We start from the raw sequence: 57,671 nt of genomic DNA on the forward strand, positions 1-57,671 counted from the left end.
GATTTTGATATTCAAATATACAAAGAAAGACATTTGATAGAGAATTTCTTTTCTAAAATTAAGCATTTTAGAAGAGTGTTTTCTAGGTTTGATAAAACTATTTCAGCATATCTAGGAATGATTAAATTAGCTTGTACTTTTATTTGGCTTCGATGAAAATTTATTTTTGTGCACAGAGCCTAATTAAAAATTAGTTATTAAGTAATATCTCAAATAATCATACAGTATTTATATCAATAATCTCAGTGTTTAATTCTAAATTGAAACTTTATATTGATTATAGAATCTATTCGTTATGAACCTTAAACTTAGATTCTATGATTAAGTGCCGCTCTTTAGCCATAGTTTGAAAGATTCAGAGAACGTAACTTTTCCATAAACTATTTATGAGATTTAAAGTAAAAGAGCTTAAAAGATTAGAATAATTAAATATTTCTACTTTCATCCTCATCAATAATATATTTAGGACGGTTTTTTGCTTCATCAAATATACGACTTATATATTCTCCTAAAACACCTAGCGAGATAAGTTGAACTCCACTAAAGAACATAATACTTACCACAATCGTTGGCCAACCACTAACACCAACCCCAAAAAGTATATTCGCTAAAATAGTATATAAACCATATGCTAATGCAAATATAGAAATGATCATTCCCATAAGAGATATCATTCTAAGAGGAACAGCTGAAAATGAAAATATTCCAGTAAATGCTAATTTGAAGAGCTTTTTATATCCCCATCTACTCGGTGTCTCATCTTTTCTATCAGCTACTTGAAATGGTATAGCATATCCTTTAAAACCTATCCAAGAGAAAAGACCACGAATAAAACGATTATTTTCTGATAATGAGTTAAAAGCCTTAATACACTGTTTGTCTAACAGTCTAAAATATCCTGCATTTGCCGGAATATCAACTCCCATCAAACTCTTACTAAATTTAAAGAATGTTTCTGATAAAAAACCTCTTGTTTTACTTTGGTCATCTCGAGTTCTTATACCATAAACATTAGAGTAACCTTCACACCATTTTTCATAGAATTGATCTATTACCTCTATTGGATGTTGAAAGTCACAATCCATAATAACTGCTGCATCAGCATCACAAGAGGCTTCTAATCCGGCTGTTATAGCAGCTTCTTGACCAAAGTTTCTAGAAAAGCTAATAAACTTAATACTTAACTTACCTACTAACTCTTGTATAATTTCTCTAGAATTATCAACACTACCATCATCGACTACAACTATCTTATAGTTTGATGATATCTGACTTAGTTTAGCGGCTAACTCCTCTAAAAAAGATCCTATTAATGCTTCTTCATTATAAACTGGTATTACCGCATAAAGACGTGGGTTTTCAATCTCTCTCTTTATCATTTCCAAAAAAAATATTTAACTAATTAGTACAATTATAGCTTCAAAAAGCTAAAAATGTTGATTTTTTTAATTGAGCAAACTTTATACTATTTACAGTACCTAATCTTCTTTAAATTATAATATTTAGCATAGTCATGGTTATAGTTACGATAGCCATAACCATTTTCACCTTTTGTGTCACCATAAGCATCAAAATCTTTGAAATAAATCAAATACCAAACTGGCGAATATATTTCATTAAGACAAACACTTTGGTTTATATGATCATCCATATACTTAAGTCTTTTATTAAACTCATAATGTATATAACTACTACCAAAGAGTAGCAAAGCCACCGCTAATATAGAAAAAGTATATAATATTTTTTTTAACCTAATACCATTAGTAACTCTATCAACCATATTAGTGTTAAAACATATAATACAAAAGTACAAGATAATATATACCATATATACCCTTCCTGTCCCTGCATATCTAAAAAACATAAGAGCTACTAAGAAAGTTAATATCAACGCTGCTTTAATAGCTACCTTTTGAATATTTTTAAGATTTTGATTGCTTGTTGTACTCTTAAAAGACCAAATTAAGAATGGTAAAATTAAGATGCCTCTAAAAATCGCAAGAAATATCGTGATAAGCTCATCTATATAAGTATTAAATCCAAATTTCATGACCTCTTCTTGAGCTCGATATATATTCCCGGGAGCTAAACAATCAACAAGACCGAATATAAACAACAATAAAAGCATAATTATAATATTTCTATTCAAATAATTAGTCTTATAGTTATAAACTGCAAATACAAATAAGAGAATAAAACAAAATGCAAAAACTTGTTCGTTATATAAACCAATAAATACTGATGAGAAAATCGCCAAAAAGATACTAATATGTTCTTTATACAATAACTTATATGCTAGGTATGTACATACAGATATTCCCCATAAGTACTCTATTGCTACCATTTTCCACATAGTCGTTCCAATAAAAGCACTAAATGTAAATATAAAGAAAAATATCGATAAGTAACTTACATACTCCTTATCAAAAGCAATTTTAGCTTTCCCTGTAATAATTTTATACATATATATAATCAACACATTAAAAGATAATGCACTGATTACATCAGCTATAGTTATCATATATGGCATTGGCTTATTTAAAAATATTGAACCCAAAAACTTTGCTGATAGCCTTCCTGTATGAGTCATATAATCATGAATAAGATTAGCAATAACTGTATGATTATAGAGCGCGGCTAATTGAGAACGCCAGATATCATCTACCATTAAAGGCATGCATGAAAATATATAAAAAAAGAATATAAATATTAAAACTTGAGAATAGAAATATCCCCTATTTAAAGGCATAGTACAGGTATAGTAGACTTAATGTCCGCGTATATTAGCATCATCTAAAATTATGTGCAAGAAAATAAATTTCGTTACTAATTACAGTATCTAATCTTCTTTAAATTATAATATTTAGCATAATCATGGTTATAGTTACGATAGCCATATTTACCCTTGGTACTGCCATAAGCATTAAAATCTTTGAAATAAATCAAATACCAAACTGGCGAGTATATTTCATTAAGACAAATACTTTGATTTTTATTATCACTCATATATTTAAACCTACTATTAAACTCATGATGTATATAAGTACTGCCAAAAAGTAATAAAAATATAGCTAGAATGGATAAGGTATAAGATATTTTCTTTAGCTTAGCACTGTCAGCAACCTTAGCAATAATATTAGTGTTATAACATATTATACAAAAGTATAATATTATAAATAACATATATACTCTTCCTGTTCCTACATATCTAAAAAATATCAGTGCCGCTAAAAATGTTAAGATCAGTGCCACTTTAATAGCTACTTTCTGAACATTTGTAAGTAAATAGTTTTTTGTTGTACTTTTAAATGACCAAATTAAAAAAGGTAAAATCAAAATCCCCCTAAGAAATGCAAGAAGTATAGTAATTATCTGATCTATATAAAAATTAAAGCCAAACTTCATAACCTCTTCTTGAGCTCGACGGGCATTACCTGGGGCCAGACAATCAATGGCACCAAATATAAATAGTAATACCAGCATAATCACGATATTTCTATTTAACTGTCCAAGCCTATATTTGTAAATAGTAAACACAAACAAAAGAGTAAAGCAAAGTGCAAAAATTTCTTCATTATATAAGCCAATAAAGACTGCTACAAATATAGCCAGCAAAACACTAATTTGATTTTTATATAACAGCCTATATGCAACATATACACATATTGATATACCCCATAAGTATTGTACAGCTACCATTTTCCACATAGTTGTACCAATAAAAGCACTAAAGGTAAATACAAAGAAAAATATTGATAAATAACTAAGATAAACTTTATCAAAAACAATTTTGTCTTTCCCTGTAATAATTTTATACATATAAATGATCAACACATTAAAGGACAATGCGCTAATAACATTCAACATCACTATCATATAAGGCATTGGCTTATTAAAAAATATATATGAAAGATACTGTGCTGAAATTCTTCCTGTATAAGTATTATAATCATTAATTAAATGCTTAATTACTGTATGGTTATAAAGTGCTGCCATCTGAGAGCGAAATAAATCATCTATCATTAAAGGCATACATGAGAATATATATACAAAAAATAAGAATATAAAAATTTGAGAATAGAAATACTTCCTAGTTGAAGACATAAAATAAATATAGTACGATTAGCGTACGCGAATGTTAGCATGACTTTTAGCTATGTTCAAAAAAATAATAATTTGTGCTGATGATTTTGGCCTAAGTGATAATGTAAATGAAGGCATCATTAGACTTCTTAAAAAGAAAGTTATCAATGCTACAAGCTGTATGTCAAATATGTCTGCATTAAAGAATGGCATACCTAATTTGAAAAATATCTATAATGACTCTATGGATGTTGGTATACATCTAAATTTAACAGAAGGAACCCCTTTTACAAAGGCTACATCTATAAGCAAAAATAAAGAGTTTTTATCACTATCAAAGCTACTTGCTAAGTCAAAACTAAGATCAATAAAATATAATGATGTTTATAATGAACTTAAAGCTCAGATAGATAACTTTATATCTTTATGGGGAGATCTTCCTGACTTTATTGATGGACACCAACATGTACACCATTTTCCTATTGTTAGAAAAGTCGTTATAGATTTGTACAAAGATTTTGATATGTTTAAGAAACAAACATATATTCGCTCAACCTTTAATATGGATAAATCTGATTTAAAGTCATTAATTATCTATCGTAGTGGCGCAAAGAAGTTCAACAACTTACTTAATGATAATAACATTAAACATAATACTAGCTTCTCTGGAATATATTCACTTGAAAGTAACAATCAAGACTTTAGAAAAGTCATATTAAAAGCTTATTCTGAAATCAAAGATGGCGGACTAATAATGTGTCATCCTGCCATAGCTATTGATGAAAAAGATCCCATATCAAAATCTAGAGTTAATGAATTTAAATACTTCGAATCAGAGCAAGCTCTAATAGATCAAAAAATTAGCAATATAACTCTACAATAACCTCATATGCAGTAATCTTCTTAAAAGCTTGCTTTAAAGAGCTATTATCTCTAGAATATCAAAATTAGATGTAAATTCTATAAATTAATATCAATGCCTAATAAAAGTAAATTAATAAGTATACTAATCCCAGTAAAAGATGAATCTGCTACTATAGATCATTTATTTGAAAGACTGATGCCTATCTTAGAAAAACTACCAACAAAATATGAAATAGTTTTTATCAATGATGGTAGTAATGATAATACTCTAGATCTATTACTAGAAAAGCAACAAGATATTCCTGAGATCGTTGTTGTTGATTTATCAAGAAATTTCGGTAAGGAATCAGCTCTTTTCGCAGGCTTTGCAAACTGTAAAGGTGATGCTGCTGTTTCTATAGATGCTGACCTACAAGACCCTCCTGAGCTTATTTTAGAAATGGTCAAACATTGGTTAGATGGCTATGAAATTGTTACTGCTGTTAGAGAAAATCGTAATACCGATACTTCAACAAAAAAACATACAGCTGGCCTTTTTTATAAGCTTATCAACCGTATTAGTGATACAAAACTTACTCCTAATGCTGGTGACTATAGATTACTCAATAGAGCTGCAATAAATGCTTTTCTTGAGCTAAAAGAAAAAGTTCGCTTTAATAAAGGGTTATTAACTTGGATAGGTTTTAAAGAAAAGTTGGTCTATCATGCAAGAGAGGAAAGAGTAGCAGGTCAGACTAAATGGAACTACTGGAAGTTATTTAAGTTTTCTATTGATGGAATTACAAGCTTTAGTAAAGCTCCTTTAGAAATATGGTCTTACATTGGTCTCTTTATTGCTTTTATAAGCTTTATTTATGGCTCAGTAATAGTCCTAAAATCACTAATATTTGGAATAGATACTCCTGGTTACCCATCGTTAGTAACTTTTATACTATTTTTCAGTGGCTTACAAATGATTGGAATAGGTATGCTCGGTAGCTATATAGGTAGAATATTTATAGAAACAAAACATAGACCTTTATATATTGTTAGAAATGTCCATACATTAGAAAAAAAATTCTAAACAATAAGCTTCTTCTTTTATTTAACTTTCTTATATACATATCTAGGATTTATTGTATCTGCTAAAAGTTTATTCTCAAAATCAATCCTAACTAAAATTCCTAATGTATAACACATTATTAACAAACTACTTCCACCATAACTGATTAAAGGTAAAGTTAAACCTTTTGTTGGTAGTAACCCTGTATTTACACCCACATTTACAAACACCTGAAAACTAAACCAAAAGCCTATCCCATAAGCTAAAAATGCCTGATAGTATCTTTTTAGCTCAAAAGCTAACTTAGCAATGTTCACTGCTTTTAAAGCAATAAATAGGTACACTAACAGCAAAACCATTAATCCAACAACACCTATTTCTTCAGCTATAACAGAAGTAATAAAATCAGTATGCTCTTCTGGCAAGAAAAACTGTTTTTGTATTCCATTACCTAAGCCATCACCAAACCAACCTCCTCTGCCAAAGCCTATAAGAGCTTGCACTAACTGATATCCTGACCCATTAGCATTTTCCCATGGATGTAAAAATCCAGTAATCCGATGCATTCTATAAGGAGATATAATAACCAACATTGATGCCATTAATACCATAGCTACCAAAAGTAACCCATACCAGCGCACCTTGTTACCTGATACAAATAACATACCCATTACACATATTGATATTACAACAGTAGATCCAAAATCTGGTTGCATTAGTAAAAGTATCGCAATACATCCTAGCAAACTTATTGGTGTGAGAATACCTTCTTTAAAATTCCCCATATTTTTTAAGTTTGTTGCAATATAACCAGAGAAAAATATAATTGCTAATAGTTTAGCTAACTCAGCAACTTGGATGTTAATAATCAATAAAGGGATCCAGCGTCTAGCCCCATTAACACTTTTACCCAAACCTGGGACTAATACAGCAACTAAGACTAAAAGCATTATAAAGAAAAACGCATTATAGTTCTTCTCATAATTTTTAGTCGGCACTAGCAATGCTAATAAAAATAAGAATATTGATATAATTGCAAAGAAGCCCTGTCTTATAGAATAGTGATATGGATCGTTAAAGTCATATAATGCATCAACCATTGATGCAGAAGTAACCATAACCCAACCAAAAGTAAGCAATCCAAGCATTATAAAAACTATAGAAATATCTATTTCAAGCTTTGCTCTTACACGCTCTCTTTTTACATTTTTTCTACTTAATAAAAGTTTTAATCGATATAACATTTAGCTTCCTAGATTTTTTAACTGTGCAACATAATCCTCAAAAGCTTCACCACGTTTCACATAATTGTCAAACTCATCAAAACTTGCACATGCTGGTGATAATAAAATTATTTCACTACCTTGTGCTTTTTTATTCGCCAGCTCAAAAGCATCATGCATATTACTACATAACTCATAGCTACAAGTATCTTTAATATACTCTTGTATATACTCTTTATCTTGCCCATATACAAAAACATATTTAACGTATTTTTTAAGTGAATCAATCATCAGACTAAAGTCACCACCCTTAGCTACACCACCTAATAAAAGTATAATATTTTTTGTATTAGTTATACTATTAAGTGCTGCAACAGTAGCTCCAACATTTGTACCTTTTGAATCATTTATATAAGTTATCCCACCGATACTCTTGATGATTCTACAACGGTGAGCTAGACCTTTAAATTTTTTAATAGCAGTTATTGCCTTTAAAGTATCTAACCCTAATCTATCTAATATATTTAAAACAACAATAATATTCTCTAAATTATGTACGCCAAATAACTTAGTTTCTGTAATATCAAGTAGCTTTGTAGCATGCTTATATATACTTGATCTTACTATTTCATACTCTCCTGCATACTTAACGCCATTATTATGAACATCATATACAAAAAAATCTTTACTAAAGTTTGCTAGATTTAGCTTTGACTGTTTATAATCAGCAAAGCTTGCATATCTATCTAAATGATCTGGCGATACATTAATAACACAACCAATATCAAATTTTACAGAGTTAAATATATCAATTTGAAAACTTGATGCCTCTATAACACAATAGTCAAACTTCTCACCTATTTTATTTAAAGCAGGTGTGCCAATATTGCCAACTAAAATACTCTTATAGCCAAGTTCTTTAAGTACAAAGTCCAATAAAGTAACTACTGTACTTTTGCCATTTGATCCAGTTACCGCAATAGTCTTTGCTTTTGTGTTTTTAATATATTGATAAAATATATCAATATCACTAACAATTTTATCTTTATATTGAGATAGTATTCTATATGGAGATTTATTAAGTGGTATACCTGGACTGACTGTTATTAGATCATAACTATTTAAATCATAGTTTTGAAATTCTTCATCACTTTGTGATATATCTACTTCAAGATCAATAAAATTTGCCATAAAATCACAAACTGACTTACCGGTAACCCCATAACCAACCATCAATAGCTTAGAAACTTTAACATCATTATAATAAAAGCTAAACATTATCGAACCTTAATAGCTGCCAGGCCAATTAGAAAAAGTATTAAAGAGATTATCCAAAAACGTATGACAACTTTAGTTTCAGGCCAACCTTTTAGTTCAAAATGATGATGAATTGGTGCCATTCTAAAGATTCTTTTACCTTTTCTAAGCTTATAAGAACCTACTTGGAGCATCACAGATAGAGCTTCGACAACAAAAAGTAAACCCATTATAAAAAACACTAATTCTTGGCGAATCATTATAGCTATAACTCCCAAAACAGCGCCTAGTGTTAATGAACCAACATCTCCCATAAAAACTTCAGCTGGATATGAGTTAAACCATAAAAAACCTAACCCTGAACCACCCATTGCAGCACAGAAAACTGCTACTTCAGTAAGTCCTGAATTACCTAAATAATTAAATAAAAAATAGTTTGCTAGTATACTATTAGTCTCGATATATGCATATATACCTAGCCCTATAGCTACAAGAACAACTGGAACTATTGCTAAGCCATCTAAACCATCAGTTAGATTAACTGCGTTACTGCTACCATTAATAATGAAAAATGTTAGAACTATAAACAATACTATTCCCATTGGTATAGATAAACTCTTTGAAAATGGTATAGATAAGCTCATTTGTCCATTTTTTGATAAAAGATAAAACAAAATTATTGCTAATATTATTGAAAATATGGTTTGTAATGCAAACTTATGTTTGGCTCTTAAGCCTTTTGGATTTTTAAGTACTAGCTTCAAATAATCATCTATAAACCCAATTGCTCCAAAAAAAACTACTACTAATATCAAAATCCATAAATAGATACTTGATAAATCTCCCCATAGTAACGATGATATTACAATTGATGATAATATTAAGACACCTCCCATTGTTGGAGTATTCTTTTTAGAAAAATGACTTTCTGGCCCATCATCTCTGACAACTTGACCTATTTGCATCTTCTGCAACCAACGAATCATTGGCCCACCTAAAAAAAGAGTGATTAGTAAAGATGTGATTGAAATCATAATAATTCTAATGGAAAGATAATGACTAAATACTGCTAAACCACTGATATATTGACTTAGCCATTTAAAAAGATAAATTAACATTCTATTTTTAAGTTCTTGCAGGTTAGAAGTATTATAATAAATAAAGCATATTTTTCATATAGTCAATAATATTAACTCTTAGATATCTGGCTCGAACTTCTTATATTTTAGCGCAAACTCATCATTCTCAAACTGTGTATAGTTTTTAATAAAGTCTTTTGCTAGGCTCTTATATTGTTTTTTATACTCAGACTTATCATCCCAAATATTACTCAAATGCAATACCTCATCATTGTCATAAATAGAGGTTAACGCTTTAAAGTTAAAATACTTCTGCCTTTCAAACTTAAAACCTACATTTTCTGATTTGTTCAATAAATAATCAACTACAACTTTTGTTTCTTCAGTAGGAACTCTTCTACCTGTTTTATAATCACCATCTATCCAGCCAACATTAACCATATAAATATTAGCATTACTATGCTTTAGCCTTTGACGTAAAATACTGGCATATCTAGTTGGCCTAAGTAATAAAAAAGGCTGAGCATAACAACTGGAAAACTCTGGCTTAGGCTCTGTAACTCCTAATTCAACACCTATAGAAGTACATGTATAACCAGATAAAAAATAATAAATTGCCTGACCCTTACTTAATTTTGCAACTCTCGGCAGAATGCCTTTTGCATCTTTCACAAGAAAAATTATAGTACTTGGGCTATCAGTATTTATAAGGCTATCAAAATTTTCTCGTGAAAAAGTTATATATGTATTACTCTGAGACCTACTTTTCTGACCAAATATAATGTTTTGATTTTCATCAAAATTAGGATTTTCTATTATAAGATTTTCCTTCAAAGAATTTACAATACGTGGATCATCTTTTTTAAAACTTGCAGACTTTATAGTTAATCCAGACTCTAAGCTATAAATTCCTCGCATCTCCGTCCAAGCAACAGCCTCATTCGTTACCAACGTTTTTTGCCTGTCTAGGGCTAAAGTTGTTTTACCACTACCTGATAAACCAAAAAACATACTGCTTTTTGCTTCTGCATCAACCCCAACAGCACAATAAAAAACACCAATATCATTTAAAGATAAATAATAGCTCATTACCGATAAAAGCACCTTATTTATCTCTGCTAGATAATAAGTGCCAACAAGTATACTCTCACGCTGTTTTAGATTAGTTGCAATAACTTTTGGTGAGTTTAATTCAAGTTCTTCATAATTTTCAATTTCTGTTTCTGGAGAGTGCATTACTACCCACTGTGGATCAAACTCCCCAGAATGACTAGATATTGTTACAAGCTTAAAAAAGTAAGCTGCTGAAGCTTGTGTAGTTATTAATCTAACAGCAATCTTTCTCTTATCATCATGATTATAAAAACCATCGACTACAAATAAATCCTTTTGTGAAACATCTTGACAAAGCTTCTGCTTGATAAGCTTCCAATTTTTTCTTTTTAGCCTTTTATTATCAGAGCCTTCTTCACTCCACCAAACATTCTTTTTTGCATATTTGGTTTCTACGATATATTTATCATCAGGAAGCCTTCCTTTAATACTACCACTATCAACCACAAGAGCTTTATCTTCTCGCTGTATAAAACCACAACTATTTTCGGCATGTCTTGCAAGTTGCTCTAAAGATAAATTTTGATACACATTTTTTGAGGTATACAAATATTTATTATCATCTATGGTAGAAGGATCCATTGCTAAAGTTCCTTAGCTTAAATAACAATTAGCTTTTAAGTCAAAATTATAGCCAGTATATACTTTTTTTTCAAAAAAATATGTTATTGTTTTGCGAATAAAGTAAACTATTAGTAAATTTATTAATTCAACTATTTCTACATAAAAAAATCATGAGTAATGAGACTAAAGTAAACAAAACTAATTTTATAAAAAATATTATAAAAAAAGATCTAGGAACTAAAAAAGTTTCCAGCATACTAACAAGATTTCCACCTGAGCCAAATGGTTATTTACATATTGGCCATGCCAAGTCTATCTGTTTAAATTTTGGTATTGCAGAAGAGTTTAATGGGAAATGTAATCTACGTTTTGATGATACAAATCCAGACAAAGAGGATATCGAATATATAAATGCTATCCAAGAAGATGTTCAATGGTTAGGCTTTACATGGCAAAATAAACCTCACTTTGCCTCTGAGTATTTTAATAAAATGTATAAGCTAGCTATATTACTTATCAAAAAAGGCAAAGCCTATGTTTGTGATTTATCAGCTGAACAAGTTAGAGAATATCGTGGCACACTAAAAGAGCCTGGTAAAGATAGTCCATATAGAAATCGCTCGGTTGAAGAAAATCTAGAACTTTTCGAAGCAATGAAAGATGGCAAATTTCCCGAAGGGAGCAAGACATTACGGGCAAAAATTGATATGTCTTCAGGAAATATTAATCTAAGAGATCCTGCTTTATATAGAATAAAGTTCTCAAACCACCCTAAAACTGGTGATAAATGGTGTATATATCCAATGTATAGTTTTGCTCACCCTCTAGAAGATGCTATTGAGAGTATTACTCATTCACTGTGTACTTTAGAGTTTCAAGATCAAAGACCTTTTTACGACTGGGTAGTTTCTGAAACAGAATTTAAGACAAAACCTCAGCAAATTGAGTTTTCTAGGCTTAATCTAAACTATACAATAACAAGTAAAAGAAAACTAAAATACCTCGTAGATAACAAACTTGTTAATGGCTGGGATGACCCACGTATGCCGACTATCAAAGGCTATCGCCGTAGAGGCTACACTTCTGAATCAATTCGTAACTTTTGTGATATAGTTGGAATATCTAAGCAAGACTCTATAATTGATGTATCTGTTTTAGAAGAATCAATCCGTGATGATCTAAACAGAAATGCTCCAAGAAAAAATGCTGTATTAGACCCAATAAAAGTAAGCCTAATAAATCTGCCTAACCATGATTTAAATGTACCTAATCACCCTCAAAATCCTGAGTTTGGTCGTCGTGATATTACAATATCTTCAGAGATTTTTATCGAAAGAGATGATTTTGTATTTGAGCTAGAAAAAGGCATGAAAAAACTTAGTCCAAATGGCAGAGTTCGACTAATAAATGGCTACGTAATACAATGTCTTGAAGTTATAACTGATAACGCTGGAAATGTTAGTGAATTAAAATGTTCATACTTACCAGAAACACTAGGCGGTAAAAAGCCAGAAGATGGTATAAAACCTAACGGTATTATCCATTGGGTTGATGCTAATAACTGTTTAGATGCAGAAGTAAGGATTTATGATCGTTTATTTAATCATGAAAGTCCTGGAGATTTTGATAGTATTGAAGAAATTATCAATCCAGAATCCTTACAGATTATAAAAAATGCTAAAGTTGAAAAATCTCTAGAAGAGGTAACACCTGAGCAACGTTTTCAGTTTAATAGAATTGGTTATTTTATCGCAGATATCAAAGACTGCAAAAAAGATCAGCTTGTATTTAATAGAACTGTAACTCTTAGAAATACTTGGGAAGTAAAAAAGTAAAAGCTTCAATAAGAATAATTTAGATAAGTCTAAACACTTCTATAATACAATTAATATTGTTGGCTAAAAATTAATAAACCTACTCTAAGATTAACAAGCTTAAATTATATAGGAGTTTTCATGAGTATAGTTAAAATAATTCCTTTTAATATGATTGGGGAAGATGAGAGAGGAATAACATCCTCTTTCAAACTTTGCCGTCAACAAGATAACTTTATTTTCATCACTAGGAAATCAGGAAGCATCAGTGGTAATACTTTTCATAAAGGTTTATCTGATGCCACTAACCCTAAGGTGTTTGTATTGTTAACAGGAAAAATTAAATTTTCATATAGAGACATTAATAGTAATGATATACATGAAAAAATAATAGAAGGACAAAACTTGATAGAAGTCTTTCCTAATGTTACACATCAAGTTGAAGCTATTACAGATATAATAATTCTAGAAGCTAACTCAATTCAAGATATAGCAAATGATAGAGAAAGGTTAAATGTATACGTAGATAAAAGATAAAGTATGAACTTGTTGCAACTATTTTAAATTTACTGAAAAGCTATATTTACGCATTCCTATTTACAAACTTTCTTAATAGTAAAATTGCAAGACTTGTTAGCACTGCTATAACTATAAATGTATCTAAGCCATCGCACATATTTGCTTTAGCCAAAGCTAGATCATTCTTGGGAATATAAAAGAAACTAGCGATAAAACCTCCAAGTTTACCTCCTACCCCTAAAGTAACTAGCCAAATCCCCATATACAAAGCTACGAATCCTTTTGGAGCTATTTTTGTAATCATAGATAAACCAATTGCTGATAAAGAAAGTTCGGAGATACCTAAAATTATATATCCCAAAATAATACCATACGCCATTACCTTACTTCCTGTAGGTGAAATAAGTATAGAAGCTAACACAATTATAAATGTCACAATTATAAACACAAATGCTATATTAAACTTATCAACATCTTCTACTTTTTTGCCTTTTTTATCTAAAAAGATCCAAAACTTACCTAATATACTTGCAAAAACTAATACGCTTAATGATTCAACACTTAAGAATTGACTAGGATTTAATATAGAGTTATCAACCGCATATTGTGTAAACAATAATACACTAATAAATATTTGAAAATATAAGCCCCAATATATTATTGATAATAAGAAAAATATTCCTGCTACAATAACTTTTTTAATACTAGATTTTTTTATTGAAAGTATAAGTATTACTATAGATCCGGCTAAAGCTGCAATTATAGAAAAGTTCGCGATTATAGGTTGTTTAAATATATAAAACAAAACCATAATATATACAGCTAGCAAAACTGTTACTTTTATAATAATAGATAGAGTAAGTTTGAAATCTATAATATGTTTACCTAAGAATTTAAATCCTAAAAGCAGTAAACATAACATAAAGATACTAACGCCCATACTACTATAAAATGGTGCCCCAAAGCCATAACTATCTTTTAACCAACTAGCTATAAATAAAGCGCCAAAACTACCTAGGTTTATTCCCATATAGAAAATATTAAAACCAAAATCTCTTTTTGAATCATTCAAAGTCGATCTATCGTAAAACCTACCAATAAACGCAGACATATTTGATTTTATAAGTCCTGTACTTACAGAAATAAAGCTTAAACCTAGATATAAGACAGTCTGGCTAGTCGAGACCGCTAAAATAAAAAAACCACCGACCATAAAAAATGATCCAAGCAAGCCCGCTCGATAATAGCCTAAATATCTCTCTGCTATAAATCCACCTAAAATAGCAGATATATAAACCATAGCGAGTGTTGTACCCACCAATGATGCCGACAAACTTTGAGATATTTGAAATTTATCTATTAGGTAGAATATTAATAACGATTGAATTATATAATATCCATATCTTTCAGCAAATTCCGCTAATGATGATATAGCTAAAACCTTCTTCTCTTCTTTAAGATCTTTAGGATCTACTTCTTGTGTAACCATACCTTAGTAATACAACAATTAAAGTTTAAATAAACATAGCTAGTATAATAACATAGATAGACTAACAAATTTTGATTATTCTAATTCTAAAAGCTCTTCCCAAAGAACGTATTTTTCTTCTAATTCTTGGTTTAATTGATCTAGTTGGTTTTGAGTTTTTGTTATTTCCTGTTGAGGCTTTTGATAAAAGTCTAACTCGCCCATTTGTGCTTCTATCTTAGAGATATTAGCTTCTAATTTTTCTATTTGATTAGGTAAATTTCTTAGTTGTTTACGCTGCTCATAAGTTAATTTATTTTTAGGCTCATCCACTTTCTTGGAAACTTTAGTTTGCTCAACTTGCTTTTGCTGTGATAACCAGTCATCATAGCCGCCAACGTATTCATTTAATTGGCCTTGTTCAAATACAATAGAACTTGTTGCAACATTATTTATAAACTCTCGATCATGACTAACTAAAATTATAGTGCCTTGATAGTTTATTAACATTTCCTCCAAAATCTCTAAAGTTTCAATATCTAAATCATTAGTAGGTTCATCCAAAACTATAACATTACTAGGCTTAGATAAAATCTTAGCTAATAATAAACGATTTTTCTCCCCACCTGATAAGTGAGTAATTGGAGAATGTAACCTCTCTGGTGTAAATAAAAATTTTTGTAAATATGTTATTACATGAGTTTCTTTGCCATTTATATTAAGAAAATCAGAACCTTCTTTAACATTATCAATAATACTTAAACTTTCATCTAGCTGATCCCTAAGCTGATCAAAATATGCTATTTTAATATTATCTGCTAATACTACATCACCTTGAGTTGGATCCTCAACACCTAATAAACAATTTAAAAGAGTAGTTTTACCACACCCGTTTTGACCTATTATCGCAATTTTATCTGATTTATGAATCTCCGTTGAAAAGTCTTTAAAAAGATAGCTTCCTTGATACTCAAAGCCAATGCTATTTGCTTGAATAACTTTTTTAGATGATTTCTCTGCTTGAGCAACTTTTATATCAGCTTTGCCAACCCCTTCACGCCTTTGCTTACGCTCACGCCTCATTTGCTCTAAAGCCCTAACTCTTCCTTCATTTCTTGTTCGGCGAGCCTTTATACCTTGACGAATCCATGCTTCTTCTTGAGCTAGCTTTTTATCAAACTCACTATTAGCCTTTTCTTGTGCATCTAAGATCTGTTCTTTCTTTTCTAAGAACTTAGTATAATTCCCATCAAAAGAATATAAATGACCTCTATCTAATTCAACAATACTCTTTGCGACATTATTTAAAAATTTCCTATCATGCGTAATAAAAAGTATAGCTCCACTGAAATTAGTTAAGAACTCTTCTAACCATTTAATAGAATCTATATCAAGATGGTTCGTAGGCTCATCTAAAAGTAACAAGTCAGGCTTATTTATCAATGCTCGAGCTAGTATAACTCTTCTTTTCATCCCACCAGATAGATCACTAAATTGAGCTTTTGAGTTCAGACTAAGTTTAGAAGCTAAGATTTCAACATCATTAAGATAACTCCAACCATGATGTTCATCTATATATTTATGCAATAGCTCTAGTTCAGATGACTGAGGATTGTGCTCTAAAATATTTTGATATGAGATTAGTTTTTCTCCAAGCTCTCCCAATCCTTGTAATATTACATCACTAATACTTCCATTAATATCACTAGGAACTTCTTGGATCATACTAGCTACTTTTGCATTATCATGAACTATAATTTCACCATCATCTGGAATAACTTTGCCTTCAATAACTTTTAATAAAGATGATTTACCAGTACCATTACGACCAATCAAACATACTCTTTGTCCTTTAGATATATCAAAATCAACATTATCCAGTACAATGTGTGTACCAAAATTAAGACTTATATTTTTTAGAGATATTAGCTGCATTTAAGAATAAAACAATATTAATTAAATTGGCTATTATTGTACCTTCTCACGCAAGATTTTGATAGAAAATACAAAAATAATCGCAGCAGTAAAGTACATAATCGAGCCAAATGAAATAGGAGATGATGGAGATATTGCCGATAAATGTCCCATCATAATATCATTTAAGAACCAAGCTAAACCAAATCCTGCTCCTGCTGCACCCATTGCTTTACCTTGCTCTTTATCTGTAACAGCTCCGGATATCATTGATAATAATGCAGTATAGCAAATCAACTGTGCTGCAGATACTATAATAGCCAATAGCCACTGAACACCTTGATTAGTTAAAATAGCAACAAATGCAAAACTTATACCACAAATAACCGCAGATCTAACAAAAGCTACTTGTTTTGATGATTTAGCAAACACTTTTGGCTGAATTGTGATACTTGCAATAGCTGTAGCTAAGCCCATCACTGCATAGAAAAGTCCTGTAAGAGATATGCTATAATGATACGTCAAGGTTAAAAACAGTGCTACACCTTGTCCATAAAAGCCCCAAGCACATTGTATAAGTAAATAAACAACCCCAATCAGCCTAACTCTTTTATCAGATAGTAAGAAAGATATAGTTTTATATACAGTTCCTAATTCAACTACTAGCCCTGGATTCTTAGGCAAGTCTTTTTTCATAACTATGATAATAAACATCATATTTATAAAAGATAAAACCCCAGCAAACATAAATGGTATGATGTGATTGATACTCATTGATGAAACAAAACTAGTTACAATAGGCCCAACTACAAAACCTAAAGATGCCGCCATTGTAATATATCCCAAATTTTTAGATTTTTCTTCCTCTGAAGATATATCTATAACTGCTGCTTGTGCAATTTCAAAAGCTCCTCCAGCTAATCCACTAATAAACCTGCTTGAAATAAATAGTAAATAATCATGCGAGTATATGGCATATGCCGATAACATATATGAAATACAAGTTGTTACCAGTGCAACAATTAATATAACCTTACGGCCATATTTATCGGATAACTCCCCGATAATCGGACATCCAATTAGAAGTCCTAGTGGCCAACAAGCTAAAGCAATTGAATAATACCAGTTTTGGAAATTCCCTCCAGGGTCACCAAATGTAATGCATGCCTTACCAAAAAATAGTGACGGCATTATAGGAAAAACTAAACCAGCTCCCATAATATCGACAATAATTGTCACGATAAGTATCGGAATTAAAATATTCCTAGAATGAAGATTCATAAAAAATTAAGCCTCTTATAAATGAAAATATAATAATAAAATTTCAAGGCTACATAGTAGCCTAAAGCATCTATTTAATCAATGTTTTGAAATTTGCAAAATGTAATTGTATTCTAACGATAACCTTTTTAAAGCATTTAAAAACATATTCGTATTAAAAGTAAAACTCTTATCTTTATCATTTAAGAATTCAACATCTTTTAATAAAGGTAATATATGCTTTTCAAAACGTAATAGCTCTTTATAGCTTATTCGCCTTCTAGCTTTAATGTCATTAGAGATATCTAATAATGATTGCATAATATACTTCTTAAATTCAATAAAAGCTGGCTCTTTATCTAACTTTTCTATAGTTTTAGCATCGAACGATGCTTCTATATATTCATACATAACTATCATATATCTATATAGCCTACGAATATAGAGACTCATTTTTTCGAACTCACGAACTTTTTTAGCAGATTTTTCATATTTTAGCTCTTTCACTAAAGTTAAATGCTTAGTAAACTCATGAAAAATGCTTTCTCTAAGTTTCTTATGAGAATGATTACGTTCGATAAAAAGAATATCAAAGAAATCATGTATCTGAGAAATTGTTTTAGAAAAACTCTCTTTAAGTCTAGTTTCTGCTCTAATTGGTAAAATAAACCTATTCACAATTAGAGAGATTATTATCCCTAAAGATATTTCTACAGCTCTATATATTGCAACCTGCTCCCCAGGTTGTCGATTTAGTATTATAATAATTAGAGTTATACCTGCTAGGGTCCCTGCATAACTATATCTAGATGCCCCTGCAAAATATACTGCTAAAAATATAAACGGTATAGATAAAAAAACTTGAATAATATCATTACTTATAGAGGCAACTATTACTGTAGCAACAGTTGCTCCTATAAGTGTCCCTAAAAATCGCATAATAGCTTTATCTAATGCACCACCGAGATTTGGTTGGGTTGACATCACAACAAGTATTGTTATTACAATCCATAAATACATTCCGTGAATTTCAAGGATATCACCTAATACATATCCAATTAAATACCCTAGCATTACAGCAATACTTGCTTTAAAAGCATTAATGGCTGCATATTTATTGCTATTCAAAAAAGCAAATTGCATAATCTTATACTTTATTAGATGCTAACTTTAGAATATTTTAACATAAAGTGGTTTTTTGAAACGGTATAAGTATAGCTAATATTAATATAAGTTTCTTTCTCTAATAACTTTATTTGCTAAAATATATAACTTTTAAATTATAACTTCTTTAACTTTATAAGGCTTCTTTCATAATGGTAAAAAAAGATAGTAAATTTTTCCTACTAAAACTAGTATCCTTTTTAGTAGATCGATTTAAACAAAATTTGAATCTAGATAATACCAAAGCAAATTATATTGATTAAGGACTAGTCCAATTACCAATGTCACCCTTGGGTATACAGTTTACTACTGAAAGTCCATTGTCTGGGCCAAGAATCCATGCATTTTGATCTTCTATTGTAGCACCTGTCTTTATAGTTCTGCTATAGGCAGTAAAGCTAGACTTACCTCCTGTTAAAACGAATTGAACACCTGAAATCATACAACCTAACTTAGAGTTACATTTCTTACCTACAATTGAGCCAGCACTAATTGGGTGTTGTATAAGTAGAATCTGCCCTTTTGGACATGTAACATCTACAACTCCATCATTCTTTTTTGCTACAACCTTAAAGCCATTACTAAAAACTGCTGCAGATTGAGCTTGACTTGGCCAACCTGAAACTGTTCTAATATATATCGAATTAGGAGTCTCTATAGTTCTAGATTTATGATAACTATTCTTCGAAGAGCAACTTACAAAGAAAACAAAAAATGAGAATACTATAATCATTATTATTTTTTTCATATAATAAATAAGCATTAACTATAATTTAAATATAAATAAAAATGTAATTAAATCTATTTTTTTTGCAGCGAATCTTCTAATTTTTTAGCTAACTTTAATACTATAAATTCCTTTTTAAAATGTCTTTATCTGCTAGAATATAATCCTTAAATTATCTCCTTCTTAGATCTTAAAGGATTCTTCTCATGATAATAAAAAAAGATAGTAAAATATTTCTATTGACCTTAGCTTTTTTAGCTATGCTACCACCATTTGCGGTAAATACCTATGCCCCTGCTATTCCTGATATTGCAAACCATTTTAATGTACAACCTAGTGATGTAATTTTTACATTTACAACATACTTCATAGGCTTTTCAATTGGCATGCTACTATGGGGATCTCTATCAGATAAATATGGTAGAAAGCATTGTTTAATTTTAGGAATGTTCCTGTATATAGTAAGTACTTTTTTATGTGCGCATAGCCAAAGTTTTTCACAACTGGCAACATTTAGATTGATACAAGGTTTAACAGACTCATCAGGAACTGTAATAGCATTAGCTATTGCAAGAGATTGTTATAATGGCAAAAAGCTAACAAATACTATTGCAAGCTTAGCAATAATAATGCTGATATCACCAATGATTTCACCGATGATAGGTACTGGATTAATAGTTCTAACAGCTAGTTGGAAAAGTTCATTTCATTTCTTATCCGCATTTGGAATATTACTGCTAATTCTATGTAGTCTATTACCTGAGACACATCATATTGAACAAAGGCAAAAATCTGTAAAGAAATTACTTACTGCCTATTTTTGCCATTTTAAAAATATAAAATTTATAGCATACACTATTTGCTCAGGATTATTATTTGCTGCCTTTTTTAGCTACGTTGGTGCAGCTTCAATTATCTACCTTAAAGTTTATAATACTGGATATGTATTATATATGTTCTATTTTGCAATAACCGTAGTAGGACTTATCTTAGCAAATTTCACATTAAAAAAGCTTAGCGAATCATTACCATTAAAAGTATTTTCATATGCTGGACTTATTACCTCTCTTGCTGGGGTATTAATGATGCTGATATATAATTATAGCGAATCTAATCATACGTATATTTTTACGATTCTAATGCTAATCATATGTTATGGCGTAAGTTTAAGCTCAACGTCACTATTAAGTGAATCTCTACAGTTAGTTTCGATTAATTTTGGAGCTGCTACGGCTTTAAATAACTTTTTTAAATTCTCATTAGCTGGATTGGCAAACTTTATAATGAGCTTTTCTGCTGGACATAAGCTATTATCAAACCTACCAATACAACAATTAATTATTATTTTAATCACCATAGCTATCGTGTATATGGCTAAGTTTGTAAAAGATAGTGATTAGATTCTTTGCCTTACAGTTTCATATAAAGCTATGCCAGTAGCTACAGAAACATTCAAGCTAGAAACCTCACCAAACATTGGTAGCTTAGCTAAAAAATCACAGCTTGCCTTTGTACGTTGGCGCATACCGCTGCCTTCAGCTCCTGCTACTATTGCAATAGAATCACTTAAGTTCATATCATATAAACTTTCATCTGCCTCACCAGCTAAACCAATGACCCAAACACCCTGCTCTTTTAACTTTTCAATTGCCCTAGCTAAGTTTGTTACTACTATTATCTTTGTATGCTCAGCAGCTCCACAAGCCACTTTTTTAACTGTTGCATTTATTGGTGCACTATTATCTTTAGGTACAATAATAAAATCTACTCCTACAGAGTGAGCACTACGAATACAAGCTCCAAAATTATGAGGATCTTGGATACTATCTAATATTAAAATAAAAGCGTTCTTATCATCAGGCATCAGACTTTTGATATCTTTTTCCGAATAAGTTTTAAAATCATTCTTTTCTATTGCAAAAATGTTCTGATGATTAGCATCTTTTCTAATACGACCAGGTAATGCTCTAAAATTATCAATAAAACTAACTTTAATACCTCTTAACTCTGCATTAGCGATAATATTCTGTATTTTAGAATTAATACTTTGCTGCTTTTTAAATACAATGACTTCTTTAGCCTGATTTGACTCAACTAGACTATCTACTGCATGTATTCCGTAAATTAAACTACTCACTTATGCCTCCAAAAGCTCAACTAATTTTTCTCTTAAACCATCAAATGAGCCGTTACTCATCATAACAATCTGAATATTACTACTTTGATGCTTAACTATTAAGTCTTTAATATTGCTAATAAAACTCTCTACACTATCCATAAAGCCAACATTATTAGAGTTTTTTAAAAGCTTTTTAGCATCCCATTTTAATAAACTATGATTATAGAGTAGTACCTGATCAGCATCAACTATCGCCATAGGGAGGTTATCTTTATTATCTCCTTGTCTCATAGTGTTTGAGCGTGGATCAATTAAGGCTAAAATATAAGCTTTTGGGTCTTTGTTACGTACAGCTTCTATAGTTAATTTTATAGATGTTGGATGATGGGCAAAATCATCATACACGGTAATGTTATCTTTGTTAAATAAGACTTCTAAACGCCTTTTAACACCCTTAAAGCTAGCCAAAGCTTTTTTAACATTATCATCTGAGATATTTAGCTGTTTTGCTACAGCATAAGCACTCATAGCATTTAATGCATTATGTTGACCTATAAATCCCCATGAAATATCTACTCTTTGCTGATTATTGCTCAGCTTAAACTCAGAAAAATCAGGTAAGTTTTTGCTAATATGAATACCTTCAAGTGAATTAATCTTTGTAGTTTCAGACCAATAGCCCATTGCTATAATATTTTGTACATTTTTATCTGTAGCATTATAAATAATATTGGCATTAGCTGGCATTTTTCTAATAAGCTGATGAAACTGCCAATAAATAGCATCAATATCCTTAAAAATATCAGCATGATCATACTCAATGTTATTTATAACTAAAATACTCGGATCATAGTGTATCAATTTTGAGCGCTTATCAAAGAATGCTGTATCATACTCATCTGCTTCAATAACAAAATATTCAGAATCAGTATAACGAGATGAAACTCCAAAGTCACTACTGACACCACCCACTAAAAAGCTAGGATTTAAGCCTGCTTGTTCAAGTACTTTTATAGTCATTGTTGTAGTAGTGGTTTTCCCATGTGTCCCAGCTATTGCAATAACTTTTTTATATTTAAGAATATTTTGATATAACCACTCAGGACCTGAGAAATAATTTAGTTTTTCTTCAAGGATTTTTTCTATTATTGGCATACCTCTTGTCATAATATTACCAATAATAATTTCATCTGGATTTATCTCTAATTGTGAGCAATCAAACCCTTGTAATATCTCAACGCCTTGAGACTCAAGGTAAGTGCTCATCGGAGGATATACATTAGTATCAGAACCTGTAACTTTATAGCCTTTTTGCTTTGCTAGGATTGCTAAAGAACCCATAAAAGTTCCGCATATGCCCAAGATATGAATATGTTTTGACATCAATATTTTAAAAACTGTATTAAGTGTCTAAAGTATAGCAGTTTATAAGTTCTAAATACACTTGTAGCTTTTTATAAGCAAGATAACTTGTTTAATAGATTATCTTGGTATTATATGAATTATTATTTATACTTATAGCTAGATTTAAATACTCTAAGGATGAGTTATGTTTATAGAGTTTGCCCTTGAAAGTAAGGTTCTTAAATTTGGAGAGTTTACACTAAAATCAGGACGTATAAGCCCATATTTCTTTAATGCTGGTTTGTTTAACTCTGGTAATCAGCTCGCTACACTAGCAGACTATTACGCTCAAAAAATAGCTAAAAGTAATATAAAATATGATGTTTTATTTGGCCCTGCATACAAGGGGATACCTTTAGTAGCGGCTATTTCAACGGTTTTGGCTCTTAAGCACAATATAGATATCCCTTATGCTTTTGACCGTAAAGAAGCAAAGACTCATGGTGAAGGTGGAGTTTTTGTTGGTGCTGATATGACAAATAAAAAAGTCCTATTAGTTGATGATGTCATGACAGCTGGTACAGCTTTTTATGAGTCATATGATAAGCTTAAAACAATAAATGCTCAAATTGCAGGTGTTGTTCTATCTATAGATCGTCAAGAAAAAGCCAAAGATAGCGATATCTCAGCTACAAAAAAAATATCTCAAGACTTCAATATCCCAGTACTAGCTGTGACAAATTTCGAAAGCATTTTTGAGTATGTTAAAGAAAATCTTGACCAAGAGATGATTAATAAATTTAAAGACTATCGTAAAAAATATGGTTCATAACAAAGATATATATATAATTGCAGACTTACATCTAAATATCTCTCATGCTGAAACTGCTGAGATATTTAGAAAATTTTTAGAAGGTATCTCATCTGAAAATAACTGCCTTTATATTCTTGGTGATTTTTTTGACTATTGGATAGGTGATGATCATACTGATGAGTTTTATCACCAAATTACTAGCTATCTAAAACTTGCTAATGACAAAGGTTTAGAGATCCTTTTTATGTATGGTAATCGTGACTTTTTAATTGGTAAAAAATTCACCCAACAAAGTGGCGTTAAGCTAATCCAAGATCCATATTATTTAAATATTGCTGATAAAAAAATAGTTCTAGCTCATGGTGATCGCATGTGTGGTGATGATAAAAGCTATCTATTCTATAGACATCTAGCTAGAAATAGAGTCTTACAATTTATATTTTTAAAACTACCATTATTTTTCCGCCAAAGATTAGCTAAAAAAGCTCGCAGTCATAGCTACTCTAAAAACACAAAAAAACCTAATATCGATGTAACTACTAAAGGCATCAATAAATACCGTAAAGATTGTGATATTGTAATTCATGGCCATACACACAAAATGGCGATACATATTGCTGATGGTTATACTCGATATGTATTAGGTGACTGGTTTAAAAATGGTAATTATATAAAAATCTCAAAAGATGGAGATATAACACAGGTCACTAGTATCAACTAAATAATTTAATAAATACTTTGAATAAATTACTATCGTATCCTATTCTATTTAATATAACTCTCTAATTTTTTATATACTATAAGGAGTAAGGTAATGTCAAAAAAAATATTGATTGTCTTCTTAGGCCTAATTGGAGTTTCATCTATCGCTATAGCATCATATTATAATAGCTCTCAACAAGATACCAGCTTACTTCCTATAGTAATATTTCTAGTGTTTTTTGCTATTTATATATTCATTGCTGTTAAATATATTATGTCGCAACAAAGCTTATCTAATGCTTATAGTAACGCTAATCAAACAGATAAAATTAATAGTGCTTGGTTTTGGACTCAATTAATTCCATTATGGAATATGGTAGCTATTATTGTTTGTGTTACTAAAATATCTGAACAAGCAAAAACTTTCTCCCGTAATACTGGTGTAAAAGCAACTTACAATCCAACTCTATTTTACTGCTACTTTAGTATTAGTTTCTTGTCTATGATTCCTTTACTTGGGTTAATTGCAATTTTAGCATCTTTTATTCTTTGGATTATATTCTGGGTAAACCTATCTTCTTCAAAAAAGCAGGTTCTTGATCATATATCTCAAAAGTGTTGATTTAAAGGCTTATGGTCGTTCCCTGCGAAGGCGAGAATCTTTTAAACAGTCAGGAGATCCCCGTGTCAAGCACGAGGATGACAATAGTTTTTTATAGAATTCTTTCTATTATTGATAATGTTAAATTATAGTTTTCAAATAGATTCTACAAATAAGTCGTAAATTACATATTTTACTGGATTAAATATCAAAAGCATTTGAATAAACTTCACAAAGCTCCTTCATAGATTTATCTATTAATACTTTGTGCTGTTCTTTGTCTAATAACTGCTGTAGCGCTTCTGTTGGTGCTACTTCTATACCTAATACTGGCTCAATTACAGATTCAAACTTAGCAGGATGTGCTGTAGCTACAATTATATAGTCTTTGTTACTATCGCTTTGCTTTCTAGCCACAAACCCAGTTGCTGTATGCGGACAAACAATTTCGTTATATTGTTTATAAACTTGCTTTATTTCATCCTTTATTTCAGCATCTGATACACAAGTAGCTTTTACATTATTTTTAAAATTCTCATAATTACCAAGTAGATATAACAATCTTTCAAAGTTGCTAGGATTACCTACATCCATAGCATTTGCTAAAGTCTCAACACTAGCTCTTGGATTAAACTCACCTGTTTTTAAATAATCTATAACAGTATCATTTGCATTTAAGCTCATTGATATTTCATCAATTGGGAAGCCCATTTGCTTAGCCCAAAAAGCAGCTGTTATATTGCCAATATTTCCAGATGGTACAATGTAGTTGGCCTTTTTACCAGTTTGTAGATAATACTGCCATGAAGTATATGCATAATAAGTTGATTGAGGTAACAATCTACCAATATTTATACTATTTGATGTATTTAACTTTGTCTTATCTGTCCACCATGATGTCTTAAATGCTTCTTTAACTAATGCTTGACAGTCATCAAAAACACCTTCAACCTCTACAGCTTGGATATTATCACCCCAACAAGTTATTTGTTTTTCCTGTCTCTTAGATATTTTATCTTTAGGAAACATTACTACCACTCGGATATTGCTTTTACCATGAAATGCTGCTGCCACAGCAGATCCTGTATCTCCTGAAGTTGCAACTAAAATAGTAAAAGGCTTATCACTACTTATAGAACTTAAACAGTTTGCTAGAAATCTTGCGCCAAAGTCCTTAAATGATAAAGTCGGACCATGAAAAAGTTCTAAAACAGAAGTATTATCATCTAATCTTTTTACTGGCACAGCAAAAGTAAATGCATTCTTACAAATATTATCTAATGAACTTTCTAATTCATCATCTTTAAAAAACTCTCTTAATGTATTTGCAGCAAACTCAGCATAGCTTATATCTTTATCAAAATTCTGCCAATTAACTGTTGGGAATCTTTCTGGGACAAATAATCCTCCATCAGGAGCTAACCCTGACTGCATAGCTTCGCTTAGTGAAACTTTAATATTTTTATCTCTTGTACTAATAAAATTCATTGTTATATAACCTTTACTACCCTTTTTCTAATATATATGCACCTTTTTCACTCATAGTGCTAATCCAACTGTCAGACTTTAAGTTAAATTCATTAAATTTATTTTGCATAGCTTGAACAACATTTGCAATATTATCTTTTGTTGCTAATGCAAACATTGTAGGTCCAGAACCTGATATCCCACATCCAAGTGCTCCAGCCTCATACGCAGCACTTTTCACATCATAAAAACCAGTAATTAGTTTTGCCCTTCTTGGCTCAACTAGTATATCTTTTAAGTTATTGCGTAATAAATCTAAATCTCTTGTATATAAAGCACTTATTACTGAAGCTAAACATGCACCATGCTTAACAACTGTTGGTAAATCATATGGCTCTTTTAGAAGTTCTCTAGCTTGTTTTGTCTCAATTGACAGCTCAGGACAAACGATAGCTACTTCACAATCAGCCATTGGCAATTGTATTTTTTTGCATGGTTTTGAGCTTTGTAACAAAACCAAACCCCCATACATACAAGGCACAGCATTATCACCATGATAAGCTCCAGATATAAGGCTTTCACCATAGATCGCGTAATCAACTAACTCATCATATGATAATGGTTGCTCAAAAAAAGCATTCATTGCTACTAATGCTGCTACTGAAGATGCTGCTGAGCCTCCCATTCCTGAACCAAGAGTTATACCCTTATGAATATAAACATCAAAACCTATCTTTATATTTTTATCAGTCAAGAATTTCTTAATAACAGCTGTAGCAACATTTTTATCGCTATCATATGGGAGCTTATCCGCTCCTGTTGTACCAGTTATTTGCTTTATAATTAAGTTATTATCATCTCTTTTGATAAGCTCTATAGTGTCACCTACACCTTCTAAAGCAAAACCTAACAGATCATAGCCAACTGCAAAATTAGCACTAGTAGCTGGCGCAAAAGCTTTAGCAAAATTTACATTCGCTAATTTCATAATTATTTTTCTCTTATTACAGTTATAACATCACCGTAAACACCCGCAGCAGTCACTTCAATACCAGCTCCAGCGCCTTGGATAACCATTGGCTGTGTGTATCTTTGAGTATTTATCATTACTATATTATCAGTACCTTTAACATTAGCAAAGGGACTAGACTCATTATAAGCTTGAATACCCACATTTGCAGCTCCATTATTAATAGAACCTACATAGTGCACCCCTGCAAGATCTTGTTTCTTATCTTGTATTTGACTCATTATCTGATCATTAAATGTCGGTAGCTTTTCAAAAAACTCTTCAACACTGCACTCTCTTAGCTCTTCAGGTACCAAATTTTCTATGGTTAAATCACCTAGACTAAGATTTAAACCTATCTCTCTAGCTAAAATTATAGTTTTTCTAGCTACATCCATACCAGATAAATCTTGACGAGGATCAGGCTCTGTATAACCAGCATCATATGCCATTTTTACAGCATCTGAAAAAATCACACCATTATTTAACTGTGTAAATAAATAACTTAAAGTTCCAGAGAAGATACCTTTTATTTCCTTAACTTGGTCTCCACTTCGCACCATACTCTGTAAGGTAGCAATAAGAGGTAACCCTGCACAAACATTTGTTTCATAGAAATACATAGAGCCGCTTTCATTAGCGACTTTTCTTAAATCATGGTAGTAGTCATAATTACCAGAGTTTGCATATTTATTTGGTGTTACAATACTTATACCTTTTTGTAAGAAATTAATATAACTTTTTGATACTTCTTCACTTGCTGTTGCATCAATAATAATCTTTTTAACTGCTGAAGCACGAGACATAAACTCAGCTAGCTTTTCTAAATTTACTGGCTCAACATTTTCTTCAAGCAAAGTGTCTATATTTTCAAACAACAAATTCTCATAAACTATTTTCATTTGTTTTGAGTTAGTAGCACCAATAAGCACAAGGTTTATACCTTTTTCATACCAGTTTTGATATGTCTGCTTCATTTGTTTGATAAATTCCTTACCAATATTCCCAGCTCCAATCACAGCAATCGCAATATCATCACTTATAGTATTATAGTGACGATGCATTGCTTGAACACCTCGAGCTTCATCTTCTGTCTTAACAGCAAAAGTAACGCTTCGCTCAGATGATCCTTGCGCAATAGCATGTATATTTATATTTGCTAATCTAAGAGAATTCACTAACTTTGCAAGTGATCCAGTTTTTGCTCTCATACCTTCACCAACAGCTGTAATTAGCGAGTGATGTTTGTGAACTACTATTTCTTCTATGAGATTATTTTTTATCTCATTAGAGAACTCTCTTTTTAGAGTATCTATTGCATTATCTGCATTTAGACTATCTATAGCAAAGCATATAGAATATTCCGAGCTTGCTTGAGATATCATCATTACTGATATTTCAGCTTTTTCTAATGCTCCAAATACTTTAAACGATATACCTGAAACACCAATCATTCCAGCACCCTGTACTCGAACTATAGCAACATCTGATACACTTGTTAAGCCTTTTATAAGACCTTGGTTTTCATCTTTATCTGCACATATCTTAGTACCTGGTTCTTCAGGAGCATAGCTACTTTTAATATATATAGGAGTTCTCTCTATAGCCATTGGTGTAATCGTCAAAGGATGAACAACAGATGCTCCAAAATAAGCTAACTCTAACGCTTCTTTATAAGTCAATTGCGTTAAAGGTTTTGCTTCTGGTACAACCTGAGGATTTGCACTATATACACCAGCCACATCTGTCCAAATATAGAGCTTTTCAGCCTGTAAGAGCTTTGCAAAAATTGCAGCCGAATAATCACTACAATTCATACCCAAGATAGTTCTCTTACCATATTTATTTTGTGCTACAAATCCAGTTATAACATATACATCAGCAGAATTTTCTCTCTTTATTGCTTCTAACTCTTCTAAACTTTTTTGCCAATTTACCGTTACTGGATAACTACTATCATTAACAATCAAGCAATCAGATGCATCTATAAAATATGTGTTTTCACCCTTTGATTTTAAATAAGCTGCTAGAATATTTGCTGACCATATTTCACCAAAACCTAAAATAAAAAATCTTAGATTATCTGCACAAAAGTTTGTAATAGTAATAGTATTTAAAATATTTCTTATATTACGTAAATCTCTAATAACTAAGGCTTTGATAGTTTCATCTTCTGGAGTTAGCTCACTAATAATTTGAATATGATGTTCCAAAATTATATTAAGTGTCTCTTCATAGTCACTACCGACTATTGCTTGATCTATAGCTTTTTGCAAATTGCTAGTAGTTTTTCCCGATGCAGAAACAACCACTGCTTCATCACTACATTCTATAATATTAGACACATTTTTTATCTTTTCTGCTGTAGCGAGACTACTTCCTCCAAATTTATGTACTATCATTGTATACCTTAAGATTTTAACAAATATTAAATTAGTTAGTTTTGTATTATACTTTATCATTAGCTTATATACACTAGTAGTTACGGAGGATTTTATGCTTAGAGTTGGTTTTATTGGTTGGCGAGGAATGGTTGGTTCTGTTTTAATGTCTAGAATGGTTGAATCAGATGATTTTAATAACATTTCACCTACTTTCTTCTCGACATCACAAGCTGGGAAAAATCCATCTGGTTTTATGCAGCAGTATGGGGTATTACAAGATGCCTTTAATATACAACAGCTTAGTAAAATGGATATTCTACTAAGCTGTCAAGGTGGCGAATATACAAAAGAGATCCACCCAAAACTAAGGGCTAGTGGTTGGCAAGGCTTTTGGATAGATGCAGCTTCAACACTACGCCTAGATCAAAATAGCACTTTAGTTCTAGACCCTTTAAACCAAGATCAGATAACTGATGCCATAACTAATGGCAAAAAAGATTTTATTGGTAGTAATTGTACAGTTAGTTTAATGTCTCTTGCAATAGCTGGTTTATTAAAAGAGAATCTTGTTGAATGGGTTAACTCTAGCACTTACCAAGCTATTTCAGGATCTGGTGCTGCAGCAATGCAAGAGCTCTTAAAACAAACATCCTTATTAAATAAAGCAGATGATTTAAGCCAAGATATTTTAAAAAGAGAAAAAACCCTGCGCGAGCTCTCAAAAAATACTGATTTGATACCACAGCAAAAAACCGGACAAACACTTGCTTATAATCTTTTACCATGGATTGATGTTGCTATGGATAATGGTCAAACTAAAGAAGAATATAAAGCAGCAACTGAGCTAAACAAAATCCTTGAAACTCAAAAGACTATTCCTGTGGATGGTGTATGTGTTAGAGTACCTAGTCTAAGATCACATTCTCAAGCACTAACTATAAAACTTAGAGAAAAGCTGACTATCGAAGAAATTAAAGAGAAAATCTCTAAAGGCAATCAATGGGTCAAAGTAGTTGAGAACAATAAGGAAGATACATTAAAAGACCTAACACCTCAGGCAACTTCTGGAACTCTTGATATTGCTATTGGGCGTATTAAACCATCTTTATTAGCTGATGATATATTTCACTGTTTTACAGTAGGTGACCAGCTACTTTGGGGAGCAGCTGAGCCTTTAAGAAGAGTATTAAATATTATCAAAACTAAGGTCTAATAAAACTATTCCCAAACATAACCTTTGGGTAAATTACAAGAAACTCCTTTTTGGCTTAATATTACAGATTTCATTTTTGTAATAGGGCAACTACAAGTCGCATACTCTTTTGAGCCTTTTTCATACTTACATGGCTGCGTCATACAACCAGCCACATCAATATTTTGACATTTAACACCCTGCCCTGGTTTAGCAATATCATAATCTTTATTCATATCAAAACTATAAGTAGAAATCAGATCAGCTCCTGGAATAAAAGAAGCACTATTATCATTACTATTTTGCTTAGCTATATATTTACACACAGGTGCTTCTACACCTTTACATTTACCGCTACCATCAGGTTTACAAGTTGATAAATTTTTACATTTAGAGCCATCTTTCCCACATACTGCTATGGTCTGATAATATACACCTAAATTCATAATCCCATCAATATTCACATAGTTTGGACCTTTAAAGACCTTACATCTGCAATTAGCAGTTTTACCATCTTTAGAAATCTTACATGGTAGAGCTTGATTATTTGGATTTATACCAGTTGGAGATGGCGGTCCTGAGTAGTGACAATTCGCATAAGTAGAATCAGCACAATACAACTGCTTTGTTTCACTATCAACTCCACCTCCTGACCAAGCTGAACCGTGTTTAGTAGGTTCGCATAATGTTGGATAAAATGGACTATTTGTACAATTATCACCACAAAATGGTTTAACACTATCACACAACTGCTGAGACTCAAACAATGGATATTTAACAATACTATTACCAAAAGCTAAGCATCCTGAAAAAATAAATGCTAATACAAAAAAGATCTTTTTCATAAAATTAACCTATAGTTTTGTTTTATAAAAGCAACTATCTCTTCCATTTGGTAGCTTCTAGCCCCTTTAACTATTACTTTAGTCTCACATAGCTGATACTCTTTTATAAAATTTAGTAAGTCATTATTTAAGTTTTCCTTCGATTCATAATATTTTATCTTCTGATCATTAGCTTCTTTAAGTACACAACTCATCAGCTGGCTATCACCAAATAAGAATACTCTATCTAAATTTGCTTGCTTTAACCATTGCCCCATTTGTCTATGGTAATTTTCAGCCTCATCGCCCAATTCTTTCATAGAACTTGCAACAAGTATTTTCTTACCTTGAAAATCAGTCAAATCATCAACTGCTGCTTTCATTGCAGCAACACTAGCATTATAAGTGTCATCAACTAAAGTTAGGTTATCAGTTATTTTTTCACTGGTAAATCGTCCTTTATAACTTTTTATTTTCTGAGTATTTGCTAAAAACTCAATAGGTTTAATACCTGCAGCAATTACACTTGCAATAGCTAATATACTATTAAACAAATTATGTTTACCAATATTAGGTAATCTATAAGTATACTCTTCATCAAAGACTCTAGCTCTGACATCATAATATTCTGATGATACTTGATAGTCTAAAAGCAGAATATCTGCAGATTCTTTACCTATAGAGCAAGTTATCTTATTACAATCTAAGTTATCTACATAAGTAGGAATTCTTTCATCATCAATATTTACTACACAATAACCATCTTTAGGTAATGCTTTTAAAAGTTCGCCCTTTTCTATCATCACACCATCTAAGGTTTTGAGATTTTCTAAATGGCTTGCTCCAACATTTGTAATCATCGCAATATCAGGTTGGATAATCTCAGTTGCTGCTTTTATCTCTCCCCCAACATTTGTACCTGCTTCTACTACTGCAAAATCAACATCTTGAGGTGTTTCTAATATTGTCATAGGCACACCAAGATAGTTATTGAAATTACCTTGAGTAAAATGTACTTTTTTATCAGATAAAAGAGTTACAATCATTTCTTTTACAGTTGTTTTCCCACAGCTTCCTGTTAGAGAAATTATCGGCATCTTTAATGATTTACGATACTCTTTTGCTAAAGCTCGTAAACCTTTGATAGTATTAGCACAAACTACTTGTGGAATATCTAAATCTTGTTTCTTTGAGACTAAAAGAGCCTTTGCTCCATTTGCAATAGCACTCGGTATAAACTCATGTCCATCACGACTAGCTACAATCGCTACAAATAAAGCATCTTGTTTTATTTCATTTGAGTTAATAGCTACTGTTTGAATTGAAATATCTTCACCGATATATTCTAAGCCTACTTGTATTGCTAACTGCTTTAGTGATTTGATCATTTTTTTAAAGATAAAATTTATAAATATACCTTAAGTTTAAAATAAGTCTGTAATAAATACTATTTAGAAATTTATTTTCTCAGAACCAAAAGTTACAAAGCTATTAGGATTTGAATTAAATTGAATTGAGCTACAACCAGATAATATCAATAAGGTAAAAAATGACAATGTCAGCCTTTTAAGCATTAACTATTAGAAATAAATCATATATACAGACTATTATAAGAGAATATTATATTAATCACAAATACTTAGATAAATTATGGTCAGTCTCTAAAAGGTAAACTTTCGATCTTAAATTATTGATTTAACTTATTTACCTAACCTCTATTAAGCTCTTGTAATCTGCTTTGTATATCTCCCCCAGAAAATGAATCAGAATATATATGATTACTCATTCTAGGCTTATTAATCGCTAAACTGTACGCTCCAGTTTGTCTGGCATTAGAAAAATTTATTAATGTTATTAATAATACGATTGATAGTAATGATATTTTTTTTATTTTTTGCATGATATATACCTAAAATCAAGATTAATTTTGATTCTATGATATAGCTTTTAAATTAATTAAACAGACCGTTATAAGAAACGTATCTTTTCCAGAACAGAAACACATTGTAAATACTGAACTTAAGGCCATCCTTTGGAAAAATTTTGTCGATTAATCTTGTGGTAATAAAGACATCCCAGGTACTTTATTAACTAAATCTTTAATATGTTCACATAAGTAACTAACAAAAATAGCTACCGGAGATGTACTATTTACGGGACGATGATATATATAGGTACTAATATCAGGTAATTTCTTGCCAACATCAATTAGAACTAAATTTTTATTAGAGACTTCTTCATAAAGTTCCGTGTAAGAAGCAGCAAAAATTCCAAGTGATTTTTTAGCGGCATGGATATTTAATAAATTAGAGTCTGTCGTATATCTACAAGGCATTTTCACCTTAGTATTATCTAAAAAAGTTAAAGTATGTGAAGGTCCTTTCATTCTTCTATTAGATATTAAATAATGGCTCTCTAAATCATTAATATTTTTAGGGTTACCTTTTTTCTTTATATATTCAGGGGATGCAAACAATTTACATTCAAGTGAGCAGAAAGGAACTTTTATTACTTGCTTATCATGATATTCTATCGCACTAACAATCATGTCATAATCACCATCTACTATTTTAGCAACAGAATTTGCAACATAGAGTTCCATAGAAATTTTCGGATAGTCTTTTAAAAAACTTGTAATTATATTCATTAAAGGACTAATCATAAGAGCTAATGGAATAGAGAATTTAATTTTACCACTAGGTTCATCTGATAAAGAGTCAAAACATTCACGCATATTTTTAACATCTGCCAGTACACGTTGGCAATGTAAAAAAAATACCTCTCCAGCTTTTGTTAACAATACCTTTTTTTTAGTCCTTTCAAGAAAAACACTCTTGTTTTCTAACTCCAACCAACGAACCTGTTTACTAAGCTGGGATGTATTTATCCCTAGTTCTCTAGCAGCTTTCGAAAAGCTTGAATGTTTAACAACTTCTACAAAATTTCTAATACATATCAAATAGTTATACATAGCAAACCAAATTTAGTTAACATTCCTATTGAAATAAAATATCTAGAAATAATTCTAGTTGATTATATTTTTAACAATTTTTCGCTCATCGAAATACTCTTTTACACCATTTTTATCCAAATAACATTCATGACCTTTTCCAGCTAAAAGAATAATATCTCCAGATCTGGAGTTTTCAATAGTATATTTTATAGCTTCTTCACGAGATGAAATAAACTTATGCTGACCTATATTCTTAAAACCTTTTTTAATATCATTAAAAATATTGTCTATACTCTCAAATCGATTATTATCTTCTGTAACGATAATTTTATCTGCATATTTTTCAGCAACTGCAGCCATTTCAGGTCTTTTTGTAGCATCTCGATCACCTCCACAACCAAAAATACTCCATAAAGTATTTTGAGAATAATTTTGTAGCGTTTGCAAAACTTTTTCTAGAGCATCAGGAGTGTGTGCATAATCTATTATAACTTTAGCTCCATTGTCTAGCTGAATAACTTCCATACGCCCCTTTACAGGCTTGACATTAACTATATTCTCTAAAAGCGCCTCTCTAACAATATACCCATCTAAAGCAGCAAAGCTTAGAGCCAAATTCATCAAATTAAACTCACCTACTAAAGCTGTTTGATAAGTCCCTAGATATTCCTGAAAAGTATATAGCTCAAAACTTGTTTGTATATTATCTATACTTTTTGTTCTTAAATAGACATCTGCTTGCTTGGATTTCAAACTTACAGTTATAACTTCACAATTACAGATATCACAAAGCTTTTTACCATAATCATCATCTATATTTATAACCGCTTTCTTTAAACTTTTAAACTCAAATAATTTAGCTTTTGCTTTGAAATAATTATCCATAGTTTTATGATAATCAAGATGATCATGACTTAGATTACTAAATACAGCAACATCAAAATCTATTCCTGCGACACGGTTTTGATCTAATGAGTGAGAAGATACTTCCATTATTAAATTTTGATAATGATCATAGCTTGATATTATCTGATATAAAGATAAGATATCAGGCGTAGTATGAGAGCTTTCTTTTAAACTTGGATAAATACCATTACCGTTTGTACCTAACAATAATGATTTTTGGGTATTTAAATTTATAAGTTGTGCAATATAACTAGAAATTGAAGTCTTACCATTTGTACCTGTTATACCTATTATATTTCTAGGCTTTTTATAGTCATAAAACCATATAGCTAAATTTGCTAGCTTATCCTTTAAACCCTCGACATAAAAGACTTTATCCCTATCCTCAAACTTAATACTATCAGTTAAAACTAAACTGACACCTTTAGAGATAACATTATCAATATATTTATTGCCATCAGTAGATTGCCCTTTTAGCGCGACAAATACTGACTTATTATCACATTTACGACTATCTAAAAAAATAGACTCTATTTGTATACTCTTAATATCTTTACTCTTTTTATTTAGAAAAGTAAGTATCTCTAATATAGACTTCATAATTTAAAACAAAACTCTAAAATATGCCGGGAAGTTTTACATATTTTAACTATTAATACTATTAATGCAAAGCAATATTTCTCCCATATAAAACACTCAAAAATGTGCTAGAATTTCTAAGTTTAGAGTCTCAAAAAAATGAATAGGAGTTATAATGAAAAAACTAATCATAACCATATTACTCATAGGCCTTATATCGATAGGGTATTCTGATAGCCTATATAGACCAGCAGTTAAGGCTGGAAATTTCCTATATATATCTGGTCAAAATGCCCAAACTCATAATGAATCATTAAAAGGTGAGAATATAACTCAACAAACTCAAAAAGCTATTCTTCTGATTCAAAAGACTTTAAAGAAACATGGTTACTCTTTAAATGATATTATTGATGTAAATGTTGCTATAGCGAAGCAACAAGACTTTGATGCTTTTAATAAGGAATATAAAAAGTACTTTCCTAACAAGCCTGCTAGATCAACGGCCTTAGGTGTGCTACATCAAAATATTGGTGCTTTAGTTGAGATATCTGCCATAGCATATAAAAAATAAACTACTTTTTAAATGCTGGGAAACCTAACCTTTCTCTAGCGCTATAGTATTCCTTAGCAATCTCTAATGCTAGCTTTCTTACCCTCAAAATATATCCTTGTCTTTCTGTCACAGATATTGCATGACGAGCATCTAATAAGTTAAAAGTATGTGAAGCTTTCAAGACAAACTCATAAGCAGGAATAGGAAGATTTTTCTCAACTAATCTATACCCTTCTTTTTCCAACAAATCAAATTGTTTAAATAGCTCTTCTACATTTGCCTCTTCAAAGTTGTAAGTAGACATCTCAACTTCATTTTGTAGAAATACATCACGATAATATAAAGGCCCATTCTGAGTATTTGCCCAAAGTAAATCATACATACTATCAACATTTTGGATATACATTGCAAGACGCTCAAGACCGTATGTAATCTCACCCATCACAGGTTTACACTCAAGCCCACCAACTTGTTGGAAATAAGTAAACTGTGTAATCTCCATGCCATTTGACCATACTTCCCAGCCAAGTCCCCAGGCACCTAGTGTTGGAGACTCCCAGTTATCCTCAACAAAACGAATATCATTTTCTAGAGCATCTATACCAAGTTCTTTTAGTGAACCTAAATATAGCTCTTGGATATTATCTGGTGATGGTTTCATTACAACCTGATATTGATAATAATGTTGCGTACGATTAGGGTTCTCACCATAACGACCATCTGTTGGTCTTCTTGACGGCTGAACATACGCAGCTGTCCATGGCTCTGGACCTATAGCTCTTAGAGTTGTAGCTGGATGAAATGTCCCAGCCCCTACTTCCATATCTAGCGGCTGAATAATAGCACAACCTTTAGATGCCCAATAATGATGTAGTTTTAAAATAATTTCTTGAAATGTAAGCATACTAATTAAAATTTTCACATAACTATAATTTTGTAAAAGATTCTACCATATTTGGATGTTAATAAATAATTATATAAAAATATCTAGTTTGGATTACTATAAAAATCTCATAGCTAATAATGATAGTAAACAAGATAATAGCCTAACAAATTTATCGTTTTTTATGCCTGAACAGATATTTACTAGATATATAGTTTCTATGAGTGACAACCTTCAGTCTGTACCTATATTTAACCAAACCTTTGGTGCTGAAGTATTAAGATATAGTATTAATCTACCTGCTTATCAGCATGAGGCTACACACTCTGAATTAAATACAAATAGTCTTCGATTCTAAAAGTTTAAAATCAACCAACTTCCATTGCCAATTAGGCTCACCCACAGTACCAGGAGTATTTAATCTAGCCTCACTACCTAGTTCTAAAATATCTTGTATTGGTAGAATGACATATTCAGCATCACAATTTAGTAAATATCTAATAACTTTTCTAAAGATATTTTTATCATTAGCTTTAAAATAACGTTTTAGAAGTTTTCTTTGATAGCGATTTAACTCATCAAAATACCAACCTTTTAGCGTATTGTTATCATGAGTTCCAGAGTAAGCAACAATATTTGCATCATCAATAAATCTACTAGTCTTAAGATCAAAATGAAAAGGAAATACTTTCATACCCTTTAGATTATAGTGATCGCGTAACTCTAATACTTCAGGGCGTAGATCCCCAAGATCCTCAGCAATAATATTTGCATTAGGTAATTCCTCAAAAACCGTATCAAAGAACTTATATCCCGGAGCCTCGACCCATTCGCCATTTATTGCTGTCTTAGCATCTGCTGGAATCTTCCAATAAGTATCAAATGCTCTAAAATGATCAATCCTAACAATATCAAATAGTTTAAAATTACCTTTTAAACGCTCCACCCAAAATTCAAAGCCAATCTCTTTTAATCTATTCCAATTATATAATGGATTTCCCCATAATTGGCCTGTCTCAGAGAAAAAATCTGGAGGCACTCCTGCTACAAAAGTAGGGTTCTGATCTTTATCTAATAAAAATACATCTTGATGTTCCCATACATCTGCAGAATCAAAACCTAGATAAATAGGTAAATCTCCCATGATTTCGATATTATTTTCATTTGCATATTCTTTTAGCTCAAACCACTGTTTGTAAAATACATATTGTAGAAATAGTTCATAATCAATATCTGACTGATATTCTTCAAGCTCTATAGATTTATCCTTGATCCAGTTTTTATACTCTTGTGGCCAAAGATTCCAAGCTTGATTATTATTAGCTTTTCTAAAAGCTTTAAAAATAGCATAGTTTAAAGCCCAATCATTTTCCTCAATAAATTTTTGATATCTTAAGTTAAGACTCTCATCATTAGATGCTTTAAAATTTTTAAAAGCTTTCTGCAGTAATTTATCTTTATGCAACCTAACTACTTCGTAATCAACCTTATCTAAATCAGCATTACAATATTTGATATCAGATCCACCTAATAGACCTATCTCAACCAAGTTATCAATAGCTATATATATTTCATCTCCAGCAAATGATGAACTAGACTGATATGGTGAGTTACCATAGCCTAACGGTGTAAGTGGTAATACTTGCCATATCTTAATATTTGCTTGTTTTAAGATATCTACAAATTTATAGGCATTTTTACCTAAATCACCAATCCCAAAATGGCTAGGAAGACTTGATATTGATAATAACACTCCAGTTTTTTTCATATATTTTTCTCTAAATTAAAACGCACATTGCGTTAAGCTATTGTGAGCTAATGAATAGACAGTTACGGTTGTCTGAACTTTAGTGAGTTCTGTAACTGTCATTAGTTCACAGTAAAGCGATAGCACAGTGCTAGGCAGTTTTGCATACTTTTTCTGCCATGAAAAAAGTATGTCGCTAAAATTTGCGAAGCAAATAGCGAAAAAACATGTTTATATATTATATCTTCCAAATATGCTTATTGTATTGGCTAATAGTTCTATCAGAACTAAAGAAACCAGATTTAGCTGTATTTACTAAACTCATTCTTAACCAATGCTCACGATCTTCATAATCTCTAAATACTTGATCTTTAACCTTAATATACTCAACCAAATCTATCAAAGTCATAAACCAATCTTTACTTATTAGCTCATTAAATAAAGCAATTAGCTTATCTTTATCACCAATTGATACTAAGGTTGGCGAGATTATAAAGTCAACAACATTTTTAATGACTGGATTATGATAATAATCTATCGATTTATAACCATTAGTTTTATACAAATCAATGATCGTATCACTGTCTTTACCAAATGTATAAATATTAGCACTTCCTACTAACTCAGCTATCTCAACGTTAGCTCCATCCATAGTACCAAGAGTGATAGCTCCATTTAACATGAACTTCATATTTCCAGTACCACTAGCCTCTTTAGAAGCTAAAGAGATTTGTTCAGATACATCTGTAGCAGGGATTAACTTCTCAGCAACACTTACATTATAATTCTCAACGAAAAGTACACGAATATGCTTATTAACTTCTTCATCATTATTAATTAGCTCTTGTAAACATAAAACCAAATGAATAATATGCTTAGCAATCGTATAAGCAGGAGCAGCCTTACCACCAAAAATAAAGTTAATTGGGCGCTTAGGTTTTGGATATAAACCTGACTTGATCTCAAGGTATTTGTGAATTATGTATAAAGCATTCATCTGCTGACGCTTATACTCATGAATACGCTTAATCTGAACATCAAAGATACCGTCTTTTAATAAATCAACGCCTGAATAATAGCTTGCAAACTCTATAAACTGTTCTTTTTTAGTTTTTTTGATCTCATCAAGTTTAGCTAATACATTTTTATCATTATGGTATGCTAGTAGCTTTTCTAACTGCTTAGAATCTTGAATAAAACTATCACCTACTAAGCTTTTTAAATAAGATGCTAACTCTGGGTTTGCTTGTAATAACCAACGTCTAAAGGTAATACCATTAGTTTTATTATTAAATTTAGTTGGATATATGTCATTAAAATGTTTTAATTCAGAGTTCTTTAAAATATCAGTATGAAGAGCAGCAACTCCATTTACACTAAAGCTATAATGAATACAAATATGCGCCATATGCACACAATTATTATCATCAATTATTGCTAAATCATGATCTTTATATTGCTCTTTAACTTTTCTATCTAGATATTTAATGATTCCAACCATCTCTTTAGATAAAACCTTCTCTAAATAACTCAAAGGCCATTTTTCTAAAGCTTCAGCTAAAATAGTATGATTTGTATAAGCAGTAGTTTTACTAACAAGCTCTATAGCTCTATCTATATCAATACCATTTGCAACTAATTGGCGGATTAATTCAGGGATAACTAAAGTTGGATGAGTATCATTAATCTGTACAACCGCATGCTCAGGTAAGCTTTCTAATGAATAACCATTTTTAGTAATATCTGAGAAGATTAAACTCACAGCATTACTAACCATAAAATATTGTTGGAAGATTCTTAAAAGATGTCCATCTTCATCACTATCATCTGGGTATAAAAATAGTGTCAGATTCTTCTCAATAGCAGTTTTATCAAATGTAATATCATCCTCTATCACATCAGGATCAACACTAGCTATATCAAATAAGCACAATTTATTTACAAAGTTATTTTTATATCCTACTACATCAATCTCGCACAATTGTGACTTAACGCTAAAGTCATTAAAATCTACTTTATAGCTAACATTAGTTTTATTTAGCCATCCTAACTTCTCAATCCAAGGATTCGGCTTTTCACTTTGGCTATGATTTTTAAATTTTTGTTTAAATAAACCATAGTGATAGTTCAAACTAATACCTGTACCAGGAATACCTAAAGATGCTATAGAATCTAAGAAACAAGCGGCTAACCTTCCTAAGCCACCATTACCTAAAGATGGTTCTGGTTCAAACTCTTCTATCTGTACTATATCTTTACCACTATCTTTTAGTATCTGACAAACATCATTATAAACACCTAAATTAATCAGGTTACTAATTAACATTTTACCAATCAAAAACTCGCTAGAAATATAGTAAATTTTCTTTTTGTAATTTTGTTCAGGAAGCTTCTCTGTTTGCTCTTTAGCATACCCTAATAAAGCATAGTACAAATCTTGATCATTTGCTTGACTAACATCACAGTTTAGTACTTTTTCAAGATATAATTCAATTTGATTTTTTTCATTCATTTTAATAAAACCTTTAATAAGAAATTTACTTCATTTAAAATATTGATGTAATTAGGCAATATAATGTCATTAAAACATTTTCTATACAAGATCTTTGGGTCTTTTTTAATCTATTTCTTCAATTAACTGTTGATAAATACCATGAAGTCTGTTTGCTGAGGCACCCCAGCTTACATCCTGTTGCATAGCTATTTTTCTAACTTTTCGCCAATCAACCTTACGGTCATATAACGCAAAAGCTCTGCGAATAGCTCGTTTATAATCATCTACTGTAAACTTCTCAAATACAAAACCTGTTGCAGTATTATCAGCTAAATTCTCCAATGATGTATCTGTAATTGTATCTGCTAAGCCCCCAACTTTATGGACAAGAGGTAAAGCTCCATAAACTAATCCATAGAGTTGTGTCAAACCACAAGGTTCAAAACGAGAAGGCACCAAAATAACATCACAGGCTGCAACAATCTCATGAGCATAACGCTCATCATAGCCTATTTGTACAGATACAGATTCAGGATATTTTTCAGCTATTGCTTTAAACTCTTCTTCTAAAATACGATCACCACTTCCTAATAAAACAAGCTGACCGCCTCTAGATATAATCTCTTCTAAACCAGCAATTACAAGATGCAGCCCTTTTTGCTCTGTTAAACGACTAACTAAACCAAATAACGGCGCTGTATTTTGCACTTTAAGCCCTTTGGATCTTTGTAAAAACGATTTGTTTTTTGCTTTACTAATTGCAACGGACTCTTTTGAGTATTTATTTTTTATAATAGGGTCTATACGAGGATTCCAAACATTTGGATCAACTCCATTTAAGATACCATATAAATCACTCCTTCTCTTAGAAAGTAATCCATCTAAACCACAGCCTTGCTCATGAGACTGAATTTCTTTAGCATATGTTGGACTCACTGTAGTTATCTTATCCGCAAAATTCAAACCGGCCTTTAAGAAAGATATTTGACCGTAAAACTCCATACCATCCATACCTAGAAAATCCTTAGGTAAGCCTAACTCTGGAAAAATATCCATTGGGAAAAGTCCTTGGTATGCTAAATTGTGTATAGTAAATACAGTCTTAACACTTCTTATACCGGTTGCGATTTCTGCTGCTTTTATATATGCTGGAACTAGTCCTGAATGCCAGTCATGGCCATGCACTATATTAGGAATCCACTTACAATCTAACCCTTTTACTAGTTCAGCCGCAACCCAGCCTAATAGAGCAAACCTTTTGTAATTATCTGTATACTCATTATTATCTTTATCAGTATAAGGATTTCCTGGACGATTATATAAAGCAGGTGCATCAATTATATATATTTTAATTTTTGTACCTGGAATTGTTGCTAGAAATATAGATATTTGACCATCAAATTTTGTTGATAACTCTATTAACAACTCTTTTTCTTCAATGCTATCTATAAATGCGGGAAAGCCAGGAACTAATACTCTACTATCAACACCTAACTCTAATAATGCAGGAGGTAATGCAGCTGTAACATCTGCAAGCCCTCCTGTTTTTAGTAATGGATATAACTCACTACAAACATGTAAAACTCGCATGATTTTCTCTTATAATTAATTAGCTTTTTTTATTAATTTATTAATCATAGGTCTAGTAACTAATACCACACCTTTTTCTGTTCTAAAGAAGTTTTTAGCATCTTCTTCGGGGTTCTCTCCGATCACCATACCAGCAGGAATATTACATCCTTTATCAACGATAACCTTTTTCAAACGGCAGTTTTCACCAATCTCTACATCAGGCATAATTACTGACTGATCAATACTACAGTATGATAAAACTCTCACATTAGAGAACATTAATGTTTTTGATATTTCTGAACCTAATACTATACACCCACCAGAAGCTAGCGTATTAGTTATAACACCATGATTACCTTTTGAATCTGGAACAAACTTTGCTGGTGGAAGTTGCTCTTGGGCAGTCCAAACAGGCCAATCTTTATCATAAAGATTTAACTCTGGTATATTCTCTGCTAAATCAAGGTTTGCTTCCCAAAAAGCATCTATAGTTCCAACATCTCTCCAGTATGGCTCAACACCATCACCTCTTGGCACACATGACATACTAAATGGATGAGCTAAAGCCTGTTGCTCTTTTACTACTCTTGGAATAATATCCTTACCAAAATCATGACTAGATGTATCATTTGCAATATCTTCTTCCAGTAGATCATATAAATAATCTGAATTAAATATATATATGCCCATACTCGCCAAGCATCTATCAGAATCGCCTGGTATTGTTGGCGCATTGTCTTTAGGCTTCTCAATAAAACCTGTTACTTCACGCTCTTCATTGATACCCATTATACCAAATGCAAAAGCTTCTTCTTTAGGTATTTCAACACAACCAACTGTACACTTATAACCACTTTTTACATGGTCACGTAACATTCTTGAATAATCCATTTTATAAATATGATCGCCCGCTAAGACAATAACATATTCAGGAGAATATGAGCGTAAAATATCAATATTCTGATAAACTGCATCAGCAGTACCTCTATACCAATGCTCTTCATTAACCCTTTGTTGCGCGGGAAGTAAATCTATAAACTCGTTCAACTCTCCCCTCAAGAATCCCCAACCACGTTGTAAATGACGTAATAAAGAATGTGACTTATATTGAGTTACAACACCTATCTTACGTATTCCTGAGTTCAAACAGTTTGATAATGCAAAATCTATAATTCTAAACTTACCACCAAAATAAACTGCAGGTTTTGCACGAGTATCAGTCAAGTTATATAAGCGCGAACCACGACCTCCAGCTAAAACCAGGGCCATGGCTTTTTTATATAATTGATGATTTGGCGAGGTATCAGAATATTTCATAATATTATTAACTCCTTTGTTTAATATTTCATAAAAAAATTAGGTTATAACAGTTGGTTCTTTCATTCCTGTTAATGACTTAATATTTGTTAGCTTCTCAGCGATATCTACTAAATCAGCTAATGCTTGTTGTGTCGGAATATTAAAGTTATTAATATCCGCCTCATATTTTTCTAAATATACTCTTAAGGTAGCTCCCTGTGTCCCTGTACCAGATAGCCTAAATACAACACGCGAACCATCTTCTAAAATTACTCTTATACCTTGCTTACTTGAAACTGAATTATCAATTGGATCTTTGTAACTAAAATCATCAGCTAATTTCACATTTTGACCACAAAGTTTAGTATCTTTTAACTCTAACACCTTCTGTCTTAATGAAGACATAATCTGATTAGCAATATCACTATCAATTGCTTCATAGTCATGCCTAGAATAAAAATTACGCCCAAATTTTTGCCAATGTTCAACAACCAATTCATCTATATTTTTATTTGTTGCAGCTACTAAATTCAACCAGTATAAAACAGCCCAGACCCCATCCTTCTCTCGAATATGATCAGACCCAGTTCCATAACTTTCTTCACCGCATAATGTGATTTTATTAGCATCAAGGAGATTACCAAAAAACTTCCATCCTGTAGGAGTTTCAAAACATGGAACATCTAAAGATTCTGCCACTCTATCGACAGCCATTGATGTTGGCATAGATCTTGCAACACCTTTAATTCCTTTTGAGTATGCTGGGATAAGATTTGCATTAGCAGCCATGATAGCTAAACTGTCTGATGGCGCCACATCAATTTTCTTACCAACAATCATATTCCTATCTGCATCTCCATCAGAAGCTGCACCAAAATCATATTCACCACTACGCATATGTTTTACTAGATCCGCAGCATTTACAGGATTAGGGTCTGGATGAAGACCCCCAAAATCTTCTAAAGGTTCGGCATTAACGACAGTACCAGCAGGAGCATTTAATGCTGTTTCAAAAATATATTTTGCATAAGGTCCAGAAACTGCACTCATAGAGTCAAAACGAACTTTAAAACCTTTTTTGAAAAGTTCACGAATCTTATCAAAATCGAATATTTGTTGCATTAACTCTGCATAATCTGCTACTGAGTTAATAACTTCTACAGTTGTACTTTCTATTGCATATGTGCCTAGCTTGCTTAAATCAATAGCATCTTGGCTAGCATCACTTATATAGTATTTATCAATACTTTGAGTTTCTTGGAAAATCTTTTCTGTAATTTTTTCCGGTGCTGGACCACCATTTGAAATATTATATTTTATACCAAAATCACCATTTGGTCCGCCAGGATTATGGCTTGCTGATAATATCACACCGCCAAAGGCTTTATATTTCCTGATTACACAACTAGCAGCTGGAGTTGATAATATACCATTATGACCAACTATTATTTTAGCAAATTTATTAGCTGCAGCTATACGGATAATAGTTTGTATTGCAACTTTATTGTAATACCTGCCATCACCACCTACTACTAGTGTTTTTCCGGTGATATTCTCTAATGAATTGAAAGTTGATTGAACGAAGTTTTCTAGATAGCCAGGCTGCTTAAAAGCTTCGACTTTATTACGTAACCCAGATGTGCCTGGTTTTTGATTAGCAAACGGTTTCGTCGATACAGTTTGAATTGCCATTTTCTTTATTTTACCTTTGATGTTTTTATTGATTAATACATAATCAACATTCCATAAATAAAACTAATATGCTAATCATCTTATCACTATCTTTCGCAATTTAGAACAACTAACAAACGTATTATTTGCAGTTTTTTTTCTTGCAATATTTCAATAATTTATTTAGCTGAAGTAAAGTTATTAATACTATAGCTACCAATAATTTGTTAGTATAAAAGCAGTGATGTTTATAAATTTTTAGCAAATCCTATTTTTATAAAGGATGTATTAATTTTATATTTAGGTTTAGGAGCTTTTAATGAAAGATTTAAAACAAGATTTCAATATGCAAACAAACATAGGAGATCAAGATAAGTACTATTTTCACGAAGGCAAACATATTTATGCCTATAGTTTTATGGGAGCACATGAGTCTAAAGAAAATGAAACTACAGGAATTAGATTTACAACATGGGCTCCTAATGCAAAAAGCATTTGTGTAATTGGCGATTTTAGCTACTGGGGTATTAATGATAAATATTACATGACTCCAATAAGTGAAGCTGGTTTATGGAGTGTGTTTATACCTGAGGCAAAAAATGGCGATAAGTATAAATTCGTAGTTACAAATAAAGATACAAATCAAGAAGTTCATAAAAGTGATCCGTATGCTGTTTTATCTGAATTAAGACCAAATACGGCTTCTATAGTCAATACAAAAACGAAATATAAATGGCATGATGAGAAATGGCTAGAAAAGCGTGCTAAGACTAATTATTATGAAAATCCAATAAATACTTATGAGCTGCACCTTGCATCTTGGAAAACTAAAAATGGTGAGTTTATGAGCTATGATGAGATAGCAGAGACTCTACCAAAATATGTCAAAGAAATGGGATATACCCATGTTGAGTTCATGCCACTTCATGAGCACCCTTTAGATGCTTCATGGGGATATCAGCCAACTGGTTTTTACTCAGTAAATAGTCGCCATGGTGATCCTATAGGCCTAAAGCGTCTTGTAGATAAGCTTCATAATGAAAACATCGGTGTAATTCTAGACTGGGTTCCAGGTCACTTCTGTAAAGATCTGCATGGCCTAATCAATTTTGATGGTAGCCCTTGCTATGAGTATCAAAACTATAACAAAGCAGAAAACAAAGGCTGGGGTACAAAAAACTTTGATCTAGGTCGAAATGAAGTTAAATGCTTCTTGATATCAAATGCAATGTATTGGCTAAATGAGTTTCATATAGATGGAATTCGTGTTGATGCTGTATCAAATATTCTTTACTTAAATTATGACCGCGAAGATGGTCAGTGGGAGCCAAATATTTATGGTGGCCATGAGAATTTAGAAGGAATTGCTTTTTTAAAAGAATTAAATGGTGTACTCAAACATACTTGTAAAGGTGTTTTAACAATTGCTGAGGAATCATCATCTTGGCCAGATATCTCGACACCTGTAGCAGATGGCGGTCTTGGATTTGATTTTAAATGGAATATGGGATGGATGAATGATACTCTAAGATATATTTCCCTAGATCCTGTATATCGTAAATATCACCATAATTTAATCACTTTCTCAATGGTTTACCATTACTCAGAAAAATTTATCCTATCAATATCTCATGATGAAGTTGTTCATGGTAAGAAATCTCTAATTAACAAAATGTGGGGAGATTTATGGAACAAATATGCAGGTTTGCGTTTATACATGACGTATATGATAGGACATCCAGGTAAAAAGCTAATTTTTATGGGAAGTGAATTTGGACAGTTTGTTGAATGGCGCGAGTATGAACAGTTACAATGGCAAGTTGTTGATGAATATGACTCTCATAAACAAACATTAACATTTTTCAAAGAGTTAAATGATTTTTATCGTCATGAAACAGCATTATGGGAATGTGACTATGATCATCATGGTTTCAGATGGATAGATGCAAATAACTCTGAACAAAGTATTTTATCTTTTGTTAGAAGTGATAAAGCTGGTAATCATTTAATTTTTATATGTAACTTCACTCCTGAAGTATACTATGACTATCACATTGGTGTACCTAACGCAGGAGCATATAAAGAAGTATTTAACTCAGATGAGCTTAAGTTTGGCGGCTCTGGACAAATTATCGAAGGTAAAATATTTACTGAGCCAAGAGCTTCTCATGGCTTTGATCAAAGAATCAGCATCAAGATACCTCCAATGGCTACATTAGTTCTAAAACCTGTGACTTCATAATAACCTAATAATCATACGTATATTTAATTGAAAGAGAATTATATTATATGCAAACTATAGATCAAAACATATGGATTCAAGACAAGCATGGAAACTTTAGCTTACTAAATGTTGATCATGATATTAATCTTGATTATGAAACAAATAGCATTAGATTTAGAATACAAGCGAATGGTTTCTTACATGGATATGTTGTCGGAAAGTTTAACAATTGGCAAAAGCAAGAGGACCTAAAACTTACTTGGACTATAGATAACGATGATGGTAGTTTATGGCTTGCTAAAGATGTACTTTCTATAAAAAACCTTACACCAGGAACAAACCAATACTCATTTATACTAGTTGATTTAGAAGGCAATGAATTTAAAGTTTCAATAAATGATAATGATTTTATCCCTCTAAGTTTTAACTGGTTAGTTAATTCAAATAAGCTAGAAATAAAATCATCGGAGAATTTTATAGCTCTAGGTTATAAAGTTGATTTAGTTGCTATAACAAAATCAGTTAATCAACACTGTAGAATCGTAGATGTAGATTGGCAAATTTTTCCAGAAACTTCTCAAATACACATTACTGATAACAAACTTTTTGTCGATCCAAATATTAGTGACGAAATATCTCAAATTGATATTAAATGTGTGAGTAAACAAGATCCATCAATCACTGCTGAAAAAAGTTTCGAAATAGTTCGAGAAAAACGAGAAGGTACTCTAGTACATTTTATAAAAAAAGATGGTCAATATCATGGTGAAAACTTCAGCTGGGACTTATGGACATATGGCGACGATCAATCAACTGAAATAGTTTTTTTATCTAGTCAAAGTGATTTTGGCTTCTATGCGTTATGTGATAAAGACAATGTTATCGCTAGAAAGAAGACATGGGGAATGAACTGGCATAATGAGTGGAGCGAGCAATCCAATTCTTTTGATATCTCTGAGCAATGCAATAACTATTATATTATTGATGGTGATACTTATATTTATACATCACTAGTTGATGTTATAAATAGGACAAACCCTAGAATAGAATATGCAGTGATGGATGAAAGTGATAAAATCAAGGTTCACCTCTCTGATAGACCACAGGTTGGAACAATATTTGAACTATGGATAAACTCTAATAAGATTGATGACGTTGATATTACAATAAAAGATAAATCTCAACAGATAATACTTACAAATCTTCCCAATTGTATAAAAGGCTCCGATTTAATTGAAATCCGTGCAAATAATACTTTTTTACCAACAAAAGTACTAATGAGAAATTATCTTGATAAGTTTTACTATCCTAAAAATGACATGGGAGTAGTCTTTAATCAAGATACGATATCTCTGAGACTATGGGCACCCACAGCTAAAAAAGTTGAGGTTCTTTTATATAATAAAGATCTAACTAATAATAAAGAACAAGCTGATTTCTCTTATGAACTAATAGCAGAACTTGAGTATGGAACACATCATATAGAAATAAATCGCAACAGTTATGAAAATAAATACTATCTCTATAGGCTATACTTTGATGATCTAGATCCTAGAGGAAACGTCTATACTAGAGTAACATACGCAGTTGACCCTTATAGCTGTGGATTAGGTATCAATGGTGATAGTGGCTTCTTAGTAAACCTAAATAGCTCAGACTTAATGCCAGAAAACTGGCTTGAAGATCAATCACAGAATATCACTAGTAAAGATGATGCTATTCTTTATGAAATGCACTTACGTGATTTCACAATAAGTCCTGAGAGCGGTATAAGTGAAGATCTTCGTGGTAAATTCCTTGGTGCAGTAGAACAAAACTCAACTTATAGCGATGGTAACAAAGAAATCTCAACAGGAATCGATAGCTTAGTTGAACTTGGTATTACACATGTACATCTACTACCTATTTTTGACTTCTCCTCTGTTGATGAGAAGAAAATTGACCAAGAAGATAGCAGAAATTGGGGCTATGATCCAAAAAACTATAACGCCCCAGATGGTAGTTATTCACTAGACCCCTATGATCCTACACAAAGGATTAAGGGGGTTAGAGAAATGATTCTAAAATTCCATCAAAAAGGTATTGGTGTAGTAATGGATATGGTTTATAACCATATGACAGATACATCTAATCTAGATAAAATAGTGCCTAAATACTATTTTAGAACTGATAAGTTTGGCAATTTTACTAACGGTTCAGGTTGTGGAAACGAGTTAGCAACTGAACGCCCTATGGTAAGTAAGTTTATTCAAGACTCAGTTATTCATTGGATTAAAAACTATAAGATAAACGGTGTTCGTTTTGATCTGATGGAATTAATCGATTTAGATACAATAAAAAATATAGTCGCCAAGGTAAAACAAGTAGATCCAAATGTAATAATCTATGGTGAACCTTGGAAAGCAGATGATTCACCACTAACTAACGGTACTCATAGAGGAACTCAAAGAAATCAAGACTTTTCGATATTCAATGACTCATTTAGAGATGCTATCCGTGGCAACAATAATCCTGGCAATGGTTTTATAAACGGTAACCCTCATAACCCTCAAAATATAGGTAACGTTATCGAGGGGTTAAGAGGCTCAATCCATAATCTAACTGCAAAACCAAATGAATCTGTGAATTATGCTGATGCGCATGATAACTATACATTATGGGATCAGATTGAAAAAAGTCAGAATCATAATATTGCAACAAACTGTTATAGAAAAAACATACCTAGTGATATTTTCCAAAGTACTCTTGTACGCCAAAATGCCCTAGCTTTAGGAATAATTCTAACAGCTCAAGGAATACCATTTCTTCATGGTGGCGCAGAATTTCTAAGAACAAAACAAGGAGATCATAATAGTTACAAAAGTGACGATGAAGTAAATGCTTTTCATTGGTCTGACAAACTACACTATAAAGATTTCTTTGACTATGTTAAAGGACTTATAAAACTACGTAAAGAACATCCAGCATTTAGGATAAACGATAGAGAAGTCGTTGATAAGAATCTAAATATAACGACTGCCCATCATGATAGCAAATCTGGTGTTATTATTTCTCACTTTAAAAACTATGCTAATGGTGATAGCTGGAAAGATATTGTTATCATCTACAATGCTACAGCCATTGATAATTATGATATAAATGATCTTTTACCAAAGCCTGATAGTAAAGAATGGCATATAGTTGCTAATCATGAACAAGCTGGTACAGAAACTTTGCAGAAAGTCAAAATTGGTGAACTTCCCAGCTTAAAGTCTCATTCATTAATGATTATTCATAGTTAATAAACTAAAAGGTTAAGATATATGGTAGATATTTTTAAAACCCCTATAAATTCTAAAACTAAACTTTTACTCTCAACATCTGGTAGTAATTCTTCAATAGCAAGACATAATACTGCTATACAAAAATTAGGGCTAAATCTTTGCTACTTCACATTTGAGGGAAAAATCTCAGCAAAGACGTATACTGATGCGATTAAAGCACCTTTTATAAATGGTGGTACGGTAACAGCTCATAATGGATTAAAATCAAAAGTAATACCCTTTTTAGATTATGTAGAGCCTCTAGCTCAGCAAACTCTAGCTGTAAATACAATCATTAATAAAGATGGTAAGCTTTATGGCTATAATACTGATTGTCATGGCTTACAAACGGCTTTAGCTAAAGGTATAAAAGAGTCTAAACAAAATATTAAAACTGCTGTGATCTATGGTAATGGTGGTGTCTCTGGTGTTGCTTTTAAGGTATTGCAAGATTTAGGTATCAAAGTAACTATCATTGGTAGAAATACTGAAAAAGTAGCTCAAAAAAGAAAAGAGCTTGGTATAGAAAACATCCCTCACTTTGAAGGACCTTATGATCTAGTAGTAGATGCAACGCCTATTTCATCATCACCTGATCTTGAGCAAAATACTCAATTTATAAGTTTGGTTAAAGATGCAAAAATAGTATTTTGTCATGCTATGCCTGAAAAGGATAATAAAAAGAATTGTCTACTAGAGCACTGTAATAAAAATAATATTTTCTATATCTCAGGTGAAGATATGTATATTGCCCAACTTATAAAGCAATATATGATTTATTTTGAAAATCTTAATCAAAAGAAAATTTCTGAAGAAGATATTATTAAAGCTTGGGGATTATAAAAACACATACAATAGCAAATCCTACCCTTAAATGTTAAACTCTAACTGAAAGAATAGGATATAAATTATGAATAAAAAGCTTACTCGCAATATTATTCTAGCTATGATCTTAGGGGCTATTTTCGGCTCAATATTTCATTTTTTCTCTGATGTTTTTTGGGTTAGACAATACCTTGTTAACGGTATTTTAGATATAGTCGGTACTATTTTTATTACCTTAATGAAAATGCTAGTTGTGCCACTAGTTCTCGTATCAATAATTTGTGGTACAAGTAATATATCTGATCCAAAAATCCTTGGTCGAGTTGGTGGTAAGGCTATTTGCCTTTATATAATAACAACAGCTATAGCAATTTCGCTAGCTATTTCAATTGCTATATTCTTCAACATCGGTGCTGGAGCAAATATAGCTACAACAGATTTACACTATAATACAGGTCAGGCTCAAAGTTTAACTCAGACAATTTTAGGATTATTTACAGAGAACCCCTTTAAATCATTTCAACAAGGCAATCTACTACAAATAATAGTTTTTGCTATTTTATTTGGCTTGGCTATAAGTCTTACTCAAGAGCCTTCTAGACAAAGAATAAACCAATGGTTTCAAGATATAAACAATGTAATTATGTCATTAACAAATATCGTAATAAGCCTTACTCCATATGGTGTTTTTGCTCTAATTTCAAAACTAGTTATAACGACTGAATTTAGCAAGTTTCTACATATTTTCAGTTATTTTTTTACAGTACTACTAGTTCTGATTATTCATCTTTTTATCACAAATGGCATCTTAATAGGAATTCTTGCAAGATTAAACCCTTTCAAATTCTTCAGTAAATTATTACCTGTTCAGCTTTTTGCTTTTTCAACAGCTAGTAGTAATGCTACTATCCCTTTAACTTTAGATACTGCAAAAAATAAAATTGGTATAGATAGACAAATATGTGGCTTTTCAATCCCTCTTGGGGCAACTATAAATATGGATGGTACAGCTATTATGCAAGGAGCTGCTACTGTATTTATAGCTCATATTTATAATATTGATCTTGGCCTTTCTGCATATATCACAGTTATATTAACTGCCACATTAAGCTCAATAGGAACTGCGGGAATCCCTGGGATAGGTCTTATTACTTTGACTTTAGTATTATCACAAGTTGGTTTACCTGTAGAAGGAATAGCTTTGATAATTGGTATAGATAGGATACTAGATATGGTTAGAACTGCAGTTAATGTCACAGGAGATATTGCAGTATCAACAGTTATCGCCAAATCAGAAAATTATTTACATAAAGAAGTTTTCGATAAATAAAATTTAAGATTTATTTTCTTTTAAAATATCCAGCCAATTAGAATAAAAAGTTACTCCATCATTTTTCCAAGAGTAATCTATACCCCCATCATTATTATAGTAATTATAAGGTTGTGCTATATCATCAGTTATAGCTTTATCCCTTAAATATTCAGCTTCTAAAGTAGATTGTGTATATTCTAAATGATTAAACATATATGTTATATTGCGAGTTTTATCAACTAAGCAGTCCAAGCCATCTATAGATGATGATAAAATAATATCTGTATACTTTAAAACATTATTATCCTTTATAGCTGTTTGCCTTGATACACATGCTTTAAGTTGACCCTCCACACCTTTTAACAGTGGATGGCTTTGATTAATAGCTTTATGCTCATATACACCAAATAACTTATTATCCAAACGTTCTTTTTTGATATTATACAGATAATTTAACCCTGCCTGAGCAGCCCAACACACTAACATTAGTGGTATATTATGCTCAAGGCTCTTTGTAATAATTTTACAAACCTCTGTATAATAATCAACATCTTCAAACTCTAATAACTCTATAGGAGCACCAGTAATAATAATGCCATCTAGATCATTAAAGTTATAATCTTGCCAATTAGCATAATTCCTATCTAAATAACTCTTATCTACTCGAGTAGTCGGTCTTATCAAAGAATAAAAAAACACAAAATCCACAACTGTAGAGTTATTCTGTGAAAGTACCTCTTTCCATTGCTCTTCTGTCTCTTTCACAGTAGGCATTAGATTTACAACCGCTATACGAAGATGTTTAAAACTAGTTTTCTTAAAGCTAATCTTACTTGAAAAATTTATCTTCAAATCTTTAAAATACTCAGATGACTTTTTCACTTTTACCCTCATCACTCACCTCCGCATGCTCTAAAGCTTGTTTTAAATCTTCAATTAGATCACTAGGGTCTTCTAGACCTACAGATAATCTAACTAAACCATTAGAAATACCTGACTGTGATTTCTCTTCTTCACTTAATTGAGAATGAGTTGTAGATGCCGGATGGATTATTAAACTTCTAGCATCACCAATATTTGCACAATGAGTAAATAATTTTGTTTGCTCCACAAGATTCTTACCTGCTTCAAAACCATCTTCTAGCTCAATTGTTAAAAGTCCTACTACCCCTTTAGTAAAATATTTATTAGCTAAAAGATTATATGGAGAATTTATTAAACCTGCGTAGTTTACTTTTTTGACTTTTGGATGAGCATTTAAAAACTTCGCGACTATCTCAGCATTTTTAACATGCCTATCTAGTCTAGCTCCTAAAGTCTCTAAGCCTTGAATTGCTAAAAATGCTGTATGTGGACTAAGTGTAGCACCAATATCACGTAAACCTACAGCTATACCTCTAACAGTAAACGCAAGATTACCAAAAGATTTAGCAAATGTAATATTATTATATGAAGCATCTGGCTTTGATAGCAATGGAAACTTATCATTAGCAGACCAATCAAAAGTACCTCCATCAATCACAGCACCACCAACTATGGACCCATTACCGCTTAGATACTTAGTTAGTGAATAAGAAACAATATCAGCACCATACTCTAATGGGTTTAATAAATAAGGAGTTGCAACTGTATTATCCACAATTAGAGGAATTCCTGCTTCATGAGCTATTTCTGCAAGAGCTTTTATATCAGCAATAACACCAGATGGGTTTGATTGAGACTCAATATAAAGTGCTTTTGTGTTTTCTTGGATAGCCTCTCTAACCTCATCAAGTTTATTTATATCAACTAAAGTTGATTGCCAACCAAACTGTCTTGGAAATGTGTGCGTTAATTGCGTTGTAGTACCACCATACAAGTATTTAGAAGCTACAATATGATCACCATTTTGAAGTAGATTTAGTAATATTAAAAATTGAGCAGCATGACCTGATGAACAAGCAAAACCACCTGCAGCACTATGCAAATTAGCTAATCTTGAAGCATATTCATCTACTGTTGGATTAGTTAAACGTGAGTATATACTACCAAACTCTTCCAGTGCAAAAAGCTTCGCTGCATGTTCTGTGCTTTCAAAAACAAAGCTTGATGTTTGGTGTATAGGTGTTTGTACAGAGCCACTTTTTTCTGGTATTGAGCGATGTACTGCTAAAGTTTCTAAAGAATATTTACTCATAGTTTTCTCCTATTTATAAGACTCTTTAGCTTGGGAAAAATCTGTGAGATGGAGGATAAATATCCAGCACCCTTTTAGCAGATTGTTTTTCGTGTCCGCAAGCTGAGTTATCAAATCAACACGTTTATAAGCCTTAGCTTATAATCTGTATGAAATTTCTTTCATACTTTTAGCATAATCATAAGAGCGAGTGTTGTCAAATAGTTATATAGTAATTTTTTAAAATTTAAAAAGTTTTAGATCCTAGTTGCAAGTGCAATAAAAAAATTTTTTATCTAAAATCTTTGATACAATCATTTTATATACAGTCTTGAAAATCTACTTATGAAAAAACTATTTATCGTCACTATTTCATGCTTAGTATCTTTAATTGGATATGCATCTAGTCTTAAACAAACAGATACTAAAAGTACTGCCTCATTAGCTACTGGGAATGTTCAGATAACAGCTGATAGTGCAATAATTTATAAAAATGATAAAGGCATGGTAACAGCTATATTTCCAAAAAGTGACAAACCTATGAAGTTTGAATCTAATACAGTTACTAGCCTAAATCAATCACAATTAAATAAATATAAATAAACTATATCTTTTAGTTTTTGATTATTATAACTAAAATAGTTTATAT

46 protein-coding genes, 1 pseudogene and 1 riboswitch are annotated in these 57,671 nt (G+C 31.5%); of the genes and pseudogenes, 17 read left to right on the plus strand and 30 right to left on the minus strand.

Going from position 1 to position 57,671, the window contains the following annotated elements; translation table 11 throughout:
• A pseudogene (locus tag AB8E56_RS00730) lies at window positions 1-156 on the plus strand (IS5/IS1182 family transposase); the annotation flags it as partial.
• Window positions 157-425: 269 nt separating this feature from the next.
• Here AB8E56_RS00730 and AB8E56_RS00735 read toward each other — a convergent pair.
• The 3 genes from AB8E56_RS00735 to AB8E56_RS00745 form a co-directional block, all read right to left on the minus strand.
• Window positions 426-1,379, minus strand: coding sequence for a glycosyltransferase family 2 protein (locus tag AB8E56_RS00735; protein ID WP_329476924.1), 954 nt, complete (start codon window positions 1,377-1,379; stop codon window positions 426-428).
• An 86-nt stretch (window positions 1,380-1,465) separates the two neighbouring features.
• Window positions 1,466-2,749: a DUF6056 family protein gene (locus AB8E56_RS00740; protein ID WP_329476926.1), complete on the minus strand. Its 1,284-nt coding sequence runs from the start codon at window positions 2,747-2,749 to the stop codon at window positions 1,466-1,468.
• A gap of 77 nt (window positions 2,750-2,826) precedes the next feature.
• Window positions 2,827-4,104 carry a DUF6056 family protein gene (locus AB8E56_RS00745; RefSeq protein ID WP_329476928.1) on the minus strand — a complete coding sequence of 426 codons (1,278 nt, stop codon included), beginning with the start codon at window positions 4,102-4,104 and terminating at the stop codon, window positions 2,827-2,829.
• 52 nt (window positions 4,105-4,156) lie between these two features.
• Between AB8E56_RS00745 and AB8E56_RS00750 the strand changes: the two genes are divergently transcribed.
• Together AB8E56_RS00750 and AB8E56_RS00755 are read left to right on the plus strand one after the other, a co-directional pair.
• On the plus strand, window positions 4,157-4,966 hold the full coding sequence (locus AB8E56_RS00750) for a ChbG/HpnK family deacetylase (RefSeq protein ID WP_329476930.1): 810 nt from the start codon (window positions 4,157-4,159) through the stop codon (window positions 4,964-4,966).
• A gap of 93 nt (window positions 4,967-5,059) precedes the next feature.
• A complete protein-coding gene (locus tag AB8E56_RS00755) occupies window positions 5,060-6,010 on the plus strand; it encodes a glycosyltransferase family 2 protein (protein ID WP_329476932.1) in 951 nt (316 codons plus the stop codon).
• A 17-nt stretch (window positions 6,011-6,027) separates the two neighbouring features.
• Here AB8E56_RS00755 and ftsW read toward each other — a convergent pair whose 3' ends face one another.
• The 4 genes from ftsW to AB8E56_RS00775 all read right to left on the minus strand — a co-directional run bounded on the left by ftsW (window position 6,028) and on the right by AB8E56_RS00775 (window position 11,243).
• Complete coding sequence (gene ftsW / locus AB8E56_RS00760) at window positions 6,028-7,233, minus strand: putative lipid II flippase FtsW (protein WP_329476934.1); 1,206 nt, start codon at window positions 7,231-7,233, stop codon at window positions 6,028-6,030.
• Complete coding sequence (murD, locus tag AB8E56_RS00765) at window positions 7,234-8,490, minus strand: UDP-N-acetylmuramoyl-L-alanine--D-glutamate ligase (RefSeq protein ID WP_329476936.1); 1,257 nt, start codon at window positions 8,488-8,490, stop codon at window positions 7,234-7,236. It abuts the gene before it with no gap.
• The gene (gene mraY, locus AB8E56_RS00770) at window positions 8,490-9,587 is read right to left on the minus strand and encodes a phospho-N-acetylmuramoyl-pentapeptide-transferase (protein ID WP_329476938.1); all 1,098 of its coding nucleotides are present in this window, start codon (window positions 9,585-9,587) and stop codon (window positions 8,490-8,492) included. Before mraY ends, murD begins: the two co-directional genes overlap by 1 nt.
• A gap of 78 nt (window positions 9,588-9,665) precedes the next feature.
• A complete protein-coding gene (locus AB8E56_RS00775) occupies window positions 9,666-11,243 on the minus strand; it encodes a phosphoenolpyruvate carboxykinase (ATP) (protein ID WP_329476940.1) in 1,578 nt (525 codons plus the stop codon).
• A 152-nt stretch (window positions 11,244-11,395) separates the two neighbouring features.
• On the opposite strand from AB8E56_RS00775, the gene AB8E56_RS00780 reads away from it, so the two are divergent.
• Window positions 11,396-13,060: a glutamine--tRNA ligase/YqeY domain fusion protein gene (locus AB8E56_RS00780; protein ID WP_329476942.1), complete on the plus strand. Its 1,665-nt coding sequence runs from the start codon at window positions 11,396-11,398 to the stop codon at window positions 13,058-13,060.
• Window positions 13,061-13,180: 120 nt separating this feature from the next.
• Entirely contained in the window at window positions 13,181-13,576 is a 396-nt protein-coding gene (locus AB8E56_RS00785) for a hypothetical protein (RefSeq protein ID WP_329476944.1), read from the plus strand.
• A gap of 46 nt (window positions 13,577-13,622) precedes the next feature.
• Here AB8E56_RS00785 and AB8E56_RS00790 read toward each other — a convergent pair whose 3' ends face one another.
• From AB8E56_RS00790 to AB8E56_RS00810, 5 genes are all read right to left on the minus strand, one after another.
• Window positions 13,623-15,047, minus strand: coding sequence for a peptide MFS transporter (locus tag AB8E56_RS00790; protein ID WP_329476946.1), 1,425 nt, complete (start codon window positions 15,045-15,047; stop codon window positions 13,623-13,625).
• A 75-nt stretch (window positions 15,048-15,122) separates the two neighbouring features.
• Window positions 15,123-16,961 (minus strand): ATP-binding cassette domain-containing protein, encoded by a 1,839-nt coding sequence (locus AB8E56_RS00795; protein ID WP_329476948.1) that lies wholly within the window; start codon window positions 16,959-16,961, stop codon window positions 15,123-15,125.
• Window positions 16,962-16,994: 33 nt separating this feature from the next.
• Window positions 16,995-18,221, minus strand: coding sequence for an MFS transporter (locus AB8E56_RS00800; RefSeq protein ID WP_329476950.1), 1,227 nt, complete (start codon window positions 18,219-18,221; stop codon window positions 16,995-16,997).
• Window positions 18,222-18,299: 78 nt separating this feature from the next.
• Complete coding sequence (locus tag AB8E56_RS00805; protein WP_329476952.1) at window positions 18,300-19,343, minus strand: FUSC family protein; 1,044 nt, start codon at window positions 19,341-19,343, stop codon at window positions 18,300-18,302.
• 280 nt (window positions 19,344-19,623) lie between these two features.
• Window positions 19,624-20,112, minus strand: coding sequence for a hypothetical protein (locus AB8E56_RS00810; RefSeq protein ID WP_329476954.1), 489 nt, complete (start codon window positions 20,110-20,112; stop codon window positions 19,624-19,626).
• Between the two features lie 188 nt (window positions 20,113-20,300).
• Between AB8E56_RS00810 and AB8E56_RS00815 the strand changes: the two genes are divergently transcribed.
• A complete protein-coding gene (locus AB8E56_RS00815; protein ID WP_329477037.1) occupies window positions 20,301-21,491 on the plus strand; it encodes a multidrug effflux MFS transporter in 1,191 nt (396 codons plus the stop codon).
• Here the strand turns inward: AB8E56_RS00815 and rlmB are convergent.
• Together rlmB and mpl are read right to left on the minus strand one after the other, a co-directional pair.
• Entirely contained in the window at window positions 21,488-22,228 is a 741-nt protein-coding gene (gene rlmB / locus AB8E56_RS00820) for a 23S rRNA (guanosine(2251)-2'-O)-methyltransferase RlmB (protein WP_329476956.1), read from the minus strand. The two genes, AB8E56_RS00815 and rlmB, sit on opposite strands and share 4 nt — an antisense overlap.
• On the minus strand, window positions 22,229-23,593 hold the full coding sequence (gene mpl, locus AB8E56_RS00825) for a UDP-N-acetylmuramate:L-alanyl-gamma-D-glutamyl-meso-diaminopimelate ligase (protein ID WP_329476958.1): 1,365 nt from the start codon (window positions 23,591-23,593) through the stop codon (window positions 22,229-22,231).
• A gap of 166 nt (window positions 23,594-23,759) precedes the next feature.
• On the opposite strand from mpl, the gene pyrE reads away from it, so the two are divergent.
• From pyrE to AB8E56_RS00840, 3 genes are all read left to right on the plus strand, one after another.
• Entirely contained in the window at window positions 23,760-24,386 is a 627-nt protein-coding gene (gene pyrE, locus AB8E56_RS00830; RefSeq protein WP_329476960.1) for an orotate phosphoribosyltransferase, read from the plus strand.
• Window positions 24,376-25,089, plus strand: coding sequence for a UDP-2,3-diacylglucosamine diphosphatase (locus AB8E56_RS00835; protein ID WP_329476962.1), 714 nt, complete (start codon window positions 24,376-24,378; stop codon window positions 25,087-25,089). Before pyrE ends, AB8E56_RS00835 begins: the two co-directional genes overlap by 11 nt.
• 93 nt (window positions 25,090-25,182) lie before the next feature.
• On the plus strand, window positions 25,183-25,692 hold the full coding sequence (locus AB8E56_RS00840; RefSeq protein ID WP_329476964.1) for a hypothetical protein: 510 nt from the start codon (window positions 25,183-25,185) through the stop codon (window positions 25,690-25,692).
• 180 nt (window positions 25,693-25,872) lie between these two features.
• Here AB8E56_RS00840 and thrC read toward each other — a convergent pair whose 3' ends face one another.
• The 3 genes from thrC to thrA are packed head-to-tail and all read right to left on the minus strand — an operon-like array spanning window position 25,873 to window position 30,549.
• On the minus strand, window positions 25,873-27,159 hold the full coding sequence (thrC, locus tag AB8E56_RS00845; protein WP_329476966.1) for a threonine synthase: 1,287 nt from the start codon (window positions 27,157-27,159) through the stop codon (window positions 25,873-25,875).
• Window positions 27,160-27,175: 16 nt separating this feature from the next.
• Window positions 27,176-28,126, minus strand: a complete 951-nt coding sequence (locus AB8E56_RS00850; protein WP_329476968.1) for a homoserine kinase — start codon at window positions 28,124-28,126, stop codon at window positions 27,176-27,178.
• Between the two features lie 2 nt (window positions 28,127-28,128).
• Entirely contained in the window at window positions 28,129-30,549 is a 2,421-nt protein-coding gene (thrA, locus tag AB8E56_RS00855) for a bifunctional aspartate kinase/homoserine dehydrogenase I (RefSeq protein WP_329476970.1), read from the minus strand.
• Window positions 30,550-30,643: 94 nt separating this feature from the next.
• On the opposite strand from thrA, the gene asd reads away from it, so the two are divergent.
• Window positions 30,644-31,744 (plus strand): aspartate-semialdehyde dehydrogenase, encoded by a 1,101-nt coding sequence (gene asd / locus AB8E56_RS00860; RefSeq protein ID WP_329476972.1) that lies wholly within the window; start codon window positions 30,644-30,646, stop codon window positions 31,742-31,744.
• Between the two features lie 5 nt (window positions 31,745-31,749).
• Here the strand turns inward: asd and AB8E56_RS00865 are convergent, their stop codons facing one another.
• The 5 genes from AB8E56_RS00865 to AB8E56_RS00885 all read right to left on the minus strand — a co-directional run bounded on the left by AB8E56_RS00865 (window position 31,750) and on the right by AB8E56_RS00885 (window position 37,006).
• Entirely contained in the window at window positions 31,750-32,568 is an 819-nt protein-coding gene (locus AB8E56_RS00865; RefSeq protein ID WP_329476973.1) for a hypothetical protein, read from the minus strand.
• Window positions 32,565-33,935, minus strand: a complete 1,371-nt coding sequence (murF, locus tag AB8E56_RS00870; RefSeq protein WP_329476976.1) for a UDP-N-acetylmuramoyl-tripeptide--D-alanyl-D-alanine ligase — start codon at window positions 33,933-33,935, stop codon at window positions 32,565-32,567. The genes AB8E56_RS00865 and murF overlap by 4 nt, the downstream gene beginning before the upstream one ends.
• A 320-nt stretch (window positions 33,936-34,255) precedes the next feature.
• On the minus strand, window positions 34,256-34,447 hold the full coding sequence (locus AB8E56_RS00875) for a hypothetical protein (RefSeq protein WP_329476978.1): 192 nt from the start codon (window positions 34,445-34,447) through the stop codon (window positions 34,256-34,258).
• A gap of 150 nt (window positions 34,448-34,597) precedes the next feature.
• Entirely contained in the window at window positions 34,598-35,518 is a 921-nt protein-coding gene (locus AB8E56_RS00880; protein ID WP_329476979.1) for a LysR family transcriptional regulator, read from the minus strand.
• A gap of 54 nt (window positions 35,519-35,572) precedes the next feature.
• Window positions 35,573-37,006, minus strand: a complete 1,434-nt coding sequence (locus tag AB8E56_RS00885; protein WP_329476981.1) for a UDP-N-acetylmuramoyl-L-alanyl-D-glutamate--2,6-diaminopimelate ligase — start codon at window positions 37,004-37,006, stop codon at window positions 35,573-35,575.
• A gap of 154 nt (window positions 37,007-37,160) precedes the next feature.
• Between AB8E56_RS00885 and AB8E56_RS00890 the strand changes: the two genes are divergently transcribed.
• Entirely contained in the window at window positions 37,161-37,556 is a 396-nt protein-coding gene (locus AB8E56_RS00890) for a RidA family protein (RefSeq protein WP_329476983.1), read from the plus strand.
• Between the two features lies 1 nt (window position 37,557).
• Here AB8E56_RS00890 and glyQ read toward each other — a convergent pair whose 3' ends face one another.
• A complete protein-coding gene (gene glyQ / locus AB8E56_RS00895; protein ID WP_329476985.1) occupies window positions 37,558-38,442 on the minus strand; it encodes a glycine--tRNA ligase subunit alpha in 885 nt (294 codons plus the stop codon).
• A gap of 55 nt (window positions 38,443-38,497) precedes the next feature.
• Here glyQ and AB8E56_RS00900 point away from each other — a divergent pair, with 55 nt between their 5' ends.
• Window positions 38,498-38,779 (plus strand): hypothetical protein, encoded by a 282-nt coding sequence (locus AB8E56_RS00900; protein ID WP_329476987.1) that lies wholly within the window; start codon window positions 38,498-38,500, stop codon window positions 38,777-38,779.
• Here the strand turns inward: AB8E56_RS00900 and malQ are convergent.
• The 5 genes from malQ to AB8E56_RS00925 all read right to left on the minus strand — a co-directional run bounded on the left by malQ (window position 38,753) and on the right by AB8E56_RS00925 (window position 47,225).
• Window positions 38,753-40,189 carry a 4-alpha-glucanotransferase gene (gene malQ, locus AB8E56_RS00905; protein WP_329476989.1) on the minus strand — a complete coding sequence of 479 codons (1,437 nt, stop codon included), beginning with the start codon at window positions 40,187-40,189 and terminating at the stop codon, window positions 38,753-38,755. The two genes, AB8E56_RS00900 and malQ, sit on opposite strands and share 27 nt — an antisense overlap.
• Window positions 40,190-40,406: 217 nt before the next feature.
• Window positions 40,407-42,680, minus strand: coding sequence for a glycogen/starch/alpha-glucan family phosphorylase (glgP, locus tag AB8E56_RS00910; RefSeq protein WP_329476992.1), 2,274 nt, complete (start codon window positions 42,678-42,680; stop codon window positions 40,407-40,409).
• A 105-nt stretch (window positions 42,681-42,785) separates the two neighbouring features.
• Window positions 42,786-44,252: a glycogen synthase GlgA gene (glgA, locus tag AB8E56_RS00915; protein WP_329476994.1), complete on the minus strand. Its 1,467-nt coding sequence runs from the start codon at window positions 44,250-44,252 to the stop codon at window positions 42,786-42,788.
• A gap of 15 nt (window positions 44,253-44,267) precedes the next feature.
• On the minus strand, window positions 44,268-45,551 hold the full coding sequence (gene glgC / locus AB8E56_RS00920; protein ID WP_329476996.1) for a glucose-1-phosphate adenylyltransferase: 1,284 nt from the start codon (window positions 45,549-45,551) through the stop codon (window positions 44,268-44,270).
• A 39-nt stretch (window positions 45,552-45,590) separates the two neighbouring features.
• The gene (locus tag AB8E56_RS00925) at window positions 45,591-47,225 is read right to left on the minus strand and encodes an alpha-D-glucose phosphate-specific phosphoglucomutase (RefSeq protein ID WP_329476998.1); all 1,635 of its coding nucleotides are present in this window, start codon (window positions 47,223-47,225) and stop codon (window positions 45,591-45,593) included.
• Window positions 47,226-47,523: 298 nt separating this feature from the next.
• Between AB8E56_RS00925 and glgB the strand changes: the two genes are divergently transcribed.
• The 4 genes from glgB (at window position 47,524) to AB8E56_RS00945 (ending at window position 54,885) form a co-directional block, all read left to right on the plus strand.
• Window positions 47,524-49,446 (plus strand): 1,4-alpha-glucan branching protein GlgB, encoded by a 1,923-nt coding sequence (gene glgB, locus AB8E56_RS00930; protein ID WP_329477000.1) that lies wholly within the window; start codon window positions 47,524-47,526, stop codon window positions 49,444-49,446.
• A 47-nt stretch (window positions 49,447-49,493) separates the two neighbouring features.
• The gene (pulA, locus tag AB8E56_RS00935) at window positions 49,494-52,709 is read left to right on the plus strand and encodes a type I pullulanase (RefSeq protein ID WP_329477002.1); all 3,216 of its coding nucleotides are present in this window, start codon (window positions 49,494-49,496) and stop codon (window positions 52,707-52,709) included.
• 21 nt (window positions 52,710-52,730) lie between these two features.
• The gene (locus tag AB8E56_RS00940) at window positions 52,731-53,573 is read left to right on the plus strand and encodes a shikimate dehydrogenase (protein WP_329477004.1); all 843 of its coding nucleotides are present in this window, start codon (window positions 52,731-52,733) and stop codon (window positions 53,571-53,573) included.
• Between the two features lie 67 nt (window positions 53,574-53,640).
• Window positions 53,641-54,885: a dicarboxylate/amino acid:cation symporter gene (locus tag AB8E56_RS00945; RefSeq protein WP_329477005.1), complete on the plus strand. Its 1,245-nt coding sequence runs from the start codon at window positions 53,641-53,643 to the stop codon at window positions 54,883-54,885.
• A 3-nt stretch (window positions 54,886-54,888) separates the two neighbouring features.
• Here the strand turns inward: AB8E56_RS00945 and AB8E56_RS00950 are convergent, their stop codons facing one another.
• On the minus strand, window positions 54,889-55,749 hold the full coding sequence (locus AB8E56_RS00950) for a homoserine O-succinyltransferase (RefSeq protein ID WP_329477007.1): 861 nt from the start codon (window positions 55,747-55,749) through the stop codon (window positions 54,889-54,891).
• Window positions 55,733-57,043, minus strand: coding sequence for an O-acetylhomoserine aminocarboxypropyltransferase/cysteine synthase family protein (locus tag AB8E56_RS00955; RefSeq protein WP_329477010.1), 1,311 nt, complete (start codon window positions 57,041-57,043; stop codon window positions 55,733-55,735). The genes AB8E56_RS00950 and AB8E56_RS00955 overlap by 17 nt, the downstream gene beginning before the upstream one ends.
• Window positions 57,044-57,096: 53 nt before the next feature.
• Window positions 57,097-57,175, minus strand: a riboswitch (SAM riboswitch).
• A 192-nt stretch (window positions 57,176-57,367) separates the two neighbouring features.
• On the opposite strand from AB8E56_RS00955, the gene AB8E56_RS00960 reads away from it, so the two are divergent.
• A complete protein-coding gene (locus AB8E56_RS00960) occupies window positions 57,368-57,625 on the plus strand; it encodes a hypothetical protein (protein WP_329477012.1) in 258 nt (85 codons plus the stop codon).
• Window positions 57,626-57,671 lie beyond the last annotated feature (46 nt).

The sequence above is a fragment of the Francisella sp. 19X1-34 genome (assembly GCF_041102755.1).
GTDB lineage: Bacteria > Pseudomonadota > Gammaproteobacteria > Francisellales > Francisellaceae > Francisella.

What these genes read in the sequence shown, in the direction of transcription:
- AB8E56_RS00735 (WP_329476924.1), bottom strand. Translation starts at nt 1,379, where the DNA reads ATGATAAAGAGAGAGATTGAAAACCCACGTCTTTATGCGGTAATACCA.
- AB8E56_RS00740 (WP_329476926.1), bottom strand. Translation starts at nt 2,749, where the DNA reads ATGCCTTTAAATAGGGGATATTTCTATTCTCAAGTTTTAATATTTATA.
- AB8E56_RS00745 (WP_329476928.1), bottom strand. Translation starts at nt 4,104, where the DNA reads ATGTCTTCAACTAGGAAGTATTTCTATTCTCAAATTTTTATATTCTTA.
- AB8E56_RS00750 (WP_329476930.1), top strand. Translation starts at nt 4,157, where the DNA reads ATGTTCAAAAAAATAATAATTTGTGCTGATGATTTTGGCCTAAGTGAT.
- AB8E56_RS00755 (WP_329476932.1), top strand. Translation starts at nt 5,060, where the DNA reads ATGCCTAATAAAAGTAAATTAATAAGTATACTAATCCCAGTAAAAGAT.
- ftsW (WP_329476934.1), bottom strand. Translation starts at nt 7,233, where the DNA reads ATGTTATATCGATTAAAACTTTTATTAAGTAGAAAAAATGTAAAAAGA.
- murD (WP_329476936.1), bottom strand. Translation starts at nt 8,490, where the DNA reads ATGTTTAGCTTTTATTATAATGATGTTAAAGTTTCTAAGCTATTGATG.
- mraY (WP_329476938.1), bottom strand. Translation starts at nt 9,587, where the DNA reads ATGTTAATTTATCTTTTTAAATGGCTAAGTCAATATATCAGTGGTTTA.
- AB8E56_RS00775 (WP_329476940.1), bottom strand. Translation starts at nt 11,243, where the DNA reads ATGGATCCTTCTACCATAGATGATAATAAATATTTGTATACCTCAAAA.
- AB8E56_RS00780 (WP_329476942.1), top strand. Translation starts at nt 11,396, where the DNA reads ATGAGTAATGAGACTAAAGTAAACAAAACTAATTTTATAAAAAATATT.
- AB8E56_RS00785 (WP_329476944.1), top strand. Translation starts at nt 13,181, where the DNA reads ATGAGTATAGTTAAAATAATTCCTTTTAATATGATTGGGGAAGATGAG.
- AB8E56_RS00790 (WP_329476946.1), bottom strand. Translation starts at nt 15,047, where the DNA reads ATGGTTACACAAGAAGTAGATCCTAAAGATCTTAAAGAAGAGAAGAAG.
- AB8E56_RS00795 (WP_329476948.1), bottom strand. Translation starts at nt 16,961, where the DNA reads ATGCAGCTAATATCTCTAAAAAATATAAGTCTTAATTTTGGTACACAC.
- AB8E56_RS00800 (WP_329476950.1), bottom strand. Translation starts at nt 18,221, where the DNA reads ATGAATCTTCATTCTAGGAATATTTTAATTCCGATACTTATCGTGACA.
- AB8E56_RS00805 (WP_329476952.1), bottom strand. Translation starts at nt 19,343, where the DNA reads ATGCAATTTGCTTTTTTGAATAGCAATAAATATGCAGCCATTAATGCT.
- AB8E56_RS00810 (WP_329476954.1), bottom strand. Translation starts at nt 20,112, where the DNA reads ATGAAAAAAATAATAATGATTATAGTATTCTCATTTTTTGTTTTCTTT.
- mpl (WP_329476958.1), bottom strand. Translation starts at nt 23,593, where the DNA reads ATGTCAAAACATATTCATATCTTGGGCATATGCGGAACTTTTATGGGT.
- pyrE (WP_329476960.1), top strand. Translation starts at nt 23,760, where the DNA reads ATGTTTATAGAGTTTGCCCTTGAAAGTAAGGTTCTTAAATTTGGAGAG.
- AB8E56_RS00835 (WP_329476962.1), top strand. Translation starts at nt 24,376, where the DNA reads ATGGTTCATAACAAAGATATATATATAATTGCAGACTTACATCTAAAT.
- AB8E56_RS00840 (WP_329476964.1), top strand. Translation starts at nt 25,183, where the DNA reads ATGTCAAAAAAAATATTGATTGTCTTCTTAGGCCTAATTGGAGTTTCA.
- thrC (WP_329476966.1), bottom strand. Translation starts at nt 27,159, where the DNA reads ATGAATTTTATTAGTACAAGAGATAAAAATATTAAAGTTTCACTAAGC.
- AB8E56_RS00850 (WP_329476968.1), bottom strand. Translation starts at nt 28,126, where the DNA reads ATGAAATTAGCGAATGTAAATTTTGCTAAAGCTTTTGCGCCAGCTACT.
- thrA (WP_329476970.1), bottom strand. Translation starts at nt 30,549, where the DNA reads ATGATAGTACATAAATTTGGAGGAAGTAGTCTCGCTACAGCAGAAAAG.
- asd (WP_329476972.1), top strand. Translation starts at nt 30,644, where the DNA reads ATGCTTAGAGTTGGTTTTATTGGTTGGCGAGGAATGGTTGGTTCTGTT.
- AB8E56_RS00865 (WP_329476973.1), bottom strand. Translation starts at nt 32,568, where the DNA reads ATGAAAAAGATCTTTTTTGTATTAGCATTTATTTTTTCAGGATGCTTA.
- murF (WP_329476976.1), bottom strand. Translation starts at nt 33,935, where the DNA reads ATGATCAAATCACTAAAGCAGTTAGCAATACAAGTAGGCTTAGAATAT.
- AB8E56_RS00875 (WP_329476978.1), bottom strand. Translation starts at nt 34,447, where the DNA reads ATGCAAAAAATAAAAAAAATATCATTACTATCAATCGTATTATTAATA.
- AB8E56_RS00880 (WP_329476979.1), bottom strand. Translation starts at nt 35,518, where the DNA reads ATGTATAACTATTTGATATGTATTAGAAATTTTGTAGAAGTTGTTAAA.
- AB8E56_RS00885 (WP_329476981.1), bottom strand. Translation starts at nt 37,006, where the DNA reads ATGAAGTCTATATTAGAGATACTTACTTTTCTAAATAAAAAGAGTAAA.
- AB8E56_RS00890 (WP_329476983.1), top strand. Translation starts at nt 37,161, where the DNA reads ATGAAAAAACTAATCATAACCATATTACTCATAGGCCTTATATCGATA.
- glyQ (WP_329476985.1), bottom strand. Translation starts at nt 38,442, where the DNA reads ATGCTTACATTTCAAGAAATTATTTTAAAACTACATCATTATTGGGCA.
- AB8E56_RS00900 (WP_329476987.1), top strand. Translation starts at nt 38,498, where the DNA reads ATGTTAATAAATAATTATATAAAAATATCTAGTTTGGATTACTATAAA.
- malQ (WP_329476989.1), bottom strand. Translation starts at nt 40,189, where the DNA reads ATGAAAAAAACTGGAGTGTTATTATCAATATCAAGTCTTCCTAGCCAT.
- glgP (WP_329476992.1), bottom strand. Translation starts at nt 42,680, where the DNA reads ATGAATGAAAAAAATCAAATTGAATTATATCTTGAAAAAGTACTAAAC.
- glgA (WP_329476994.1), bottom strand. Translation starts at nt 44,252, where the DNA reads ATGCGAGTTTTACATGTTTGTAGTGAGTTATATCCATTACTAAAAACA.
- glgC (WP_329476996.1), bottom strand. Translation starts at nt 45,551, where the DNA reads ATGAAATATTCTGATACCTCGCCAAATCATCAATTATATAAAAAAGCC.
- AB8E56_RS00925 (WP_329476998.1), bottom strand. Translation starts at nt 47,225, where the DNA reads ATGGCAATTCAAACTGTATCGACGAAACCGTTTGCTAATCAAAAACCA.
- glgB (WP_329477000.1), top strand. Translation starts at nt 47,524, where the DNA reads ATGAAAGATTTAAAACAAGATTTCAATATGCAAACAAACATAGGAGAT.
- pulA (WP_329477002.1), top strand. Translation starts at nt 49,494, where the DNA reads ATGCAAACTATAGATCAAAACATATGGATTCAAGACAAGCATGGAAAC.
- AB8E56_RS00940 (WP_329477004.1), top strand. Translation starts at nt 52,731, where the DNA reads ATGGTAGATATTTTTAAAACCCCTATAAATTCTAAAACTAAACTTTTA.
- AB8E56_RS00945 (WP_329477005.1), top strand. Translation starts at nt 53,641, where the DNA reads ATGAATAAAAAGCTTACTCGCAATATTATTCTAGCTATGATCTTAGGG.
- AB8E56_RS00955 (WP_329477010.1), bottom strand. Translation starts at nt 57,043, where the DNA reads ATGAGTAAATATTCTTTAGAAACTTTAGCAGTACATCGCTCAATACCA.
- AB8E56_RS00960 (WP_329477012.1), top strand. Translation starts at nt 57,368, where the DNA reads ATGAAAAAACTATTTATCGTCACTATTTCATGCTTAGTATCTTTAATT.